Raw genomic sequence first — 57671 nt, 5'->3', positions numbered from 1 at the left:
ACACGCTGATTTTATGTCTCATTGAAATTTCTATTGGTGAGTATAGATCGTTCAGCACCGCTTAAATGTATTAACGCATTGACGATACAATCACTCTTCATCCTCAGAGAGATCGTGAAGTGTGAATCGACTACATCCATGATTATATAATTAAACACCTTGCTCGTATGCGACTCGTGCATCACCGAACGATCATCCTAAAAGATGTACTATTCCTGCATGATGTAAACATTTTAGAATCATCCATAGTCGCTATAAAACTCCAATCAACGTGTGGTAACTTCATGCTTTAAGGTTCTGATCGCTATTTTTATCCTCTTCTCACACTCGGTTGCGTAAATTTTATCCACATGATACTTGTCTTACGCTTACATCACTCGTAACTTTCTCGTGTTAAATCAACAAACAACATTACCATTATGGCAAAAGCAACTGCGAAAACTGAAACGAAAGCTCCGGCAAAGACAGCCACTACAAAAACTAAAACTACTCCTGCTGCTGTGTATGACATTGAAGCGGCAAGTGATGAAGCATTAAAGAAACTTCAGGAGTTGGGAATTGAACAACAACTTCAATCGGATTTGGAGTGGTGCCTTGGAAGTTACCGTCATGATAAAAATCCTACAGGCCTATATGAAGTATTGGGACGCACGTTAACGGTGTTCAATGCAGAGAAAGCAAAGAAGACAAAAGGAATTACCGTTAAGTTAATTGGAGAGCTTGAAAAAGCACTGAAGATTCAGTAGCGGGTTCTTCTTTATATCATATGAGTTACATTGGTCAGTAGCTTATTAAATCTTTCCACCTCTACCCCAAACTTCCGAAGGAAATCTACTCCTTCATCGGAAGCGATTCCTTTGTGCTCTGCATACGAGTTGAGATATATTACTTTGCGGATGCCCATGGAATAAATAATCCGTGAGCATGCAAGGCACGGTGAAAGCGTTATATAAAGCGTAGCACCATCAACAGAGGTTTTATTTTTTACTGCATATAGAATAGCATTCTGCTCTGCATGCAACGCGAGCGAGCATCCACCTTTTGAATCGCGCGGGCAACCAACGTCTGCCCACTCCTCATCACAGTTATGTGTGCCTGCCGGCGGACCGTTGTATCCTATAGAAATAATACGGGTATCTTTTGCCAGTACAGCTCCTACATGGCGCTTAATACAATGTGAACGCTTGGCGAGATTAACGGCCAGCTCCATATAGATATCATCAAAATCAGGACGTAACATGTGCGCAAAAATAGAATATAGAAAGGAGAATTTAGAATTTTGAAAAGAAGCGATTCCAAAGTCTCCTCCTATAAACACTTTTGCCAACGGCGATCAAACTAATAATCTCCGGCTACTTTTCGTTTATCAAGTGCAGCGTTATTGAATTTCGGCAATGAAGAAGGCACTTGTGTTAATCCTGTTGTATCGGTGAGTGTATGTATGAACGCTATAATCTGTCGCTGTTCTTTTTTAGTAAGATTAAGTTTATCGGAGGGTAATGTTTGATTGAAAAGCTGCACGCCAATGCCTGCGCCTCCTCCCCGATTATAAAAATCCATAACTTCTTCCAGCGTTTTAAAAACTCCGTTGTGCATATAGGGTGCCGTTAATGCAGCATTGCGTACAGTAGGAGTTTTAAAAGCATGCTGATAAAGCTTCCGCGTATAGGCATTGTATTTACCAAGGTCTGTATCAGCAACAGCATGTATTGTGTCAGCCATTGCAGGAACACCCAACACTTCCGATTCTGTTTCAGTATACTGTGGTGGAACCGATCCATTGAACAAGGGAAGAAAATGACAAGTCGCGCATTTCGCCTTTCCCATAAAAAGATTGAACCCTGAAACTTCATCTTCTGAAAGTATAGCTTGTTCGCCCCGCATATACTGATCAAAACGTGAATTAAGTCCAGACAACGTACGGATATAGGCAGCGAGCGATGTCTGTATGCTACGTTTGTCAATCACAACGCTATCACCAAACGCTTTTTTAAACATGTCAACATATTCTTTATTCATCGCGATCTTCCTGGAAGACGCTTCTACATCGCCATGCATTTCATTGGGATTGCTCATCACATCGGTTACCTGATCTTCAATGAAGTGAACACGCTGATCCCAGAATTGAGATTTCTGATATGCAGAGTTGATCAAGGTTGGAGCATTGCGTAAAACTTCGTGGCTGGAATTAAACGCTATACTTTTAATCGCGCCATCCGAAAAAGCTTTGGATGGTGAATGACAGGATGCGCATGCCCGCGTGTTGTTTCCGGAAAGCACAGGATCGAAGAATAACATTTTACCAAGTCTGGCAACTTCGGGCTTGAGGTTACGATTATAGGCTGGTGAAAAGAAATTCACATCGAATACATCTGCGCTAAAAAACAAAGGCTTGTCCATTTTTACTGCGCTGATCCATTTGTTATTCGGAATTTTTAATGCTTGCTGATACTCATATACTGCAGATGATAACGGGTTGAGATATTGGCGAATGAACACCGCGCGATTGAATGAATCAAAATCCTGCTGTGTATCTAAATAACTATAGGCGCTTTGAAAGATTTTTTCCATCCGCCTCTGAAGCGATACGTTATCAGATGCCTGATCGCTATAGCACGAAAGAATTGTTTCGACACCTCTCAAACTGGATTTTGCTTCGGCTATAGTTTGAAATGATACCGGTGAGTCGAAACCTGAGATGCCCAAGCTCATGATGGTGAGTATCTCCAATCGAATTGACTCAAATACATTTGCATTATTCAGTGCATTGCTCCTCACGGTATATTTGAGATTATTCAGAATGGCTTTTAAGGCGAGCACATTCTGCTGAAGTGTGTCACGTTGTATTACACCGGCATATAAATCTTCTTCGATCACTTGGAAGCCTGTCGGGATGAGCACCTTGTCATCATATTCTTCCGTTTTTAAAAGTGCGGGGCCATTGATTCGCTCGTTCTCTTCCGGGAAATAGAAAACGACCAGCGACTCTATCTTTTTAAAATGATGCCGGGCTTTGGCAAAATATTTTTTTAATTCTTCAGGAGATGATGCTGCATCTGCGTTAGCCAGAAGACCTATTGTATAATCGAGTGAATCAGCCTGAGAAATAAAAAACTCATTTACTTTTTCTATTGGCTGAGCGGGTTGTTGTTGACTACAGCTGATCAGGGAAAATATCAGCAGACCGGTTATTGATATAAAAATGATTCGTTGCATAAGAGACTACTATAAAAAACTGCCCGGTGGTATTCCGGGCAGTTTAAAAACACGCTACAAAAAAAATTAACGAGGCAAGCCGCGAAGCACAACGATCTGGCTGCCCTCATCGAAAGATGTAGCCAGTGAACCACCGTCTACGCCTTTGAACTGAGGAGACTTCCAGGTATGAGGCTGTATATTGAGTATAAATGTATTGGGGATACCAAGTATATCGGATACATCAAGCATAGCACCGTATTCCCACGCACCATAGTTAGATTTTCCATAGATAGCTTCCGCGTCAGCTTGTCCACGGAAGTGATTCAATTCAAACACTTTTTTCAATGCACCCGTGCTTAAGTTATACTGGTATAAATACGCATCATGATCGATACCGCTATATTGATTCGGATCTTCCTGTATATAGGCGTAGTTCGTTGTTACAAGAATGTTATCAGGATCCTGGAAAGTACCTGCCTTTCCTTCACGATCATCACCATCCAAAACCAAGGTTAAAGTTCCTTTCAACGGATCGGCTGCATCGAGCACGAGTTTATATACACGACCGTATTTCGTGCGATCTGAGTTACCATCCTGACCCGTTACATTGAAATAGATTTCTCTGCCAACGCCATCCTTACGATAATCAATATCTTCAACACGTCCGAATGCAATTGATTTTAGTGCAGTAGACGCTGCGTTGGTTTGTGCACCAGTGATCGTTTTATGATCATCGATCTTCACGAACTCAACACTCACCGGAGTGTTCTCTACTATATCTACTTCGCGTGTATTCAAATCCACACGTCTCATAACATAAGCACTTCCGTTCTCAAGATCACCCACGGTGTTTGATAAATATAGCGCAAGCTGACCACCGTCTGTTCCGGAGTCATCATCTCCGATCAGAATAATTGTTTTCCCTGCATAAGCAGTTTTCGGCAATGGCACTGCATTTTCTGCAGCCCATCTTCCAAGACCAGGAAGAAAATTAGGAACGGTGGGCGTTGCTGCTGCAAGCGGATTCAATCCGTGAATTTGCGCACTGCTGTTTTCACTACAGGTAAGAAACAACGGACCGAAGCCGTGTTCTTCCGGAGTAGCCAAAGTAGCAGAGCAAAGTCTTTTCTGTCCGCCATCCGAGTTCAAAATATATTCTCCTTTAACAGGACGAAATGTTTTGTCGAATGTTAATCGCGATACAGCAATGTTATCTTCGTTGTTCACCAACATCACAAAGCCGTCCGTAGTTTTGAGTAGACCAGCACCATCTGCTGCTCCACCAAATATATAGGAAGGAGATTCCGGCAAGTAATCAGCACTGCCGATCAATGAAAATGTTTCCACACTTTCAAAGCCCGGAAGTTTCTTAAGAAATGTAGATGTAGTTGAGTGATTCATGAGTACAACCTGGTTTGCATCCTCACCATCATCGCCTGTATCACCTTTATCGCCCGCATCTCCTTTGTCTCCTTGTGGACCAACATCTCCTTGTGGACCTTCACACGCTGTAAAGGCTAATGTTGTGGCCATCAGCAGGCACATAATTTTTGTAAATGTCTTTTTCATGTATGGAATAAATGATTGTTTTTTGGGTATCGAAATTTAGACCCCGTGTAATACCTGAATATCAATCATCTTTTATCAGCGTGTTAAAATTTAGTATAGGGCGTGATGGATCAATATTTCAAAAACTAATTCGCTATGAAGAAGTTAGCACACTGAATAACCATGACAAGCATTAAGAAATTGAAACGCCTGTGTTAACCTGTAGATGAATTCTAAATTATTATCTTTAAACCCGATGACGCGATATCTTTTCACACTTTTCTGTCTGGCATTTTTCATTTCAGGTTGGTCGCAAGTGATCAAAGAAAGAAGTAGTCCTGTGGATATAATTTCCATGCGCTATAAAGAGTCGTATGTGAAGATCACTTACTCGCAGCCATCGAAAAAAGGCCGTGAGATTTTTGGTAAACTTATACCCTTTGGAAAAGAGTGGAGCCCCGGAGCAAATGAGGCCACGGAAATAACACTCACTAAAGATCTAACCTTGAAGGGCTTCCTGGTAAAAGCGGGGACGTATACAATCTTTACCATTCCTGAAAAAGATAAGTGGACCATCATTATCAATAAAGATGTAGGGCTCTTTGGCTCCTATAATTATAATCCGAAACAAGATCTGATTCGTTTTGATGTACCCGTGCACTCTACGGGAGATCTTGTATACGAGCCACTCACCATGAAATTTGACCAGAGAAACGATGTGGCAGACCTTTTGATAATGTGGGATAGGACGATGATCACTATTCCAATTAAGTTTATAAATTAATCACATGATCCGGTACATATTCTCTGCCCTACTCCTGCTTTTGGCTTCTTCCACATATGCTCAAAATATTCAGGAACTTGAAAAACGAAATGGTTTTAAAGACATTGAGTTGGGTTCAATGGCTGATTCCGTAAAGGGCTCCAAAGTAAAAAAGGAGTTCAAGGAAAAAGATCTTTACCCTGCCAAGCTATATACTGTGGAGCACCCCGATTATGAAAAGATCGGTGAAGTAAGAGTAAAGGAGATTGAATTGAAATCCTATAAAGACCTGATCTATGAGATCAAGGTACTGACGGATAAAGATCCACGCCTGATGAAAGCACTCGAATCACTTTTCGGCAAAGCCGATTATGATATGAAGAACCAGTTATACTTCTGGAAGAGTGACCGTATCATTCTGAAATTCAAAGCCACCGGGAAAAATTTCCTGGAGCTTGAATATTCTTCACCTGTGGTACGCAATATGATGAAGGATGATAAAGAACAAAAAGTAGATGATATCGCTAACGACTTATAATAAACCAGACCAATATGCAAAAAGCTAATCAGTTATTGATCGCACTCGCGTTCATCAGTGCCGGTAATCTTGCCTACGCACAAGAACAACAAAGTAAAAAAACTCCAGAGTCAACAGAAATATGGGAGCCACAGCCACGTGTTATCACTCCTGCTGAAAAAGTTGGTGATGCGCCTTCCGATGCAACCGTATTGTTTGATGGTAAATCATTTGATAACTGGGTAACCATTGATGGCACTGCTCCGAAGTGGACACTTAAAGATGGTGCTATGACTGTTGCTGCCGGTGCGAAGGACATTAAGACGAAAAAAGAATTCGGTGACTTCCAGCTTCATGTAGAGTGGCGTTCTCCTGCAGAAGTTGATCCTAAACAAACTGGTCAGGGTCGTGGCAACAGCGGTATATTTCTGCAAGAGCGTTACGAAGTACAGGTACTCGACAACTACAACAACAAAACTTACGCTAACGGACAGGCAAGTTCTATATACAAGCAACATATACCTTTGATAAATGCTTGCCGCAAGCCAGGCGAATGGCAAGTGTATGAGATCTTCTTTACAGCACCACGCTTTAACAGCGAAGGCCGCGTAATCTCTCCGGCATACGTGACGGTTACACACAACGGTATATTATCACTGAACCACGTGGCCGTTTGGGGACCTACCGAATATATAGGTTTACCAGTATATAAAGCCTACGAAAAAGGCCCGATCCGTTTACAGGATCATGGCAACGCTGTGAGCTTCAGAAATATTTGGATACGTGAGTTGTGAGAATTGGCCTCATCCCAGCCCTTCTCCAAAGGAGAAGGCTTTAAAAGTCCCTCTCCTTTGGAGAGGGACTTAGGGTGAGACTAAAAACATTTTATTACACACCTTAAAAAAATATCCCTCATGAAAAAATTACTCTTCTTCGCGCTTGTTATATTTCTGCAATGCAGATCTACTGAGAATAATTCCAGTGTAGCGAACCTGGAAAATACATACTGGAAGCTGGCAGAGATGAACGGCATGCCGGTAATGACACCTGACAACGCTAAAGAAGTACATTTTGTATTGAGCAGCGAGGGTAACGAAAAACGAATTAAAGGATTTGCAGGATGCAACGGCCTCGGTGGTAATTATACTGTGGATGGCGACAAAATAAAATTCACCACCATGACCACAAAGATGGCATGCGACCGGTTGGATGTTGAAAACTTTCTGACCAAGACATTGGAGTCTGCCACTACATATAAAATTAATGGTGAAACGTTGGAACTATACGAAGGTGAGACACTACTGGCCACTTTTCAATCGGTATATCTCAAATAGGTTTCTTGTGCAGGCTTAGTTGATTACGCTTCGACCAGCGCGTATATACATAGAGCACTACAATAAATATCAGCAACGCAATGAACTGCGAGTGCGACAGGTAATCTTTGATTATAAAGCCGCGCGCAATATCACCTCTGAAAAATTCAAGGGCGTAACGACCAATTGCATAGAGTAATAAATAGGTAAGAAACAGCTGTCCATAAAATTTCCTTCTTCCGCGCAGGAACAGCAATACCAGCATTACCAGGAATATATACCCTGACTCATACAATTGGGTGGGATGAAGTGGAACACCTTTTGGATTTGCATGACAGGCCGGGTCTGTAAATATAGCACCCCATGGAGCATCCGTTGGTAGACCGTAACAACATCCCGCCATGAAACACCCAAGCCTTCCGAACATGTGCACAAGACATGTGGTGATGGCCATGATATCAAGCATGGCATAGGTTGGTAGCTTTTGTTTTCGGAAGAACCATAGCATTGTCGGGACGGCCAACAAAAAAGATCCATAAAAAACAAAACCTCTCCCACCCAATAACTTACCGGGATGTGCTATATAATAAGAAGCATCTTCGAAGAAGAGCAGTGCTTTGCCGCCCACGAATGCTGCAATAAAAATCAAAAGAAATAAAGAGTTGGCCTGATCGAATGTAAGCCCCACTTCTTTCTTGCCCCGAACAACCATATAAGCAACCCCTGCGATCGCTCCGATGGCGATCATGAAACCATAGCTGTAAACAGAGATCCCTCCTATTTCAAACAAGACAGGATGCATAGCAGATTCGTTGAGCCGAAGTTTAAATGATTAACTACTGAATTCCCAACTTGGTTAACAGCGCTTTATCAATCGCTGCTTTTGGAACCACGAGGCTTACGGTGTTAATAGCAAAGTATGCTTCCGACACATGTATATATCCCTTGAACGGACCGTATTCGCCCCAGGAATTCTTCACCATAAAAAACTTCTTACCGGTTTTTGATTTCTCCAGACCGACAAGATGCATGAGGTGATCATCCTGTGTAGTCAGATTTTCATAGAGTGTCTGCCGAAATGTTTGATTATACTTCATCTCTTCATCGTCAGGAGAAACGGTGGCCGGTATCTTTCCGTCTTTCCATTGCAATATATAGCCATCCTTCTGGCGGAAGTATTCATTGCTCACATCGGCATCCCACATAATAGAATATCCTTGCTCGACTGCACGCTCGGTGACACGAATCATTTCGTCTAGCGGAAGATTATAGTAGGAGCCATTCAAAAAATTATCAGGTGCTTCGAGAATGAATGAAGTATAGAATGGATGATGACTGAACGAAGTGATGTTCACATAGTCGTCTGCCTTGAAATGTAAAACCTCTGCAGCAAAGCTCTTGGGTGTAAATTGACGCTCGCGATACGTAAAGGTCTCCGGTGCTTTACCCAGATGTTCATCGAGTATATTTTGAAATCCTTTCATCCAGTCTACCGGAACAGGTCTTGTTTTTAACAAACTATCGAGGTAAGATTTCAACTGTGCATCAAGCTTACCATGATCATGTTTTTTCTGACCAAGGTTCAATCCCGAGTAAACGCTTTCCGGTACGGCCCCATAGGTAGCCATAGCACGAATAACATCATGTCCTAAACCACCCGGACCAAACTGGGCAGCGCCTTGCCGAAGCATATAGTTGCGGGCCTTCTCGGTATATATATTGCGCACCGTAAACATCTCTGAAAGATCAAACGTACCATACCCATTATGAATAGTCTGTGATTCCACCAGCGATGTAGTTGAAAAACTCCAGCATGTACCTGTGTTCGCCTGATTTTTAACCGGTGTACTTTCTATTTTTTTAACAACCGTTAATAATGCTTCATCCGGTGCAGGCTGCGCCATGATGCAGGATATACCTGCCATCAATATTATACCGAGACTGAGAATCCTTTTCATATCGTGTAGGGTAAGTTTATTCTTCGTTGCTGCAAACCAGTATAGCTTCTTCTTCCAAGTTCGCATTTTTTAATCACAAAACGTCATCTTCGTAAACTTTACTGGCGTGGCAAACCTTGCAGTATAATTGAAGGTTGATATACATCAACCCTTATAGGAAATACGATAGATCACATTTGCTTTATCATCGGAAACCAGCATCGATCCATCCGGAAGCACGAGTACATCTACCGGACGGCCCCACTCCTTTTGAGTTGCTTCATCAAGCCATCCGCTGGCAAACAATTCATGACTGGTTACTTTGTTATTCTGCAGTTTAACAAGTGTGACGTTATACCCACTTTTCTTGGAGCGATTCCATGAACCATGTTCTGCGACAAAGATCTGGTTCTTGTATGCTACCGGGAATGAACTGCCGGTATAAAATCTTAACCCTAGAGGCGCAACGTGTGGCCCGAGTTTATCAGCAGGTGCTGTAAATTCTGAGCATGGATGTTTATCACCAAACTCCGGATCTTTGATCGATCCTTCATGGCAATATGGATAGCCGAAGTGCATTCCTTTTTTAGGAGCTACATTTAACTCGCAGGAAGGTTTATCATCGCCCAGCATATCGCGACCGTTGTCTGTAAACCAAAGTTCTTTTGTTTGTGGATGCCATGTAAATCCAACGGTATTGCGAACGCCTCTCGCAAAAACTTCGCGACCCGATCCATCTGCATTCAGGCGTGTTATACTCGCATATATTTCGTCTTTCGATTCGCAGATGTTGCACGGTGCACCAACGGGTACATATAGTTTTCCATCAGGACCAAACGCTATAAACTTCCAGCCGTGATGTGATTCTGTCGGATAATTATCAGCGATCACCGTTGGCGCAGGAGGATTATCCAGTTTAGATTCAATGCCGGTATATTTAGTGATCTTGCTGATCTCTGCTACATATAGGTTGCCATCTTTAAACGCAACACCATTCGGCATATTTAGTCCCGATGCAATGACCCATTTTTTATCGGCTATAAAATCACCATTGGTATCTTTTACAGCATATACCTTATCCTTATCACGATTGCCTACATATACTACACCAGAAGGACTCAACGCCATGGAGCGTGCATTCTCCACTTCAGCATATACTGCAATTTTGAAACCCGCTGGTAGCTTGATCTTATCCAATGGTAACGTTGCAGCGTAGTCTGTTATGGCCGGAGCACTGACATCACGGCCGTTAACGCCCTTGTCGCCTGTAGGGTCAGTAGAACTCGAATTGCTGCAGGCAAGCATCAGCCCGAGCATCAAAACAGGAGTTGAAATAATCGATCTCATAAATTCATAATCGTTAAAAACGTGTGAAAATTAAGGGTTTTCGTCCTCAGAATGGATGTTGATTATGTAAGTGGCAAAATTTCAATGCCCATCTCATTTTAAATTCCGGAAATGCTGTAAATACTGATTATTTTTGCGCCCGATTCAAGAAGGTACCAGCATGCAAAGTGGCTGTGCCTTGATCGAGGGGAATTAGCAATTATGATATCCATCACCAATCTTTCTTATTACATCGGAGGCCGCGCGCTTTACGAAAATGCCAATATGTTTGTGAAGCCGAAAGACAAAATCGGTTTGATCGGATTGAATGGCCGCGGAAAATCCACATTATTGAAAATCATTAATGGTGAATATAAAATTGATGGTGGTTCGATCAGCAAAAGCAATGAGTGTACAATCGGCTTTCTTAACCAGGATCTTCTCTCCTATCAAACTGAGGATTCTATCCTCACCGTTGCTATGGGAGCGTTCAAGGAAGTAGTAGAAATAGAACGCCAGTTAGAAGTCATCATCAAAAAGCTGGAAGAAGAATATTCAGACGATCTCGTTGAGAAACTCTCGAAGCTTCAGGAAAAGTATGATCACCTCGATGGCTATACGGTGCAATCAAAAGCAGAAGAAGTATTGGAAGGTATAGGATTCCTGACAGGAGATTTACATCGACCGCTGAAAGAATTTTCCGGAGGATGGCGCATGCGTGTAATGCTCGCTAAACTTCTCCTTGAAAAACCATCGCTGTTGATGCTCGATGAACCAACCAACCACTTGGATTTACCTTCGATAGAATGGGTAGAAAATTACTTACGGAATTATGATGGTGCTGTGATCATTGTTTCTCACGATCGTACTTTCCTTGACAATGTTATTACCAAGACGGTTGATGTTACACAACAGCAACTCATTACCTATGAAGGAAATTATTCTTTCTATTTACAAGAGAAAGAAATGCGCCAGGAAATTCAGCAAGGTGCCTATGAGAATCAACAACAAAAGATTAAACAGACCGAACGTTTTATAGAGCGCTTCAAAGCGAAGGCATCGAAATCACGTCAGGTTCAATCACGCGTTAAGGCATTGGAGAAACTTGACATGATAGAAGAAGTAGTGGATGATAGCGCTGCTGTTAATTTCCGTTTCAAGTTCAAGCAGCAGCCCGGCCGCTATATCATTACGCTCAACAATATATCCAAGGCTTATGGCCCCGTGGAGATCTTAAAGAATACATCGATCTCCATTGAACGTGGTGATAAAATCGCTTTGATTGGAGCAAACGGAAAAGGTAAATCTACTTTATTAAGAATTGTTGCCGGAGAAGATGAAGTTGAAGGAGAACGTATCATGGGTTACAATGTGATCCGCGCGTTCTATGCACAGCATCAATTGGAATCACTAAAAGTTGATAATGAAATATTGGAAGAACTGGTGCAGGCTGGTTCGGGTAAAACAGACCAGGAGCTACGAAATGTACTGGGATGTTTTCTCTTTACAGATGAAGATGTATTCAAGAAGATCAAAGTATTATCAGGTGGAGAGAAATCGCGTGTAGCGTTGGCAAAGACGTTGATCTCGGAAGCTAACTTTTTACTCCTCGATGAACCTACCAACCACTTGGATTTTATTTCCGAGAATATACTTATTCAGGCATTGCAGCAATATCTCGGAAGCTTTGTAGTGGTGTCTCACAATCGTCACTTTGTAAGTCAGATCGCGAACAAGATCTGGTATATAGAAGACAAACAGATCAAGGAATACCCGGGCACTTACGATGAGTATGAGCACTGGCGCAAAAAGAATGAAGCAGCCGGTGTAAAATCAGAACCACCCAAGCAAAAGAAACCAGAACCTGAAGTAAAGCAAAAACCACAGACGCCAAGCAATGACGCCAAGCGTAAGACGCTTGAAAAAGATTTGAAGAAAGTAGAAGAGCTCATTGGACAGCTAGAAGAGCGTAAGACAAAACTGGAGCATGAACTTGCCACACCGGAAGTGTTCAGCAACCCGGCAAAGCTCAAAGAGACTCAGGCTATATTTAAGAAAGCAGAGGAAGAGTTAGCTACTGCCAATAAAAAGTGGGAAGAGATCGCTACCGCGATAGACGAGCTCAGCTAGGCGTGTTATAGTATATGTTTAAAATCATATACCGGCCGGATATTCTCTGAAAAATATGCGCCCAATGAATCTGCATTCATAAACACTTCATATACCTCCACAGGTACTTTAAAGTACTGGTATACTTCACGGGTTTGAAATTCTACTTCCAGGATTTGATGTTCTTCATCATACCCTACTGATTTAAAAGTGGAAGATGTAACCCGGCTTCGAAGCATACGGATACAATCTTAAAAATAAATGCCTGGAATAACTACGAAGAGGGTGAACAACCTCGGGAGGGAAAAAGGATGCCGGTAGAAACGACCCGGCATCCGTCTCTAAAAACTAACCTTTACCCATGGTGGTACCAGTCGTTCCTTCCTGGCACACCAGTATTTTTAATGCAGCGTGCTGCTGACATCTTTTAACCTCTGTATTTTTGATGGAGTATAGTATCGACTCAGTACGATCGCTATCTGATATAGCCTGCTATACTAATTTAAACCAAAGCCAATCTGCACTATAAATCGTTCCATGTCGCGTTGCACAGTGGTTTTCGGAGGATCTAACTCTCCGGAAGAATCCCACCAATATATAGGGCTATAGCTATACTTTATTCGTTGAAATTTATACCCGGAGCTGATGTATATGCTGAATTTATTCGCCTTAATTCTATATCCGATCAAGCCACTGAAAGTCTTTCCTTTTCCTCTCTCATACTCCTGGTAATCCTCACGTTCAGCAGTGTGATACGCAATCGAATAGCCGCCATTCACCTGCACAAAAAATGAATTCTGTTTGATACGCACGAAGTCATACGATACACTGCCCAAGATTGGAAGAACACGCCAGTCGGTATAGCCTTCATAACCCGTCCCTAGACCAACCGCCAAACGATTATAGCGGATGCCGTGGATCGTAGTGATGGAAGTATAACTTCCATTTCCTTTTTTACCCAACAAAGCACCGGCAAGAAAACTGTTCGTATACCGGATTTTCTTTTTATCACTAGAAGAAATCGTATCTGATTGACCTCGCGCAGAAAGTGCAGCCATGAAGAGGCAAGCCGTTAAGAATATTCTATTCTTCATTCGAGACAACGATATGACTGAGCAGTTTTATATTCTTTGGATCCGCATAGTCGTATTGAAAGAGTCCATCCTCTCCGATCATCATCAATACATTGTTAAAAGGAATCGCATCGTATGCGTTTATATTCTGATAATGCGCCAGTTGTTTCGAATCAATCGCATTTATATCCGAAGCATCGTATACTTTTAAACCGGCATCACCATCACAGATAAACAGTGTCTCATTATCTTTCCCAAGTCCATGCGGATTGGTCATTGAATACGTTTTTATCAACTGAGGAGATTGCAGGTTGGTGATATCTATAACTTCCAGTTGGTTGGTAAATCCCTGACAAGTTGTTCCTGAACGAAGTGTGACGTATGCATAATTACCATCGACAACAACCGGATCGCAGCTTCGTACGTGCGCATAGGTACTAACCAATGAAGGCGTAGCAGGCGTAGACACATTGAATATATACATGCCGCTGCTCGAGCCTATAAAGAGATTCTCGCCATAAGGGAAAATTGTCTCTATATCTCCGTTGACATAAGTCTTTGTTTTTGCTATCGGATTTTTTCCATCTGTAATGTCTACCGGTTGCAGATTGCCTGCATCCAATGTATAGAGGTAATCCTGATTGATTGTAAAGCGCGCCATAGAGCCGCCAACTCCGGGGCCAGAGCCGTTCCCCGGAGCGATGGCTGCGCTCTTATCAAAAGTCACATTACTAGCTAACGCTATACCTTCACTGTAATATATACCGCCCCATGTCTGTATATTGGCTTCACAGTCTGACTGCTGTATCGAAACATCTTTTGTCTCGGCCCAGTCAGTCACTACTCCTTTTTCAGCATCTGTATAGAAACCGAGGCTGTTATAATTACTAAATACATTTTCAATGCGGTTTACTTCCGTGATATTTTCCAAAGATGCTATATCGAGCACTACGAGATCTATATAACTATCAGCATATAGCAAGTCGCCTTTAATCGCCAGTTCAAAACTACCTGGAATCGTAATAAAACTTTTGTTAACCGGTGCAGACGGATTATGATTATCAATAATGTGAATACCTTTGCCAGGCTCATTCACAAAAAGAAACCCGCCTTTATAATAGATCTTACCAACACTTTTAATCGGTTCAGGAGCCGTCACCGCTACACTAGCGCGCAACTCATCCAACGTAGTATAAACAGGTTTGTAATATGTATACTCGTTGGTTACTTCACATTTGTCTGTACACCCTTCAAGCAGAACACTTAATCCGAGAAGGCTTGTTAGAAAAAGTAAAGCATACAGCGAAACATGAATTCGCTTCTGAAGTCTTCTCTCTAAAGTGTCCATAACAGTTCAGGGTTTGTTTGAGGGTTAGACCCTCCTCCTCATGAAAAGGTTGGAACCTTAGTGAAAAATATAACGAAAACGTAATCCGACATCAAAGGTCAACGGCATGGCCGTTATCGGCTGATCAGATTTATAAATAGAATTGAAAGGATAACGCAGCCCCGGATTCAGCGACAACCGGTAATGTTGTCCAAACTTATAACTGAACTCTGTGCCTACCAACCCGCTGAAATTAAGTGAACGGTAAGGTGAATCAGCACCACTGCCTTGCGTGGTCTTGCTCACATTATCACTCTCGGGAGTAAGTGTATTTTGCAGGAACATATCGGTTGATATACCTCCGTTGAGCTGAACGCCAAAACGTTTATTCACAACAAGGTATCCAGCCTGTAAAGGTATACTTACAAATTGAACATTATTATTTATAGTATACGGAGCAGTGGATACGATTTTGCTGTCAGCTTCACTCATCATACTGTTTACATTCGGAGCGCTGAAGTTTGTAAAATCGGAAGTACCTACTGCATTAGCGGTATAGTCAGATGCCTGCGTCATATAGTTTACACCGCCTTGTACCACCCATCGTTTTGATATACGTGTCCCCAGGCTTATGCCTACTGTATACGCAGATCCTGAAGCTTTCGCTTGTTGGGTCGCTGCACTATTCGCAGCAAAAGATTGCGCCGAAGAAGGCGATACAGTTGAATTCACCGTATTAAAACTACCAGCAGCAAATCCCACGGATGTCCAAAGTTTTTCAGTGTTATTCTTCTCTTCTTTCTTTTGTTCTTCTAGTACATTTTTCTCCTGCTGATCAAGACGCGCCAGCATCACCATCAGCGGATCTTCCTGAGGAGCCAGTTTCGTAGCATCAAAATCAGCAGGCTTATTCATTCGCGCTGGTAATTTATTCACACTAGCATTGGAAGCAACCGATGTTGACTTGGATATAGCACCAAACTCTCCGGAAGTATTTCCGTAACGCGTAAACGGATTGATATCGATAGCACCACTTGTGTTGTTTGCACTTTCAGATGAAGCAACGGGTTGTCTATCTTCCGTTAATGATGAGGCATTTTTATTTTGAGTATCCGCTATAGCGTTCTTATCGTTTGCAGGTGTCGCAGTATTATTCGCCAGAGTCTGCTGGGATGTATTATCACCAGCTTTATTTATACCGTTAGCATTGTTTACTTCGTTTTTATTCACCAATGCAATTGAGCCTTGCTTGTCAGTTGATGTAGATGTTTGATTCTTACCTTGAGCATCTACAACTGCGTTATTTCCATTGGCAGAATTTTTAGCTATATACTGAGAATCATTCACTGCAATGTTGTTGGCTTCATTCACCTTATCAGCGGAAGCGATTGTCTTTTCATTTGCTGTATTATTCTGATTGGTTTTATCCGAAGCTATTGCTGTGTTGGGATCATTTTTCTTGGAAGTATATCCATCTGATTTCGTTGCTTTGTCAAGAGTAGAAGCATCTCTCAGACGCTCGTTTGTTGCGTTATTCTGTTTCGCATTTTTAGAATCTATAGCAGCATCTGCTATAGTGTTCTTCTGAGTATATTTTTCAGATGTGCTTGCTTCATCTGCTACTGCTGGACTTATTTCACCAGGAGAAGCTGCGTTGTTTTTATTGCTTTTGTCACCACGTTGTTTCGGGCTTAACCCAGCAACGGACTGTTGATCATTTTCAGATGCATTAGAATTCCGTTCCTGTGAAACAGAGGAAGAAGAACTTGCACTATTACCATCGAATGCGTTGTCAGGTTCTACAGATATACCTTTTGAATCAGATTGATCTTGTGAAGATGACTCATTGCCAGACAAAGCCGAGTCGTTACGCTCTTCTGTTGCATTACCTTCTTCAGTACCATTGTTACCGTTAGTCGTATTGGACTTGCCACGGTCCTCTAATGCAGGAGTTTGATTTAAAGCAAACTGTCCATTGTTCTGGTGTTCATTCTGAACTACATAATATCCTATACCGGCTACACACATAGCGAAAGCTACAGATGCAGCGGCCAGAAGCTTGTAGAAAAATACTCTACGCTTCATCTTGTCTCCCTCTGCTTTCTCAAGATCAAGCTCGATGTTCGTCCACACATTTTCTGTGGGACTTACTTCGGCTTCCTTGAAAGCATCCTGGAACGAATCTTCAAATTTTCGACTCTCCATATCGTTCGTAATACGTTGACTCCTTTAATAATCGTTGCTGCAATAAACTCTTGGCACGAGCAAACTGCGACTTCGATGTACCTTCTGATATACCGAGTTGTTCGGCTATTTCTTTATGACTAAATCCTTCAATGGCAAACATGTTAAAGACGATCTGACAGCCTGGAGGCAAGGCTTGTATCATTTCGAGTAACTGGGTAAAGTGTATTCCGGAAATACTAACTTCTTCTTCCGGTAAGTTGGTCTCTTCAATATCGACCATGGGTAAGAGATAAAGTTTTTTCCGGTTGGCGTTAAGCGCAGTATTCACCATGATCCGGGTTATCCAGGTTTCCAGTTTCGAATCTCCTCTGAAATTCTCTATCCCCTGAAATACTTTCACAAATGCCTCCTGCAGAATGTCTTCTGCTTCAGCTGTTGTTTTCGAATAACGTAAGCAAACCACCAGCATTTTTCGGCAATACCGATCGTACAAAGCTCGTTGAGAAGCCCTGCTACCTTTTCGGCATCCTTCTATAAGCTCGCTTTCGTTGAGCATTAATCCGATAATCCGGCCATTTTGAATTTAGACACTATCTGAAACTAAAAAGTTGGAATGGTAACAAAGTCATGAATTCCTGGCTATAAAACGAAGTCTGAAGAGAGCCAGCCGGTATTTTGCTTTGATTTTACCAAATTCTTTTTTCCTTTGCCTCTTGATCGAAGCCCACGGCAATTAAACCTGTTTTGAACGAATGAGAATTCTGTATTTCCCCATCCTGTTAATTTTTTTGGCGACTGCCTGTACTCCGATTACTCAAAGTTCGCTTAATTCTGAAGGGAATCCTAAAACGCTTCAGCTAATTGATCGGGCGTATGAACCGCAGATTAAAACGGTACAGCTATACGCTTCTGGAAATACATTGAACCCTGCTGTTACTACACTTGGGCAGGCTAACCTCATTTTGGAATTCGATGATCTCCGAAATCAGAACGACTCCTATTATGCAAAGGTGATTCATTGTAACCATAACTGGACGGAATCTACTTTACAGGACCTCGACTATATGACCATGTATAATGAATTCCCGATCAACTCGTATGAATTCTCGGTCGATACCCATGTGCCCTATATCCACTATAAATTCACACTGCCAACGGTGAAGCTACCCGGCAACTATGTGTTGGCCGTATATCGCGGAAGCAATAAAGACGACATCATTCTCACCAGACGTTTTATGGTGTTTGATACACAAGTGAGCTTTACACAAAATGGAAATCTGATTGGCCCTGGCAGAATTGCAGACCTTAATCAACAGATCAACTTCACGGTAAACTATAAGAACCTGAACATTCTTAATCCGCTCACGGATGTACACGTGAACATCCGACAGAACCAGCGCTGGGATAACCAAGCGTCAAACGTAAAACCAAGTTTTGTGAGGGACATCGAAAAAGAAATTGAATATCGTTTCTTCGATGATGCGTTAATGTTTAAAGGTGGAAATGAATTTCGCTTTTTTGATTTACGATCGCTCAACTATCCCGGACGCAACGTTGACCACATGGACAAGAAAGTAAAACCTTTCAAGGCCTATATTCAGAAAGACAAGTCACGTGAAGATGAAGCCTACGCACAGTATAACGATTTGAATGGTGGATTTACCCTTGATAACTACGATTATCGCGATATGGCCTACGCGAATTATGTTGAAGTAAATTTCACGCTGGCATCTTCTCCTATCAAAGGTGATGTATATGTAGCCGGAGCGTTTAACTATTGGAACTTAAACCAGGAAAATAAAATGCATTACGACACTGCACAAAACAGTTATGTAGCAGATATATTGTTGAAGCAAGGCTGGTACGATTATCAATATATAGTGAAGGCACCCGGTGTGAATCCATATAAACTGGAAGGGAGTCATTTCGAAACAGAAAACCAGTACGAGATCTTTGTATACTATAGACCGTTTCAACCACAAGCCGACTTACTAATCGGATACCTGAGACTGGAAGCGAATCCGCGTTAAGCGTAAACCATTTCCTGCTGTGTAGTACGTTGTATCGAGTCATTGTTGGCAACATCCAGCATACCAAAACCCTTATGCGTGAAGTAACCTAAGCCGTTTTCATATACAAACTGCTGTACTTCCTTGGCGGCATACAACGTGAATGGGAAGGTATATCCTCTCACTTCAAATTTTACATCGCTATCATACAACGGATAGATGCGCGCAAACTTTTTATGAGAAGCCTGGATGCGTTGTATATAGTCGTGATCCGGAACGATCTGAAATTTATAGAAAGATGTTAACTGCTCGGCAGTATATTTCCCGTGTGCTTCCATACGGGCCAACGTAGAATCGTAGAGTAGATCCGAGAATTCATCACTCTCCGGAGACACGAATTTCTTTCCACTTTCGTCATTAAAAGCTGCGGGTATAACAACGATTGGGGATATACATAAGAACCGTGATTCGTCACTGATCTTTACAGGTTCCTCCTGCTCCATCGCTTCGGGAACGAGGTGCAAGTTGCCAACGATGATCTCTTTCTGTTCAAAAAGACGCGCCAGGAAATAATCCATGAACGCCTGATCCGAGCAAGCAAATACAAGGGTAACCTTCGATGAAAAGTAGTGAAGTCCTTTACGACTGACTTTCGTCTGCCCCTTTAATCCTGAGAAGTTATATTGATTGAATTCAACATAACTCTTCTCCGGACCGAATATTAAAAGTCCTTTGATTACCTGCGCCAACAGATATTGGTGGTGAAACGGCACGTACGCTCCCCTGTTTTTCAGTGAAAAAATGATCCTGGTTCTCAAGCCAAAAAAAATTAGTCGGGGTTATAGTTTACCCAAGCAAAAAACCCGCTCAGCACTGAATGTGAGCGGTTTATAAAGCTAAGAAAAAAAAAGACAGGTTGAAGATATTTGTAAGGAAACTTTAAACGTTGAAGCGGAAATGCATGATATCGCCATCTGCCACAACGTATTCTTTTCCTTCCACCGACATTTTACCAGCCTCTTTGCAAGCCTGTTCCGTTTTATACTGTTGATAATCAGCCAGCTTGATAACCTCGGCCCGAATAAACCCTTTTTCGAAATCGGTGTGGATAACTCCGGCAGCCTGAGGCGCTTTCCATCCTTTTTTTATAGGCCATGCTCTTACTTCCTTCTCGCCTGCCGTGAAATAAGTGATGAGTTCCAACAAATGATACGATGCACTGAGTAATTTATTGAGTCCGGATTCCTTCAAACCGTACTCTGCCAAAAATACAGCGCGGTCTTCCTCACTTTCCAGTTCTGCAATTTGAGCTTCGATCGCGGCACTGATGATCACAACTTCCGCATTCTCATCCTTAACATGCGCTTTAAGAGCATCGACAAATTTATTACCAGTATGGATAGAGCCTTCATCCACATTTGTAACATAAATTACTGGCTTCGCTGTAAGTAACTGAAGATCGGCTACAGCCTTTTTATCCTCCTCATCTACATTCAGTGTACGTGCATTCTTACCAGCCAATAGAGTATCGCGGTATAATTGAAGTACCGACAATTCCTTTTTCAATTTAGCATCACCACCCTTGGCTGCTTTTTCAGTCTTGCTGATTTTCTTTTCTACAGATTCAAGATCCTTCAATTGAAGTTCAGTATCGATAATTTCTTTGTCGGCTACAGGATCTACTCGTCCGTCTACGTGAACGATGTTATCATTTTCAAAACAACGCACCACGTGCACAATAGCATCAACCTGACGGATGTTTCCAAGAAACTGATTGCCCAATCCTTCACCTTTGCTCGCGCCTTTCACGAGACCGGCAATGTCAACAAACTCGATTGTGGTAGGCAGTACACGCTGTGGTTTTACAAGACCTTCGAGGATTTTCAAGCGAGGGTCAGGAACGGAGATCACCCCTACATTAGGTTCAATGGTACAGAACGGAAAGTTGGCAGCCTCTGCCTTGTTATTAGAAATAGAGTTAAAGAGAGTCGACTTTCCAACATTTGGCAAACCAACAATCCCGCATTGAAGTCCCATGATCGTTTATTTATTGAGGCCGCAAATATAATCGGATGGTGAGATTTGGGAAAGGATTATTTTGGGCGAATTACTTTAGGCAACCGGAAGCAGAAAACTTGAATAGTGTGGTCGAATACCCAAAATCTTATTGAGATCAGGATGGTCAAAGCTTTATGCGTAGAATTCCAAATTAATAGCCAACAGGATTACAATGTATCATGGTCCTCCAATTCCGAGTTTATAAATACTCCTATAGCAGTGACAGTTGCCGACACGACAATAATTCCTGCTACCGGAGAGATGCCACTTGCCTTTATATGCTTACTTGCCGTTTCAAAACCAAACAGCTGCAATATCTGCACATCCGGAAACTCTTTATATATAGCTATATCAACATCATACGAGTCATTATAATCTGTAGAATTGCTCACCCAGTGTTGCACCGTTAACACATTCGAAGTGTCATGTTTAAAATCATAAGCGTGATATTTCTGATCATAGGTCGTACTATAAACATGCCATTCACAAACACGCTATCATCTTTTCGAGTAGCAACCACCTCATTTGCACGAAGAAGTTTAGTAACGCCATCGCCTAAATATTGAAATCGGTAGTACACTTTATCAAAGTACATCGTCCGCTCAGGCACACCAGCACGCTTCCCCTTTTTATAAATTTGTACGGAATAGTCTGCCCCCTGAAAGGATACAGTCCTGCCCTTCCCCGAGTGCCTATATAGCGAACAGTATCTTGAGCAAATGTATATTGAGCAGATAGGATAATAATTAGAACAAAGTAAAAGTATATACATATTTCTTTTACAAGGTAAATAGGCGATATAGTCCTCTATATACGTCAAAGGTGTAAAGAGAATCACACGTAAGTCAGGTAGATTAAAAACCTCCACAATATTTTGAATATATCCCACATCTCCAATAGTTTAAGTAAAATTGTAAGGAAAACCAGACAAGGTAATCCAGCTATACACAGTAAAGACGACAACCAGCCAACTAAAGCAACATGAAATACCTTAAGCACCTTTACAAGGTTATCAGTAAGACTATTTCATCAAAATATAGCTATAGCAAATTCGAATTACTGTACGATTACTGCAGGCTTGTTCTCAGATCGATAGCCTTTCATAAAATTGGTTCATCAGAAAAATCAAGTGCAAAGACCGGATATATCCTTGGGTACAAAATCAGTTTCTCTAGCTATCCACAGATACTACATCTGGTAGAGGAAATATTTATATCACAACTTTATAAATACGAAACCTCCTCTTCAAAACCATTCATTATCGATTGTGGCAGTAATATAGGCCTGGCGATATTATACTTTAAAAAAGTATATCCATCCTGCAGAATAATAGGATTCGAACCCGACCCTGCGACATTTAAACTGTTACAGGAAAATATTCACAAAAATCAATTGACTAATGTAACCCTCCACAACGTTGCCTTGAATGATAAAGAAGAAAAAACGCTACTGTATAAAAATAGCACCTCTGGCTTACTGACCATGAGTTTAATACCATCAAAGGATAAGACCGAAAAAGAGGCTATTAACACAAAAAAGATATCAGACTATATCCACGAAACAATCGATCTGATAAAAATAGATGTGGAAGGATCTGAAATAAAAATCATCGATGATATTCTAAGAAATGGCAAGTCACATTTAATTAAGAAAATGATCATTGAATATCATCCTTCTATTCTTAAAATTCCTATAGAAAAATTAATCACAAACTTAGAAGAGCATCATTTTACTTGCGGGCTATCAAAAGATATACTATATGGCGATGTGGATGAAGTCATGATTATTGCGAGAAATGAATCACATGACATGACTATATAAATAATATCACGCCCTTAAGAATTCGATTAAACAGTGATGCAACAAACATTACGATAACTTATCCTCCAATACTGGTACTAACCTGGAACATAGGCAAGTACATGGAAAGAAGAATAAATCCTACGACAAGCCCAAGAAAGATGATCATAACCGGCTCAAGAAAAGTATTTAATAACCCCGTTTGATGATCAACATCGCCACTAAATTGCTGCGACAGTTTATCAAAAAAAACATCAAGCTTGTTCACCTCCTCACCTACTTTTAACAACGAAACCATTTTACGATTATAGATACTAAACTTCGACATGGAACTATGCAAATTTTCTCCATCCATAATATCTTGAGCTATTGCTGCAAGTGTAATTTGTATTGGATAAAAAGTAATCATTTGACTTACTAATTGAATCGATCGTATAATTGGAACCTTTGACCCTAACAACAAAGCCATCGAACTACAAAATCTAGCGAGCTGAACAGAGTATACAATTTTTCCTATAACAGGTATTCGAATTATCACAAGGGCAGATAATTTCTGCATCCATATTTTTCGCCTATTGACATAAAAATAAATAAATGCGCCCGATACCAAGATAAAGATCAACGGGAAATATTTTTGGATACCTGCAGACAAGCCAATAATAAGACGAGTAAGATAGGGAAGCTCTCCTCCAAATCTCTTAAAAATATCATTAAACATCGGCACTATAAACAACAACATAAAGGTAACTGCTCCTATGGAAGTACATAAAATAATTACCGGATAAGAAAGTGCACTGATAAATTGTCTTCTTTGTTTTAATTTATTCTTATAGAATTGATACAACTGATCGAGGACCATCCCTATCCTCCCGGTCTCTTCACCAATTTGTATACTAAAGCATTCATAGGCAGAGAAGTCTCCAGATCGGTTCATAGCTTCCCATAGTGAATCACCATTAATTAAATTGTTTTTAATGCCACCAATAATTTCTGCATGCTTAGGTTTTATTTGTTCTTCTTCGATTAGCTCAAGAGCCGATTTTATATCTAATCCGGAAGTAAGTAAAGTAGATAACTCCAGATAAAATGATTCTTTGTTCTTATCCGTAAACTTAGTCGGGAATAACTTAATTTCTGTCTCCAACAGTTTTTCAAAACCTTTCTTTCCTTTCGCATTTTCATTTTTAGGAGACCGGGAATTTGATTTCAATTCCCTTAAATTAATTCCGCTCACGTGTTGTATCGTTTGGTGTTGCATCAATCAGGGAAGCTGCATCGTACAGCTTATATATATCCATCTCAAACGGAGATTGAAAAGCATCTTCCGTTAGTACAATTTCGTCTATAATATCACTACTATTGCTCACTGGTGTTCCCTGGAAACGAAACGAAATGTTTTTGATCTTGCAATGAAAAGTATCAATGCGTTCGAACTGCCTACGTATTGTATGTGATGAGAAAAAATGATAAGAGACGCCCACCTCGTTCGAAGAGGTAAAACAATCCATAGATTGTTCTTCATGAACACGCAGAACATAACTTAGTTCAATGTCCCGCTTCAAAGAGTAAAATAGTGTTCCCAGTTCCTCTTGCCTGTCGATCTTTCTGGTAAACGTAATTTGGTTCGTAAAAATAGTATAGTAGGAAAAATATAAAGCACTTAATACTATACCACTTAATACTAGTACCACCAGCATTTCAACGAGGGAAAATGAAGCGATTTTAGAATTTTCAAGGCGCATATATCAAATGCTTTTGTTCCGCTATCAATTTACCTTGCTCGTCTCTTGCTTCAAGTTTAATCGAAAGAAGCCCTTCGGGATTATGTTCAATTTCCTGGTAAACAATAACATCTTCAAAACGGACCTCCCGTGACTCAAATTTTTTCAGACGATTGGTTTCTGAAAACACCGCTTCTAGTTTTATACGGCTGGATAATCTAAGTGAAGAAGCTCCCGACCGTTGTATATTTAGGTATATTATTATGGCTAATCCAAAAACCATTGAAATAATAATCATCGCGGTTGTCACCTCTAAAATGGAGGAAGCAGAAAGTCTTTTCGTCAATATTTTTTTCAGACTCATGGTAGCCATTTTGCTATTATCATTTCTTCCGAATAACCCCATAAAGAAGTGGCTGGTAAATAGGGCGATCTTTTTGATGCATTTATCTCTCCGTCTAAAATATAATTCCCATATACTGTAGATTCCACTTTCACTTGTGTTGAGCGTGTAGTCAAGTGGCCCCACAATTCACCTTGTATATCCGAAGAGCCATTAATGTAGGCCATCCCATGAAAAATACCTTTGTCCTCAATTTTAAATGTTCCCTTACTTCCAATTGCTGTACCATGCCCTTGTATAATTGCAAACCCTTGAACAACAGCATCGCGCCTTATTACAATAGTACTATCGTTGTCCTTTCCAATAAGCACCAAAGCACTTGGAAATTGTAAAAAGCATTCTGCTCCTACAGTTATCGAGCGCTCTGCAAAACATTGAAAGCTTCCGATTACACCTTTATCAATATCAATCTCAGGAGCAATCAAAATAACATTGGATAAATGAGACTGAGAGGTCACTCGAATTTTTATAGCGGACTGAATTATTAAATTTCCCTGAATGGAATCCTCCAGATCAATAGACTGATTACTAAAGTAGTGATTTGTCTCAGGCGTTGAAAATGATGATCTAGCAGGCAATCTATCTGTTGAATAAAGTAAATAAGAATTTTTCTGCCCCTTAAGTATCGAACCTGCTTCCCAAAGCAATGTAGTGTCCAAGGCAGGCATCGTTGCTTCACTTTTCTTTATATCTCCATAAACAAATCGATCGCGCTTATAATCTTTTCCATCTATATAACCAGAAGAAAATTTACGAGCAGAGGCATATACCTGTCCCTTCAATAAAACATTACCGGCCAAATAAACAGGTGCATTATTATCTGGCATATACAAAGCGGATTTACCTTTTTCGTCCGGCACATGAGCCACTATAGCAGCCCTGCTGAAATCATGTGCCCCTTGTGTAGCCACGGATACTAATAATTCGAACACACCCCATGGCTTGCGTATCAAGGTTACACTATCATTTTCATCGCCGAACAAATCGATTTGAAGAGGCTTATTAAAAGGTACGGACTCCCGATTTGAAGACATCAAATAATTAATACCAGACAATGAATTATTGCGTAGTTTTAAATTAATGTCCTTTCGTAAATAATTTAATTTGTTGTAATAGGCCAACAGAATCATAGAGGCGCATAGTACAGAAATAATTACTGAAATTCCCAAGGTAAGTTGAAGAATGCCAGCGTTAACTCTGTAACGCACAAATCTGCGAATGCTCATCTATAGCTTTTAAGATATTATAGCCAGTCATCAAGTACGAATAAGAATCTAAGGATTTCTAAGGTTGAATCTTTTGAGTGCGCTGTTTCTCCTTTTCACGCTTTCTGGCAGCCTTCCTTTCGGCCTTATCACCTTTAATTGACGTATTGCTATTTGAATCAGCGGGTAATGCGTTCTTTTTCCCCTTGCGATTGAACAACTTCCATTTTTTAGAAGGCTTATTACTATCTGCTCCGGCACCTTTCTCTTTGTTGTCTTTACTTCGTTTTTTCTCTTCTGCAGAAGCTTTCAACTTCACTTTCTTTTCCTTTGCCTTGATCAGTTTACCTTTTTTATACTTTTCCTTCGCCTGGAGCTCGCCATTTATAGTATAAGTATATATTTTACCGTGTAACTTGTCATGCTTATAAGTACCTTGTTTCTTTACCGAACCGTTATCATAGTAATCATTGAATTCTCCCGTTCGCCAACCTTTATTCCACTGCCTATGACTGGCCAGATTACCATTCAAATACCAGGATGTCCACAGTCCATCCTTTAACCCATCCAGAAATTTTCCCTTTTCAAGCAATCTCCCATCGCGGTCGTATTTTTCAAATGGGCCATGCAATAACTTACCAGAATAGTTACCAACAGTACTCATTACTTCACCCTGATGAAACCAATAATAACGCCTGATCTTAGTAGACTCATCCTGATCTCTTAATACTTTCACGTGAAAGGTATACGTACTATCGCGATATGATTTTGTAATGGAGTTGGTTACTTGCAGATCGTCAAACATGCTTTGACGTAGTATTTTCTCCTGTGCATTAACAACAGTTATACAGAAACACAGAAAAGTAATAAGACGTACTTTATACATATTGCAAGTAAACTTCAAAAATACGGTTTTGTTGAAAAAGGATATGGATACTTACTCATCAATCTTACAAGTGTAAATATTATAACTGTTCCTCTTAAATCATTGAATTTTCAAAGTAGCCGAATTCTTAACCTGAAGGACCTGCTGTGCTGCAGTGTTGCCATTCCCTTTCATTTTAATTTCTTCCAAAACAAGTGACGCTGCTGAACCATCTACAATAATCCCCGTATTGGGTTCTTCGGCAGTGATTTTTAAAGACTTGCAATATACCCGCGTATTGATATTAATCAGACGGCCTTTGACATTGACAAAATCACCGTATGTAGGCACTCTCGATGCAGCGCCTCCTCCCTCAGTCGTAGACCACACACCTATACTGTTCCAGTTTCCGTTGGCGATTGCATAATAGGTATTTGAAACATAATTAAAGGTGGCCGTAACCATGGGCACAGTTCCTAAAAATAATGAGCAATCAACATAAAGTTCCCAGGAAGGAGTCGTAGCAACTGATCGCACCAAGTTACCATCGTAATAATATTTGATAAATCCACCTTCCCTGGAAATCTTTAAAACGCACCCTTCTTTAAAAGGCAGTTGTAAGACTCCTGAACTGCCTTCATATATGTATACATTTCCATTGGAATGAAGCATATACCCGTAATCTGTTGCAGGGTAATTAGTAGAAGTATTATACCGCGCCAGCCCGATAACAAATTGTGTTTTTGAATCCGCACGATTTAATACAATTTCTACAGAGCCTTCTTCTCCAGGCAGTAATCGATTTGCCGAAATTGCACCAGCGTCGTAGGATTGATTTGTTGCTGATTTTACAATGCTCCCGTCAGCTTGCAGAGTTGCTTTTTGTAAATCTGACCAGTAAACCGGGAACCCAAGTGTATAGGTACGCGATGAAGAACGGCCAGAGGCATCGCTCACTGTAGCCGAGTATATACCTTTACCTTTATCCTGTATCGTGGCAATTGACTCTCCTGTACTCCATTGAACTGTAGAAGGATTATAAGCTCCATCTATCGCTAGGGCAATTTTTCCTCCGTTATTATTTTTATCAGGAAGCGTAAAAACGGGTTTAAATTGAATTTGCTTTTCGAATGAGGCTGTTACCTGTGGCAATGGCCCTGCATTACTATAGATAGAAACATCGGCAATATATAATGGCTTGTCAGCCGGACCAGTTACTGTCCTAAAAGGAACACCGTTTTTGTAATAAACAATCTGCGTTCCTTCACGGCTTATTCTTAAAACATCACCTTTTACAATATTCCCAAAAAAACCACCACTCACATTACTTTCATAGACATAAATACCCCCCGGCTCATTTACATATATAGCATACCGCAGGTATTCAATTGTACTATGTACATCAGCATTTGTAAATCCAATCATATAGGCGGCTGAAGGATCCGTAATCGTAAATTCAATCCAGCCATCTTCGCCTACCGGCAAAATATTTAATGAAGATGCATTCGCATCAAGTGCTTTTGTGGTAACAGTTCTTGTTAGCGTATTATTAGAATTAACAACAGCTTTATCCAGATTCTTCCAGCCGATAGGAAACCCCAGCGAATACGCAGTAGAAAATGTCCGGTTACTCGCATCCGTGATAGTAACTGAATATGTGCCCCTCGGCTTATTTGATATTGCAGCAGTCTGTTCGCCACTCGACCACTGATACGTGAATGGTGCATCGCCTCCTTCCACTACTAAAGAGATAGCACCATTGTTATTGTTAAAATCCGGATACTGCATCGTTGGTTTTGCTATCAGCTTACGATTAAAAGAACAGGATATAGGTGGAACCTTACCACTTCTGACAGAAATATCTGCACGTAAGTGAGAAGATGAGTATACTGAACTCGCAGTACGCAGTAAAGTGGCATTCCTGTAATATTTAATTTCTCCTGCCTCTCGTGCGATCTTAATAACATCGCCACTTACCAGCGTGGTATACCCTGACACAAGTGTATTCTGCTCATAAATCGCCATAGCTCCATTTGATAGGATATAAATCGAGTAAAGACTAAACTGGAATTCAGGTTGAATGTTCAGTGGGGTAAGACTTACCATGTAAGCATTTGCGGTGTTCGTTGTATAGGTAAATGACACATAGCCATCCACACCAGCAGCAAGTATATTTTCACTGGCAGCACCTGCATTATATTCTGTACCACTTACAGTTTTGGATATAGAATTATCGGCATTAACAAGAACGTTTATTTTGTCCGTCCATGCCGCGGGGTAAAGCGTTTGTGCTCCGGCTGTAAACCAATTACCCCACAAGCCTGCCAAGAACGATATAACAACCAATACTTTTCTCATACCATCATTTAAAAACCCAGGATTCAATTCTATACCTTAATTATCTTTACTTGCAAAACCCGTTACATTTTTGATAACAGAATTATCAGCATTCACAGTGACATTTATGAGATCCGTCCAGGACGCTGGATAGAGTGTTTGAGCAACCAGGCGAAATGACATACCAATCAAACAAACAAAAAGTATAGTACGCAACATATAGTATATCAAGCTTTACAAGCCTGTCGATTTCACCGTTAATTTTGCAGACTCTTTTACCTGCAATACCTGCTGAGCCAACCCATTGTTATCGCCTTTGATTTTAATTTCCTCTGCTGTAAGCGATGCAACTGAACCACTCACGGTAACAGCCGTAGCGGTGCCTCCTGCTACTATATTCAATTGCCCACATGTTATAGCCGTGGTTATATTTACTGCATGCTGATTTACGTAAACTATATCACCATAACCAGGCATGCTGGAAGCTGCACTTCCTCCGGACGTGAATGACCATATACCTGTGCCCGTCCAATTTCCATCAGCAACAGCATAAAATGTTTTAGGGGTATAAAAGGAAGCTGTTACTAAGGGAATCGTCCCCCAGGCAATGGAGCAATCGGCATGAAGAACGTAAGAAGGATCTGTCGACACAGTTCTTACAACTTCTCCGTCTACATAATATTTAATCAAAGAACCTTCACGAGCAATCTTTAGGACATTTCCCTCGCGGAACGAAACACGGTTACGGTATACATTATTCTCAACTATATAAAAGTATCCCTCCGGATGAAGGTAGAAAGCATAATCAATGTTGGTGTTCCCGGCTGAATTATTGAAGCGTGTGAGCCCTAAAAAATAATAATTTTGTCCCCCACTGGTGCGGTTAATCACAGTCTCAATTGAACCATTTTCATTTGCAAGCAAACGATTGGAAGAAATACCACCGGCATCAAAAAAAGAAGCAGTAGAACCGTTCTTGGTCAGCCCGCCTGCTGCAGTTACAGCAACATTACGGAGATCATTCCAGTATACCGGATAACCCAACATATATGAACGACTCTGTGACCGACCGGAAGCATCGGTTACTGTTGCAGTATACGTATCCCGGCTTTTAGTGCCAATTGCATTGGTTGTTTCTCCACTTGACCATTGTGTGGCAGACGGAGGATATGTCCCCTCAACTGCTACCGCTATAGATCCGTTTGTGTTGTTGCTTGCATTGGGTAATGTAATAACAGGTTTAAATTGCACCTGCTGTTCAAATGAGGCGGTTATCGGTGGCAACGGTCCTAATGTATTGTATACCGAAACATCAATGAGATACAAAATTTTATCAGTAACATTAACAGAACGAAGTGTTGTTCCATTCTTCGAGTATGTTATATACGCACCCTCACGACTTAACCGTATAACATCACCTTTTACAATCGATCCAAACGAACCCTTCGATACATTGCTCTCATATATATTAATGCCACCGAGTTCATTTATACACAGTGCGAACCGAATATAGTTAAAGGATGTATTCGGATCAAAGTTACTGAAACCCATTATATAGGTAGCAGCAGGATCTGTGATCACAAATTCAACCCAGCCATCAGCATTATCAGGAAGGATATTCAAAGAAGAGGCTCCTGCATCCCAGCCAGTACTGGCTGAGCGCCGCAAAGTATTGTCTGCGTTTACAGTAACACCTTCTGCATTCTTCCAGCCAATGCTATAGCCAAGTGAATAAGTCGCAGCAAAAGTTTTACCCGCAGCATCCGTTACAGTAACGGAATAGGTACCGCGTGGTTTGCCCGTAATAGAAGCCGTTTGCTCGCCACTAGACCACTGATAGGTAAAGGGAGCTGTTCCTCCTTCTACCTGCAGGGCTATAGCACCATTGGCATTTGTATAATTCGGATATTGAAACGTTGGCTTTGCAATAAGCTTGCGATCAAACGAGCATGCTATAGCGGGCGCTGTTCCTGCGGAAATGGAAACGTCAGCACGCAAGTTATAAAGTGAATTGCCGGCCGCATAAGAAGTATAAACAGCCGTGCCGTTACGGTAAAATTTAATATTCTCTCCTTCACGTGCGATTTTAAGTATATCACCATTCGCTAAAGCACCAACAGAAAACTTTGAAGCGTTTCGCTGATATACCGCACAGCTTCCTGTAGACGACACCAGATATGAGTATAAATTATAGTATACATCCGTGGAGTTATTTAGTCCTGTAAAACCTATATAGTACTGATTAGCAGCACTAGCGGTATAAGTAAACTGGATATAGCCATCCACTCCGGAAGCGAGAATATTCTCACTTGCAGCGCCCGATACATAGCCAGTAGTTGCTACCGATTTAGTAAGGGAGTTATCTGCATTGACTATTACATTAACGCGGTCTGTCCAGTTTGAAGGATACGTAGCTTGCCCTTTCGCTATGGACATAGACAATATCATTGAAACTATAACTATATAACTTCGTAAAATCAATTGTTTCATTTTTTGCCCTTCCATTTTAAAACTTCGTGCTCTAATTTTTTAGTTCAATGCTCATACAGACAAACTACCACTTGTCACCTACATTCATTATTGGGGAGCCTCGTTCTTGAAATAACTGAAATGCACATAATCTATTTAACATCAGACTTTATCCTTTTTAAAACATACCCCGGCTGCTTACATTTGGAGATATCTATTTCAATGCCCATTGAATACATCTTTCTTAAGAAAGCAAATACTTTGTTATTACCGAAGTCGTCAAAATATAATTCCTGCCTTTTTACAATTGTATTTTTTTTAGGGTAAATTATAATGATCCCACGAGCGCGTCCTCGTCCATTATCATTTCTGTACTCTAAATATTCAATATCTTTTAACAAAATTATCTTCGTTCGATTTTTAAATTTCAATGGATACTTGAAAAAAAGAAAATCATTGAATAACGAGAAATGAAAATATTGTTCATTAACAAGCAAATATTGAAAAGGTAAACCCAAAAAAATCCATATGCATATAAAACCGAATGAAGAACCAACTGAAGAAATAGCTGCAACTACTGAACTCAGATAAAATACTAAAAAAAACATCCATACGAAATCGTGAGAACATTTTCCTTTAAAAAGTGGTGGATTACTTATTATGTCTATTTTACTCTGACCCATTACTTTTTTCTTTATCAGCTTTATTTTTTTCGTATATTTTCTTGAGTTCTTCTTTAACTGTAGAAGCATCATCGTGTAGACTTTTTGTATCTTCAATTGCTCCAATTACTTCCATAATCTTCCTCTGTATCGTGTTGATGTCTGTTATTTCCTTCAAGCCGTTTTTAAGACCATAGGCATCAATTAAAGCCTTTCCAGCAGCAACGTAAAGCTTCACTTGTCCGTCAGTTATTTGAAGCAGAAAGGATTCTCCATCCACATCTGACCCCACATCGTCAAAACCATTTATCATGCCTAATACACCACCAACGTCTTTTGACATCGCTACAATAATTGAACCTTCAACAGCCGTAGATGCGCCCAATGTAAACACACCAATCAATATACTTACTGTTCCTCCACCTACACTATAAAACTGTTGCTTAGTAGCCATAGGGTTGTTGATATGACTAGTCATCACCATCTCTTTAAGCAATGCCATCTCTTTTAGTTTATTTGTACGATTAAGTATTCTCTTATCAAGAGCAGCAACCCTTACTTTTTCGGTGATGTCATACGACTCCACTTTGCCATTATTATCCCTATAACCAAGTACGGTCAAAGGTCCATCTTCCTTTACTGTCTCAATAAGCTTGCCATCGTAACCATAAAGAATTTTAGCTTCGGCCAATTGTTCTTTACTTTGAAAGTGGCCAGTCGTTTTTTGAAGAGGTTTATTCTCAAGACGTCGTATTTCGTTATAGAGTCTAACTCCAGCATAATAAGGATTGTCAAGTGTACTCATTTCTCCCTCCCAAGTTTGCAATTTTGCTTCTACTGCTGAAGATAAGTATTTCGAATGCACGACATAAGTTTCTAAACCATCAAGGTCAATTGAAACAATAGGCTTATTTCCTGCAAAATGATAAGGTCCCCAATAAGCAAAGTTTTCAGTTAATGGATCTACAGACAAAAACCTACCGATACTAGGATTGTAAATTCTAAATCCATAGTCATAAGTTGTGTTCCCAAACTCTCCACTATCATCTTTCTCTTTGCCATTAAAACCATAACGGTATTTTGAGTTTGCAGTCCATGAGCGCGAAGTCATATCCATACCGAACGGGTAATAGTTATAAGTACCGGTTACTTCAGCACGATAGTCTCCGGGCAGATTGGATGTTAGGGTACTTAATTTGGTATCGGTCAATGTCGTACGAATGTTCCCCAAGTGGTCTTTCAGCTCATAGCGTCTGCTGTTAAGCGACCGGGTATATATATCATTTTCAGGAGTGGTTTCTGTTCCTGCTACGCCTACCCGTACCGTGAAGTCATCTGTGGAGGTACCGGCTGTATAGTTAAAGCCAGGAGCAAGCGTAAGCTCTGCTCCGGCATTCACCAGGTATGATATACTTTCATATTGATTCTTGGTGGTATTCTGTGAGATCCGCGTTTCGCCAGATTCCAATGGAGTTTCACCTACTGTAGCATCAATGTTAATAGTGCGGCCATAAAGCCCCAAGCGATCGCTTCCATAAATATAAAGTTCATTCAACAGAATTTCCGGTTCAAGATTGACTTGTTCAGTCTTTTCGTATACTCCCATTACATTTCCGCTGGCATCGCGCACATAAAAATTAGTAACACTTAAGCCAGCAGCATTCTTACGTTTTTTTGCTACGCGGTTACTAGCGGCATCGTATATAAAGGATGTTGTATATCCCGTCAATGCACCTGCCTGGTCTACTTTGTCTACACGTTCAACTTTGCCATAGGGGTTCCAACCGATAGCCGTTAGCTGCTGGGCATCCTTCGTCAGGTTGCCGATTGCATCATATGTATAGTTTCCTGCATCCTGATCTTCAATATCATTTTTTTCAGGCGATGATGTGATAGCATCATCTACGTGGCTCAAACGATTTGTCCCGGCTATATAATTATACGTAGTCTGGTCCATCATCACCGTGCTGGCAACTCCATAGGCCGTTGTCGCCTTCAGGTTTCCATTGGCATAGTATGTGTAGGTACTACCATAACTGGCTATAGGGGTATATCCATTACTATAGGTATGCATGATTGAGCCGGTAATGCGGTTAAGAACATCGTATGTATAAGCATTTGCCGTAACCGGTGATGATATACCACTTGCTGCCGGATAAAGTATACCTGTACTCCAAGTGGCTATATTTCCATTATACAGATTCTTACCTTGATATGCTTGCAAATTGCTGGTGTTGGCAGCCTCAAACTGCGAGTATGTACCTTTATAATCACCAGCATAATAACCAAGCGCCATACCAAAGGCATCACGCCCCACTACAGAACCTCCAACAGCGTCCTGCCCTGGATCAGATGTTTTATCAACCAACTGGTGGTTCAAGCCTTTGAGCCATCCATGAACTGTATACGTATAATCAACGCCCTGTACATAATCCTCTCCTATCTCAGCACGTTTCAAAGGCCCATGCAGGTAATATTTATAACGAGCCTCAGTCTCCCATAACTCACCTTCCTTGGAGGTCTTCACAGTGCTTAACCGGTTACTGGCATCGTATTCATAGCGATGGTAGAACTCATCACGTTTACCCGGATTATAACTTACCTCCGTTACTCTACCACTGATCAGGTCGTGTTTATATCTTATCCCTACAGCAGGCATACCTGGTATCATTTGCACCAGCCATTCAATATTACCGTGCACATCGTAGTTGTATATCGTACACGTCCGGTCGGTTACGGTATTGTCCTGTGCATCAGTGTCAAGGTATGTATAGCTTATACGGTTACGTAAGTTGTTTACTATTTGTTCATACCCCGTTGGCAAGGCTGTATCCGTACTACCTGTATTTACATACGGCTCGGTATAGTAGGTGCTGGTTACAAATCTTAACCCTTCTGTTGGATATTGTGTGCGTCCTATGGTGTTCCGGTTCGCCATCAATACAGCCTCATCGTATACGGTGCTTTCGCCTACCTCAATTACACGCCCCAGTTCATCATATTTAGTATAGGAGAAGGTACCCTCTTTCTTTTGTTGCGCATTGCGCGAAAAACGAAGTTGTCCCTTATCATTATATATATAGGTTGCGTAGTAACGCGATTCGTTCAGAGCCTGGTTGGCAATATCGTCTGCCAATTCTTTCTCCGAGTTGTCTTCCGAAACAACGCTGCTAAAGACAATGTTTTCAATGGATCCGTAAGCGAGGGATATAGAACAATCAACATGTAATGGCCCAGAAGAAGGAACCGAAGACTCACCGATAGTCGCGCCATTCTTTTTATAATAAATCTTACTTCCGACACGCTCTATTCTAAACTTGTCTGTGGCTGAATACTTGCCCCCAATAGCCGAACCCACTTGACCACCTTTCTCAAAGATGTAAATATTGCCATCTATATGTGAGTATAATCCATACTCAATACTAGACAGAGTGACATCTTCATTGTATCCGGAAAGTCCCATCACACGAAACCGCGCCGAACTTGTGAATTGCCATTCCACGTAACCATCTTTCAAAATTGACTCTTGAGAAATCGCACCAGCGTTCCAGCCTGTTGCTGCAGTTGCATTTTTAGTAACGGATGAGCCTGTAAGGGTAACTGCGTTTGAATGGGCCCATGTCAGGCTTCTGGTAGGGGTATATTTAGGTTGTCTGTATGAACTTGCATTTTCATCTCCTGATTCAAAGTTTGCATCGGGACTATGTTCACGGATCAACTGACCAAGTGTATTATACTGATATTCTGTAACAAGTTTATGTGCAGGCGGATTAACTTTTGCCGCTGTTACTTGTGCTTCGCTGGCTACAGCGCTGAGAACAACTCCTTCTGGTGGAACTGTACGCACAAGATTACCAGCTCTATCATAGTAATAGAGTGTAAAGTGATATAGACCTTCCTTATAGGCTATAGTCAGCTTATCATTGATGAGTGAAGGGTCTCCACACGTATGGTAATATTGGTCACGAAAACTTTGTACTCGTCTGCTTATGATTTGTTCTACCTGTTGATTGATAGTATTCGTCAGTACATTGGCTGATACTTCTTCGCATGATTGAACCTGGGGATTGTAGGTATAGTCTTCCATTTCTTGTGGTATTACCACTGGTTTTATCATGGATTCTGTGAAGCGGAAACACATGCCTGGATACGAGCAATCTGAATACCTTGCATAAATATATTTCGAAGCACTAGGAGAATCAAAAGACTGTCCTCCAATGGTGATTCCACTGGATGATGTCAAGAATAAAAATTCCTTATCGCCGGATCGTGTTTCAACATCTTTAAGAACCGAGTAACCTATAATGTTATCTACAAATTCAGTCGTAAATGTGTTGGAGTTAACATTATAATCTAACAGTTTAAATCCATTTTGATAAACGGATTTTACCCATACATGACTTCCTTTTGCAAGGAGGGAATTTGTTGGAAATGAAGGTTGTGTATTAATGATCGAAAAACCATTTTGATTTTTGGCCAATATGTAGAATTCTCCGTAAGCAATTTGCTTCACAACTCCAGTGAGATAAAGCTGCATACCTTGCCCTGAATATGATAAAGCAACAATCGGATCTCCATTGGACACGATCAATTCAGAGCTAAAGGATTGTGTTGAATGTAGAAAATCAATACTTTGGAATACCCCTGCTTGATTCATCTTAATGAATGACAGGCCAAATTCACCTTGTGGGATCAAGTGGGTAGAAGAAATGTCATTGACTTTAAAAGTAATCCCATTCCCAGTATCAACTTGATTTAAATTGGATATATAAAAAGTATTACCAGCTTTAATGAAGTTGTAAGCACCGTAATAAGACGTTCCCCCTATCTCAAGAACATCCGATGTGAAAGATGGATCATATTCACCATCACTCAGAAAACGTTTCGTGATTCTCATCGTTCTAAATGTCTTTGGTGAAAGATGCTCAGTAGGTTCTAGAGTATAGATATAGCTTCCTTCAACCAAAAAAGGACTATCAAACATATAGGCACCGATCTGTTTCTTTATCCAACTCACTTCGCCATTGGCATCGAGCTTACCTATATATCCCCATTCAGATGTACTCAGCGATAAGACAGTAGATCCATCAATACGAATGGTTGCTGCAGCCGCTGCAGGCATTGCACTACTCTTGGCATAGGTACTGAATATAATTTCTCCGGTTTGTTCACTTAGTTCGATGTCTAATTCCATTATTTCTGAATCGGCGCTTGCCATAGCGGCCATTCTCGCAGATTGACCCGACGAAGATTCCAACGATGATTCAATATGCTTTTTCCAAAGCAGATTTCCATTATTATCAAATTTCACAATAACATAGTCTGTGAAGCTATCCGTGTTGCTAAACGTTACACCATCATTGAATGTAACTGGAAATGAATTCAACTCAAATAAGAGGTAACGATTGCCTCTGCTATCCGTCAGATTTCTAACAGTTTGAAAGTTTGCAGAATGCATTAACGTTTTCGCTTGTATCCAGCCACTGTTATTTGTACCACTAACGAGATCCCAGCCAGTGTTACATGCTCCGTTTCCGGTGTTCACCTGCACATCAAAATCGTATGTCATTGCCTGGGTGATTTTAAGTATTTCCTCCTCAGTACCATATTTTATAGCATTGAGTGTTTTCCCAGGATATAGTGCTTGTATAGGAGTAAGTGGAGTATTGCAGTAATTATTTTTACAATTATCAACCAACGCCTGAGCCATCGCATCCAATTCACATTGGCTAACGGTGTAGCCTGAAGTATTACGCGTGACATCCAATATACCAACGTATAGCCTTACTTTAGCAGGATCGGGGTATAGATCATCCTTGCGGTATAGATCGTCCTTATAGACGTTATAATGTTCTATAACAGTAGCTGGATTTTGTACAAACAAGCTGTTAATAATCGCCTGGCGAAACTCTTCGATTCTTCCCTCACATGCCTGTCCGCATTTCTCCTTTACCTTTGCTATATTTCTTTGTATTTGCGACTCATCAGAAGAAACACCACTCCCCAGACCACCGGGCTTGGTATTTTGGTAAAATTTATACTGATCACAATCTGACAAATTATTGAAGTCATTGACGGTCGGAAAAACAGAAGCAGATTCAATTTGCTCTTTTGAATATGGTGCCTGGTTACTGGCATAAAACTTCAAAGCCATGCGTTGCTCAGCATTGTTTTCATTATAAAATGCCAATCGATACGCTCGCGCAAGCTCAGGTTGAGTTATTATACCGCCAAAACTCCCATATAACTGATCTTTTTTAATATACTTACCACTATTGCAAAAATCACTTTCTTGTTCCACTTCTGTCATGTTTCTCTGCATCTCTGCTTCAAGAGCCGACAGAAAACTTCCCAGCATATCATTCTCGGAAACAACTGAGCTGAAATAATCCTTATCCGCATTATAATCTATAGCATCCTGGCCGTCAAGCCCATCTGCTTCAGGCGTAAAACTCATCTTTGCTTCATAGGCTGCGACTTCCTTCTTCCAGATTTTCCATATCGTTGAGCAAGGCAGTATGGTTGAATACTCTGCAATCAGATTCTGAATCATCTCGTTAAGCTTACCAGGCTCAAAGTATACCTTTTGATCACCTGAAGTAATATTCTGATTTCTGAAATACACATACGCCAGTGTATTATCGCTTCGTAATACTGGAACCGAAGTATTGTCGCTATAGTAATCAGCAAAATACTTTTCAAAGTCCTGATTACTGCAGTCAGCTTCACCCGGCATCTGTTCAACCGGGCATGCTTCCAGTATAGGAACAAAAATATACTCTGCACAGCCGCCATTTCCAGCTGGCATCAAAGGAACGATATATTGACCGTTTGCTTTATCGGGTGTACCAACACTCGCCAGGTAACTATATAACCCTGTATAATTTTTCGCCGCTATAAAACCATTGATGGTTGTAAGCCGATCATTCGACTGCGTTCTGTAATATGTTTCCACATCCTGCAAGTGTGAATCGATATAGGTCTGCGTGGTTGTCTTTTTGTTCTGCAGTGTCAATCGTTTTTCCAGCACATACTTTACACCTCCGGTTAATGTAACCGGTACTGACCCCGGATTATAGGGTGTGAGTGCAGAGCAATTACCACCGGTAATAGAATAAGGTGTAATAACATCCGTAGACGCAGCATCACCCTCCTTGAACAGCCTTATCGAAACAGTATAATCACAGGTTTTACAGATGGTACCGCGCTGTAAAAGCTGTTTGACTTCATCATCACCAAGGGCTCTTGAGTAAAGCTGTACATCATCGAAAATACCTGCCGTATAAGAAGTGCCGACCTTGCCGATATATAATGCACTGCCTATATTATTTACAGAAACATTGGAAGGCAGAACACTGCTTCCTTCCAGAACTCCATTAACATATATTTTTAACTGATTACCATTGCGCACTCCCACCAGGTGATACCATGTGTTAAGTGGGATGCTGCTGGTCGCGACAGCCTGGTAAGTTGTTCTACCACTCTCGATATAGAACCCGGGAATATTGTTAGATGCCGTTGAACTCAAGTGTAAACCCCATTCATTTGTGCTTGGAGAACTTGCTGAATTCCATTTATTAACACCTCCTGAATTATCCCAATTGGCAGTGTTTTGGCTTCGGTTCACCCAAAATGAAACCGTGAAATCACGGCCTCCGAAATCCAAGTCCGGACCATCGGCAACGCTGATGTAACTGGTTGTACCATTAAAGGAATACGCTCCGTTCTTATTAAACGCATCCAGTGCTGCCGTTAAACCAACAGCTGTTCCATGATTGTTGCGCCCGCTTACGTCATTAACATTACCCTCCAATGGGTAATTCCCTACCTGATCGCTTGAAGAAGAGCCGCAAAGTTCCATCACCTGGCCAGGGTTAATCTCATAATCTACGGTTACGGTTCCATCGGTGGTGAGGAACAAAGGCGTTCTGTTTGCCACGGTGATATCGTCAACTCGCTGGTTGCCTCTTACTACTTCAAAATAATCTTTCACAGCAGGTGCCGGATTTGTAAGCTGGCTTAATGAACCTGTCGATCCAGTCACTACCAAAGCAGTGGCGATAACCTTTCCATCTTTGGTTTGAAAACTTACACTAGCCGTACCGTTGGCATCGTATGTCGTGATCTTTTGAACACTCTTGAAATCAGGCGCCTCGCTGCCAAACAAGCTCACTAGTTCGGCTTCTGTAGCTTTCGTATAAAATGTACGAACAGTCTTACCCCCTTTTATGGAATGTGTAAGACCAACACCACCTTGCTCGCGGACACGACCTGTACCATCGGGAGTAAAAATAGTTTGCGTAAACGGATAACCTTCCGCGGAGGCCACGCCTTCGTTCTTGTCTTCATTATAGGTACCGCTGTAGTATCCACCAAGATCCATAGCAGCTTCCGGAGTTTTCCCATCAAAGTCTGCAGCACTATATATACTACCTGTTATATTCTTGAGTAAGCCATCCACATACCCCAGTGATGTCCGGTTTGCCACTGGAATTGGCAAGGTAGACACCGCATTACGGCCTATAAAATCAGGAATGGTTTGTGATGCTACAATCCGGTTTTCATCTTGTATTCGTGTCTGTTGTTGTGACACCTGCTGCAAGCCGTTAGCATACGTCACTTGCTCGGTAACTTTATTACCTTCCGTGAATGTTCTGCTATAAATCCAGTTTTTATTCTCCTCCGGGTGCGTATATTCTAATGTGGATACGCTCGAGGCAGTACCCCAATTCTCCGGATTGCTTATACCGCCAGGTTTGTTACCCAATGGAATAACACGCCAATAATATGTGCCACTGCCCTCTCCCATGGATAATGTTACAGAAGACGAAGCACTTTCAGTTTGTACTTGCAAAGCGTCCTTCCAGAAATCAGGATCATTTGTATTCACAGAATTTGTGCCGTATTTCTTAACCAGTTGGAATATATAGTCTGGTATATCTGTACAGGAGGGAGTCCACGCGAACGACTGCTCCCATCGCAGGTTTGAAGGATCTTGCGTGGCAGCTATTGGACTAACCGTCAAAGTGCTAACATCAACTATATCCTGTGTTTCTTCATAAGAAGCTTTTAAACGGATCCAGTTCTGTGCAGCTGCGTTGGGGGGCGCATACGAATTCACCTTTATCGTTATAAACTTTACGAGTTCAGGTTGCACGGTGATGGTCTTCATAAAGACTTGTTCCGGTGCATCCTGATTTACATTCAATGTAAATGTCCAAGACTGCATCTGTCCTGGTATATCTGAAAATACTGCTACGGTTACATTTACCGAAGCCGAGAAGGCGTTCTTTCCTAAATTATATACCTCTCCCTGATCCAATGCTATACGTAAATCAACAGGTCCCAACGCGCTACAGCCGGTATAGTTGGCGCTATGCTTTGGCAGGAACAAATAGCCCTCCGAATGTAAATTGAGCTGCGGATGAAACATCTCTACATAATTCCCTATGGGTTTAAGCGCTTTACTCAAAGAAGTATAGCTTATCTCCAATGGTGTGCCTTCACAACCGTCTTTGACGGGCGTTACCTTAAATTTATAGGTACCGGCAGATAAATCCGCGATCCTTACCCTTCTTCGAGGAACATTGCCTCCTGCATCGTTGAATGCGGGCTCTATTATTTGTCCCTGTCCACCCGACACAGGTATAAACTCACTTACACTCCAGGTGAATGACGTTGCATCATTTGCACCTTCAACTTCATGAAGAGTAAGTTCTCCTTCAAAATTTTTATTTAATCCTTTGATTGCTGTAATAGACGCAGGAGGAGTACTCGCAACCACTGACTTGGATGATGTTCGGGTACATTGTCCCAACGTTACATCAACACTATAATTGCCAGCTGTATTAACCATTAATGCAGATGTAGAAGCATTTGGCAGAATGCTACCGTCTTTTTTCCATTGATAACTATACTGTTCGTTTGCCGGTGTTGATAATTCAATGCTTTGTCCCGGGCAAAATCCATCAGATCCTGTAATATTGGCAACCGGTGCAGGCATTTCATTCAAGGTGTGTTGAGTTGATATATAACTACACGTTCCACTTGTAAGCGTAACGGTATACTGCCCTGCTGCCGATGCTGAATAAGTACTTTGCGTAGCTCCATTAATAACATTACCATTTAATCTCCATTGATAAGAATAGCCACTCGATGGCTGTGCGCCCAAGGCGACTGAACTTCCCTGACAATATTGTTGTGAGCCTGTAATAGCAGGAGAAATATTTGGACACCCTACCGTTATTTCCTTGGTATATACTTGGGTATACTGATCACAAGAATTCATAGGGCGACACTCCAAAGTATGTATACCCGGAGTGGATGGAGATATTACATTATAAGAATTTGCGGTGGAATAGTCTATTAGGTTACCGTCCATAAACCAGTGATAGCCCGCAATATTTGAAGAGGAGGAACTGTTGAACGAATAAGTATTATATGTATTCGGAAGCACTGTCTCTGGCCCTGTAATGGAGCCTGAAGTTATTACGGGTAAAGGTTTAAAAGTCAAATCAATCGTTTTGGTTAAAGAAGGTTCAAACACAGACCTTTCATATCTAACCTTAATTGTTACTGGCGTGCCAGGTTCCGAAGTCCAGGCAATCCAGGCGTAATACACATAGTTCCCTGAATTTGTACTTGATTCATATTTGACATTACCTGCTGATTCAGGAATTATAGTCCAGGTTACATTTCTAAGCGCACTTGAATGAGTAATTGAAGCCCAAAAGTCTCCATCATTAGAACAAGGTATATCTGTTTCAGTATCCAGAGTTTGTGAATATACCTGACTAGAGAATATTAATAGCATAAGTAAAGACACAGTCTTTATCCACAACGCATTTTCGCAACGACTTACAAAAGAAAGATTACTTTTATAATTTTTAGACATGGTATATATTGCTTATCCGACTCTTAATTTCTTTTATCAATTAACGCATAGCTTTTAAACTCACTCCGAAGCTTATCACCCAGCATCCCCTGTGCTAATGCTTCATTTTTAAAAGGTATGGTTGTTGACTGCGCATTCATCTTATCTACAATCAATTCGTATTTCTTTACTCCATAACCTGAATTTGGAGTGTAATCAATAGCTATTTTCTTAACTTCATATCGTTCCAGTTCAACCCAGTATGTAATAGCTCGCAAGCCGAGACCATCAATCGTTTTATCGGGAACAAATGTGATTTTAATACATCCTTCACCTGCGTGTACAGTTCCAAACTCTTTGGTGCAGTTCCCTAAAATTAAATGCTGTTGCAGGGAGTCTTGAAGCTTTACCATTTCTGTAAATTGGTCCTTGCGCAATTGATCTGGTAAAGGTCTTGTGACGAAAACAGTTTTTTCATCATGTTGAATCACCACCATCGTTGTGGCATCCTGATACAGGCTATATTTGCTGGTTATACATCTGTATTTATTTTTAAGCGCAATTACTTCCATATGTTCTTCAACAAGAGCACCGCTTTCTGGCGTAATCTTTATTCTGCAGCGCATCTCAAAACCGTTGTTCTTTGATAACAACCGCATGGATCGAACCTGGTCTATAGCTTTTTTAAAAATTGCAGCACAATCCTCCTGCCCATAAGCAAAACATGGTGCTATATGTACAACCAGTACAACGAGTATCGTTTTAAAGATCAACCTTAACCCCATTGTTACTCTCTGTTAAAATCTGTCTTGTTACGTTCGGGAATATTATACTGTGTTTCCTGGACAGTTTTTACACCGCGCGCTGTTTCAATTTGCTTCCGAACAAGTTTACCTTCCGCATTATACTGATAGAATAATCCAAAGTGCTGATCGTCCAGAACAGTAAGAACACGCAACGTTTTCACATCATATACATAGCAAGTAACCTCAGCATTTATTGGCTGCATGCGTACATCGTCAATCCATACATCACCGCCCTGTTGCTTTATTAAAAAAGCAGTAAAGGTTCCTCCAACAGCAAGGCCAAAATTACCGGGTTCTATACGTGCTTCCAGCAAACTCCACTGTCCGGAACGTGCTACTAAACTAAAATTTTCGAGAGTAGACAGTGTTGACAACTTCAGTTTAATCGCGGCAAGGACATCTGTTCCCTTTGTCCATACTCGTACCAATAATCCCTTATCCTGGAGTTGTTTTGTAAGTGTAAAAGAGTGAGATATAAATTGGCCGGTAAGCAGTAAGGAATTTCTTCCTGAATGACTCGTAGTCATTACCAATGAATTGCCATTTAATCCAATGCCATCCTCAAAAGCATTGGTACCGGAATATAAATTCTCAAAACTTTCAAACAGCACAGAACCATACGACGCATTTTGCGCAATGAGGTAAGGCAATGCACCACTATAACCAAACTTTGCTGTACTCAGTATATCTAAAGCATTCTTCTCTTCTACCGCTTCACCATTTGGTGAATACTTGGTAATCTCATTTACTTTCAACCAGCCTGATTTCTTAGTGACCTCAGGATACTGCCAATTGAAATGCGAAAGTTGAAATGTTCCGGAGTTATAATTTTTATCGACACTCACATTGCCTTTGCTATAGGTATAGGTAGCGAGAGGTCGCCATTTACCCACCTCACCTTTTTCCAAAGCATTCCCTGACGGTGGTACTGACAGGTAATCGTACTTCCATGAATCTGAGAAAGTAGTAGCCGATGCAGATACAACATTTTTTAGTTGTGGTGCATCCGTTTGGCCTTGAATACAACCGAAGGGTATATCTACTGAACAATTTTGATTGCGTTGGAATATATACTGCCCTGAGAATTTATCAAGCTTCACTTTGCCATTATCAGAAACAATAGGAACTATGGCTTCACAAAGAGGTTCGAAGTTTTTTACTAAAATTGAAAATGAAAAGGAAGAACTACAGCTATAAGAATCCTCCACTTTAATCACTACGGGATGGACGCCAATTGAAACAAAATCACCTTGATCTTTAAATACGTAAGAGACTTGTCCCTGTTGAAAGCTTATCTGTTCACTGATTTGATTATCTCCTTCTCCGTAATAAAATGTATAGTCATATCTGTATCCATCCTTGTGATTAGTAGCATTAAAGACTACTGGTTTGGTTTTAAAAACTGTATTAACCACCATTATACCTGGATCAGGGAGAGGCCTTACAGTAACTGACACCTTAGCCCTTTGGCTTGATACACCATTCTTTTCTAATTGGACGTAATAAGAGGTTCCTATTGAGATGGACGAAGAAACCGTCAATATGTCGCCTATTCCAAGTAGATTTCCGTCAAAAGGCGCATCATACCAAGAATACGTGGAACCGGATGGTCCACACCCAGCTGTCAACGTAAACGGTGATCCAAGACATACTTCTACGTCATTTGCACAGGGAGGAGATGGCTGACCAATGGTATAAGTAAAAGTTTTTGCAAGCCCACATGCAGAGGAAATGGTTACAGAATAAGTACCCGCTGCCAAATCATGTCGATCTTTTGCGGTACTACCGTCATTCCATGCATAAGTATATGGTATATTTCCGGTACCTCCAGATGAAGGAAGACTACCAGATGGATTTAAGATTATATCGAAACCACTAATAGAAGCATTATCAACTATATTAGACTCATAAAACTCAATGTTGTCGATATAATAAGTAAGTTCACTAAATTCTTCACTATCTTTCCACGCAGAAACACGGAGGTGATGGTTATCAAGCCGAGAAGGTTTGAAGTACCTATATATCTCTACCCAGGTATCTTTAGGAATTGCTCGTCTTTGTCCAAACTCAGGATGGTAAGATTGATTATTACAAATTCCACCATTCATACTCGTACCGACAACAATTTCTTCTATTTCTACTCCTACATTGGTACCTGCTCCGTTATTCCCTTCAGATGGAATATAGACTCTTGCCCTAACTAGATAAGTTGTACTTTTTAAAACATGCGATGGGGATCGTCCTAATACTGGCATCATAATAAAACCTTCATGGTATCCATTATCTGTTTTATTTTTAACTTTCAATGAATATCCACCTTGGTAAGAGAACGGTGCTCTTTCTATCGATTGTACACCCCAATCGTAATGTTGAGGGTATGTTGTGATGTCTTTCTCGCTATCCAATGCTTCAAACGTCCCATTGTCACAGGATGTTAAGAACCCTTGACCCGTTGCGTCTAGCAGAGTATGCACCAAAATTGCGATTATTAGAAAAGTTTTTCTCATATTAATTCCACCCGTCTGCTTTTACTATAACCGCTGTATTTCCACACATCACGGTAAACTTCATCAACTGCACCTTCACGTTCTGACCATCGCTTGACTTGAGGAATGTGAGTTCTGTAACAGTTACATCCGTAAGATCTGCAGTGCATGTAGTAAGTTTGTCTGCAAAACCACTCATATCCAGATGTTCATACGGACCAGTAAGCGTAGTTTGTTCTTGTGTACTCTTGATAAAGTTTTCCAAATCTGCTGCAAAACTCCTGGTTGTACCTCCATCAGTCGTTTCCTCATAACGGTTTGCCTGGTCAACCTGTGGAATCGCTAAACTTTGTTTATCTTCATGGTGCATGGCTATAGCACCCGCCTGCTGCTGCAATTGATTTGTGCGTCCGGTATGAATGATTTTGATTTGATTTAAAGTGGCTGAAGGTGGTGTGCTATTTGCTGCAGGCTCCACTTTCAAACTGTTATTCAAGTAATCTTTATCCGTTATATAGTAAACTGCTTGGGCAGCATCGCCGAGCTGTATCATATCCCCCCGTGTGAACTCTGCCAACACACAAGGATCTTCACCCAAACCGACTATACTGGAGGCAAACGTAAATGAACCTGTAACTTTTTTTCCCTCACTTTTCCATTTAGCTCCCATCTCAGTGTATTCCCAGCTTGCTGGTATATTTTGGGAAAGGTAAGCTCCTTTAAATTCATCCGTAGATCGAATAGCAACCGGTTTGCCTGTATAAGCATCAAACGCCAGATTTTCTTCTTCGTGCTGTATACCTTCCTGTACTACAGTCGTCTTCTTTACGATAGCGGGATAGCGAACAACCTTTGTAGTCGAGTGCGTGTTTAGTTCGCCTTTGATATAACTGAAAGATGGAACTGCTGTAGGATATGGAATTACCAGTACAACAAAGGCCAATGGTATAACGGTGAGTTGAAGATCAGCTTCTACGTTAACATCATTAGAAACTTCTGCAACTTTGCGTTGCGAAAAAGTAATATCCACTTCGCGACCTGGATTCTTTAAAGTTATACCATCATATAGTGATGACATTACCGGCACTTTTGCACCTGGCTCAAAGTACTCGTACGTAATACTATTTACTTCGCTATACTCCGCCATTTTTTTACCCAAGACGTAAACACCGCTATAGGAAGCATTCCTGCGAGGCTGGCCATGCATGCTGTTGAGCACAAAACTAAAGCCCTGTGCTGCACTCGTTTTATTGTCAATCTTTGTATAAAAAGGAGCGGAAATCGGCAACGGATTTTTGTCAGTCCGCTTAATTGTTGTCATGGTCTTTTCCTTGTCTGGCTGTCCGAGTGCAATCGGATAATCCCGGGCTGTATAAAAATCAGTTACGCTAAATCCAGGCGAGGTTTTTCCGCTATGAATATTACGTACAATTACACGCGAGTAACCAACGGAGGCACCCGGCAAGATGCTTTCACCAATAGGACCTTCTGACTGCTCTTTGTCTTTACCGGCAACAATCTTACTCCAAAGATTCTGCCCTTTACGCGCCACAAAATCTACAAGTATATTTTCTTCACGCATAGCTTGTGGTTCGTTGGCAGCTACACCACTACTAATGATTTTTCCATCACGCTCTGTCTTGTAAATATATTCATTACCGTAGAGAACAGATTGTCCTTCCAATCCCGTATCGAACATCATCAGTCTTTTCACCCGAATGCCACCTCCCTTTTTAGCAAGTGGTGTAGGGATTCTAAAGTAGGAATGTTTTTCATCGAGCGATTGACATAGTTGCCCAGGAATGAGCAGGCCTTTTGAAAGAGAGAGCAATTGATTAACAAGTGCTTTTGCATTGCTCGGATCATTCACACCCGTAGCAGGGTCACAATCCTGACTGGGATATACTTTACCAAGGCGTTGGGACTTTACAAAATCTTTACACACATCTTTGGGCAGCCGTCCTTCATCCTTTAATACTAATGCAAGCTTTCCGTTTCCCGTAAGGATACAATCTCTCACAGATGCATACCCGGTAATGAACTCAGCATTGCAGCTTTTGAGATCTTCATCTGTATCTGTAAAGTTATTATTACCTACAAGCCTGTATAAAAATCTGAAGTATATCTTTTTGCCACGTGTAACATAGCGGTCAAGAATCATCGATCGCAAGGCCTCAACATCAGCAGTACCCGTTACACCAACAGAGGCAGGATCGAAAAAATATAAATTATTACTACCCAATTCAGCTGGAGCTTCATTCAATTTCACCATTACATGGGCTTCCTGATCCTGAACAAAACTATAATCGTCCTGCTCGTATTGAACATGAATCTCGCCACCGGATGGAAGTTTAATTACTTTAAGTTGCCAAGCAGCCGGATCAAAACCTGCCACTTTATTCTGGTCAAGCCAAGGCTCCTCATTTCGAAAACGCTTGTCTCCTTCAGCCTGATAATTACCCCAGGCATCTGCTAGGAAAAATGAGTACGAAGGATTTTGGTCACCTAATCCTGTATAGTCAGTAACTACATCATTATCTCCATTAGCCTTATACTTGGCCGGAAATAATGCATACTCAGCAACCGTAGGATAAGCATATTGAAACTCGTAGGGGCTAATTTTAACGCGATTAATTCCATTATATTCCGTATATACTCGTTTCAAAGTTAGCTTGCCTTTACTATCCGCGGAATTTGGTAACCCAGGTGAAAGCGTATAGTCATAATCGAAGTGAACAGTCTTTATAGCTTTAGCATCTCCTTTAAGTATAGGGTTCCCTTGCGCATCACGTGAAAGGTTTGTTCCAGTACGCTGGAAGTCTGCAATAGAGTATAAATTTATCTCATCAAGCTTTTCGAGACTTCCACTTCCATGCCCTGAAGTACTTGCAAAAGCATTGGAAGCTGCCTCTTTCCCATCTTTACGTTCACTGGTTTTAAATACAGCAACATGCGTTTTTGTCTCAATGGAATATAAATAGTATATCTCCTTGTCACCTTCGGAATAACTCACTAAATCATCTTGAGGATCGGAATGAGAGTTCTTATTATAAATCATTCCCTTGAAAGGAGCGCGCCAGCGATAAGCGGATGTTTTCTTGTTATAGTTAAAACGTGTATACCCCCCTAAGTCATCCATAGAAGGACCAAACTCTCCACCAGCACCTCGATCAATATAATCAGGTGTTATGATTTCAGTAAGCAAATAAGTAGTTGCATAAGGTGATAATTTCTCTTCACCAACCTTGATTGACTCATTGGGAGCATTAGCATACCCTATAAAATTCTCAGAAACACTTTGAAGTCCTCTGGCACTATAGCTTAAGTTTTTTTCATTCTTCGCGTAAACAGGCAAACCATAGACATATCGGCTACCAGCTTCATTAAAAATTGCAAACTCTCCAATTAGATTATTATCGACATTAGGGTTGTCAGGATTTATACCCGATAAGCTACTACTACTAATATAGGCGTTATGTGAATAAGCTTGATGGCCAGGTTTATTATCTGTGAAGGAACTTATAATCTCACCATTTGTGTGGTACCCAATATATGATGACCGGCCGCTTCGCGAATTTTCAATATTATACTTATCCTTATCCACCGGTAGAGAAACATTATCTCCACCTGACACATGTGCACGGAAAGGGAGATCATCATGATTAGTACCCCACTCCCCCCCTTGATCATTATTGAATCTGAAAAATACAGGTTCATCAACATTCTCATCATCGCGCTTACTGAATTTAGATAACTCTCGATTCCAGTTCCCTACAGCAAGAGTTTGTAATCCTTTCCCGACATCTACACCGGGGCCAAAAGTCCAGCCTGCTCCAATCTCACCACCAATATTGTATATATCCGTATTGCTAGTGACTCCTCTTGGGCCAAAGTGCCCTGCGGTTTTATTATGCAAACGAAAACCACCACCAATGCCTTCACCGCTGACAATGAAATTATCAGCGTCATTAAAAGGTATACCCAAGAATACATCACGTTTATTGAAATCTTTCTCCTGTTCAACATGATAATCCATCAAATGATCATCACTTGCTTCTGCAGCATACATAAAGCCATTTCCTTTCACTGTAGTTTCTGAAACATTTTCCTGATAGGTATAGCTTCCAAATACGTAACCACTTGCTCCTACTGGCACAATCACAGGGTTTCCTTCAAGCGATACAGAAACATTAAAAGAATTACCTTTATACTGACTAACAATATTCGGCTTTGACACAGAAGTATATGAAAATATACCATAAGAACTTCCACTCAGATTAATTGCACTGCCGACACCTCGATTGAGCGATTTTCTTTTATCAAGAGATTTTTCAGCTGCCCGATCCTGTTGCTTGTCAATTCGCTTGCGATTGAGATTTATAGATATTTCACTTTGAAACGAATTCCACTTTAGAATAGCCGATGGATTAACATTCAACGAGTAACTACCGCTCCCATCGGAGACATTATAGCCCATTGACACCAGCCCCCTGCCAAGACTAACTCCAACGCCAGCATTGTATCCAAAACCTCTATAATTATTGTATCGCAGTGACACAGTTGCGGAAAGATCAACTCCTATCTCCTTCAATTCAACACCGAATATTTCTCCAAAACCTACGCCTCCGCCAACGGTACCAGTCCAGTTTTTAGGCATTTTATTGTGAAAGACTACATCTTTATCCTTGTAGTCATCAGGCAAACCACGTGTACCCCGGTTTATAGCGCCAGGATTCAAAGTCCAACCATACCCCACCCAGGATGATTCCTCCTCTGGACTCGTACCACTATGGTATGAAAGAGATATAGGATAACTACTGCCCTGTGGGCCTGGAACTTCAAGTAATGGAAGGTTATACGTAAAATCGCCAGAGAACTCGTCCACCATATTAGTGGTAGCAACAGGTTCAAAGCTTGAAAATTCTGGCTGTGACGGTCCTGATGTCAGCGCAAACGAAACCGATGGATATACTATCGAGGTTGTGAACTGGATAAGAAAGTAAAGCGCAACGGCCCTTACGATCTTAGGATTTCTTATCATAAGATACAGCTTAGCAGGTTAGATTATAAACTACGTCGAGAGGTTCTTTGCCTAACAATTTTCTACAACACCTATACTATAATCTAAACAGCAAGTATAAATATCTTACAACTTCTATTTAGCATTACAACCATTAGACAATCGTAAAAGTATAATTAGTATTTCAATTTAGGAACTAGAAGTATATCTTTTTTTTCAAACGCAAAATGATTTATACCTAAATCCCAATATGGATCTTTAAAGGTCAATTTAATTTCATTTTGAGAATCCGATTGAAAGACACCGCACATATATTCAGACAATTCAAAGACTACTATAAAATTTATTTTATTACCGATTGAATTATAGCCTTCAAAATTTGAGAGAACCGGCTCGTAAACCTTATCACCATAAGTAAGCGTTATAAATTCCGCTGCATTGAAATTTAAATATCGTGTTCGATCATTCAAAGCATGTTCGTCTGCTACACCATAGTACAGTAAATTACCATATACTTTATCACTCTTTTCAGCGTAAAGCTCTATTTGAAATGTAAGTCCACAAGTATAAGACTGAAGTATAGAATCATAATTTGCTAAAGCATTTGCTTTATACTCCTTATAGGCTTGCAGCTCTGCTGGCAAAAACCGAGCATTAATTGTAACACCATTGATCTGCCTGGATTTGTATATACCGTTTTCTTCATCACTAAGCCAGCTAGCATAGTCTTGAATAGTTAACTTTTCAGGTGTATGATTACACGCCAAAGCCAATAAGGCTATCACAAAAACGATTGTTCTATACTTCATTATTTTCCTTTGTAACGATTGTTCAATTCCAACAATACGGCATCTGTAATATCAAGAGACTTGTCGCCAAACAGAACGTTTCCTGACATTGTGGTACCTAGTATAATATCGTATCCCTCACGAATGGCATACTCCTCAATTAAGCTGTTAACCTGATTCAATACCTCCTGCATCATTTTCGAATCCTCCTCCTGAATTTTCTGATCGATTGCCTGTTGATACAGAACTAATTGATTTTGCTGTTGTCCTAAAACGGACTCTTGCTGCTCTCTGCTTTCTGATGACAGTTTTCGCGACACCTGTATATATGCATTCCGGGAGCGCTCAAAATCCAATCGAAGCGAATCCACATTTGATAGCATTTTAGCTTTCCTCTTTTCAAACTCGACACGAGCCTCTACAGTCCCCTGATACTTTTCAATCAACTCATACGAGCGCACATAAACAATTTTCTCTTTCGCATAAAACCACTGAAAGATATTTATACCCATCAGTACAAGCATTATAACGATGACAAAGACAAGCGTAAACCTTGCAGACTTCATATAGTATAGTATTAATTATTTTTCTCTTTTTTAATATATCTCACAGTATTCCCTAAACCCATTTTGATGGAATCCGATCCGACCTCAAGCACGGTAAATATATCTAGTGTCTCTCCTTCCCGCACAAAAAAATCGTTGTTATCAAAGCGAACAATTCCAGTCTTAACTTTCCGCGAAGCATTACTCATAAGCCCATAATAAGCAAGCTTAGACCAATCAATGATAGGAGCTTGGTTAACGACTGGCTGCACTTGCCGTTTGCGAACTGTTGGCTGGACATTACTTTGATGTTTCGGTTCGGGGCTCTTAATAATTACATGTTTTAAAAATGGATCTTCATAAGAAAGTAGTAAGCTTAAGTTGTTTTGGGGTATGGCTTGCTTGACGCGATCAAGGCGCTGATGTACAGCCATCTCAGAGTTACCTTCTATCTGTCTGTATATTTTATAGCCAATCACTCCCCATATCAGAATGACTAAAGTAGTTAAAGTAAAAAGTTTCTTATTTCTCAGCATCCTTAGTTCAAGATTTCAATAGAACGGCAATTGAATTCCGTTTTATATGCTTCATTGACTCCCTTAACACACCATTGATACCTTCCTATAGGAAGCACCATTGTAAACTGATTCTTAGTTAATAGTGAATCCACAACAAGCGAAGTTGGATTTTCGTAATCCGGAGAAACAATGAGCAGTTCATAAGAACTTGCTCCCTCGAGTTCGTTCCACCAGAAAGTGACATTGGCGGTGGAAGAAGCGAATCCATCTGCAGGTAATTGCAATACCACCAAATCGTCGGATATATTTGTCTCAAGTATATCTTCACATGATACTCCAATAAAGAACATACATATAAATAAAATCCTGCTATTCATCTTCGTGTGAACTTTGAACTGTTTGAAAAATAACCCTGGCTACTAAACTTATACGCTTATTATTTTCTTCTCTATCGAATTTAAGAGAGGCTATTTTAACAGTGGTTAACCGAATATTTGTTTCCTGTAAGCATTTAAGAATGGAAACAAATTCTCCCTCAAGAATAACATGTTGTGATAGAATTTGTGCTTTGCCTTCTGTTTGTAAAATATGTGGTGACTCATAACGTTTTATAATAACACGGTTTGCATGAGCAGCCATACTAACAGATTCAAAAACTTGTACAACAGTGTCTTCATTGAAATTACTAAACGCATCAAGACCTTTATTTTTTAATGTAATGTGCCGTGCCTGTGAGACAACATTTTGAAGACGTATATATTTTTCAAATAATAAAAACGTATTGCTCAAGGGTATTGCAAGCACAATAAACACCAATAAGCCAGATATACTGTATAACACCCATGGCCTACTATAATGAGTTGATAACTTCATTTGATATGAATTATAAATTCAAATACTCCTGCATTTTGTCTTTGGTCATGATGATATCGGTGATCCTCGATTTCTTTTACCCATGATAGCTTCTCAAAGCTCTGCATCATCTGTTGTAGAGAAATAGGATTTTCAGTTAATCCTTTCACTCTTATGAGTGATGCCTGATAAACTTGCTTTCGCTCATTTTTTAAAAGAGCTTCATCAATCATACCAATATCAAGAGACGTCAGTTGTATTTCTACAGGAATTAATTGCGCTACTTGATCCGCATAGTAAATAGGCAGAGCATTAGAATTCCAACCTATTTTCCCATAAGCAGCCTCTAGACTGCTCGCCTGTTGCTGAAAAGCAGATTCTTTTTTATACCGACTAGTCACAAGAGATTCCTGAAGCTCAAGACCTTTAACTGTATCTTGAAGCGCAAAATATAGTATAGCATTTATCAAAAGAACAGAGAGTAGAATTACCATAACCCACTTACCTGCCCGGTAAAGATGTGTTCCGAAATTGTAAGCATCAGCGGCCTCAACTAAAGGAGACCAATCAGAATACTTTAATTCCGCAGATCCAAGTAATATATACCATGCAGATGCATATGCTAACAGTGTATTTGGTGATATCACTTCATTCCCGAAGGATATAGAAGGCAAACTTGGTTCTTGAGAATTTACTATTTGTACCTCACTAACCTTTTTATCCTCTGACTTAATTACATAGTTTTTTACTACCAAGTCGCTACCATCTAAAAAGGGAAGTAAGGGAGCCGCTATAAATGCCCCAAGAGAAAATGAAACCCATGAATGTTTACTACAAACATCTTTAAGTGCACTTAATATATCTTTTCTGGCTATTTGAAAAAAACTCCTTCGCGATCCAGAATAGACCTGAGTCACAAACTCATCCTCCTGGATCATTGGGAAAAATGTTTTCAATAACAATCGATGATCCTCAACCTTCTCATTTTCAGGTAAGTTTTTTATTAATATACCTTTACCTTCTATATTGATGTGAAGCCTGCCGTTTTCTGGTACATGATCTAAAAGTCTTTGCTCTAACTCAACCAGAGAGTATATATCTGCAGAAGTGTACAACGTACGTATAATTCCCTTGTCTTGCCTGAGAACTGCAAGAGATGCATGAATTCCACCATCTTCATGAAGGTGAATATTTATACCTGTCACTACTGGAAGCGATTGTCCAAAATTTATAAGAGACCTGAGCTCCATATTAATAAACCAGCGTAGGCTTTATAAAAACAATTAAACGATTATCTTCCTTCTTCTTCGTCTTAGAACTGAAAAACCATTTAAGCACAGGAATCCGAGATAATAAAGGTACACCGGAACCACCTTCAGTTTTCGATAACTGCTCAAGTCCGCCAAGTATTATAACCTCCTCATTTTTCACACGAATTTTTGATTCGAACTTTCGAGTCTTATTTCCAGGAGGTGCATTTTGAACAGTAGGTGCACTGAAGTTTGAAAACTCGGCGAGAATATCTAAGGTAATGTGTTCATTTCCTGAAACAACCGGACTAATCGTAATGGCAAGATTCGCTTCTACTTTATTAAATCGTTGTGTAGTACTGGTTATCGGAGTGACTCCACCGGTAATATTTTGCGTTTGCTCAACGTAATACTGCGACTCACCAATGGTAAGGTTCGCCTTGCTTCCATTCATTGTAGATAACTTAGGCGTTGAGCGTATCTGAATATTATTATTAGTTTCAAGCGCCTGTAGGGTGGTATAAAAGTTCGGCGATACACGCCCTAGATTTACAATACCTTTTGTATCAAGTTTTTCAAGAATACTATTAACAGATTTTGAGCTTAATGTTAAATCAAGTCCAGGAAATATCTGCCCACTTGTATTAGGAACAGAATCGGAAGAGATGAAAGCTTTGATACCTGTTTGTAAGCTGAAACTTTTCTGTGCCTCTGCAACAATAACCTCAATAAGAATATTTGGTATCGGCTGATCAATAAGTTTTATAAAAGATACAAGCTCATCGATTTTCTGTTTGTTCCCTGTTAGAATAAATGAATTGAGTTCTTTTAATATCTTGATCTCAACCTCTTTTATCATATCAGAAGGTATTTCTTTTTCAACGCCTTCAATTGTCCTGAAATCAAGTTTGATCAATTCCGACACTCTAAATCCTTCTTGATTACGTTGGCCTATAAGATATACACCTTCACGTTTTTTAAAAGTATAGTTTGTGCCTTGAAAAAGAAATGACAACATTTCTGAATACCGTGCTCGTTTTACTTTAGCAGTAGTATTACCCGTTATCTCTGAAAACATAATATAGTCAACACCTAATTGAGTAGATACTTGATTAATTACTTCAAGGATCGGGAAGTTCACAACGTCTAATGTGATAAGAGAATCTTTTACAAGGATGTCACCTTGCGCTGAAATACGCTGCGCAGATAATGCATTGTTATTGCTGCTACTATTGAAGTTCACTGCACTAATCGCTGGCTGATTCGCCTCGAGTATAAATACATCATCCTTGGTCTTTATTAAACGTAAACCGTTTGTATAGGCTAATTTATCAAGTGCACTTTCCAACGTAAGATCACGAATATATCCAGTCACCAGTCGGTTTTCAACTTCAGCACCACCGGAAACGACAACATTCCGATCACTGATTCTGGTAATTTCTTTCACCACCGCGCGTAAACTATCGTTAAGTAAATCGAATGATACTCTCCTCAAAGAAGGATCATACTGTATTTTCAGTTTTTTTACAGTTTGTTTTGGTAGTGGAATCTTAGGCGCTATATATTTATTGAAAGACATAATCGAATTAATGAATCGTATATCAAGCTGGTACTCCTGACATAGGAAATAAATTATTTCCTTTACTCTAACACTAGTAAAATTATTGGCGAGAGTTACGTTAATAGAAGGATCAACTTGAATATTC

Annotated in this window: 40 protein-coding genes (1 of these 40 running past the window's edge); 8 read left to right on the top strand and 32 right to left on the bottom strand. The window is 40.5% G+C overall.

All coding sequences use genetic code 11. The features are described from left to right. Positions 1-419: 419 nt before the first annotated feature. Positions 420-746 (top strand): hypothetical protein, encoded by a 327-nt coding sequence (locus B5Y40_RS09375; protein ID WP_079686418.1) that lies wholly within the window; start codon positions 420-422, stop codon positions 744-746. An 11-nt stretch (positions 747-757) separates the two neighbouring features. Here the strand turns inward: B5Y40_RS09375 and B5Y40_RS09370 are convergent, their stop codons facing one another. The 3 genes from B5Y40_RS09370 to B5Y40_RS09360 form a co-directional block, all read right to left on the bottom strand. Continuing rightward, on the bottom strand, positions 758-1240 hold the full coding sequence (locus tag B5Y40_RS09370) for a deoxycytidylate deaminase (protein ID WP_079686417.1): 483 nt from the start codon (positions 1238-1240) through the stop codon (positions 758-760). A 98-nt stretch (positions 1241-1338) separates the two neighbouring features. After that, positions 1339-3216, bottom strand: a complete 1878-nt coding sequence (locus tag B5Y40_RS09365) for a cytochrome c peroxidase (protein WP_079686416.1) — start codon at positions 3214-3216, stop codon at positions 1339-1341. Between the two features lie 66 nt (positions 3217-3282). Then, positions 3283-4767, bottom strand: coding sequence for a hypothetical protein (locus tag B5Y40_RS09360; protein ID WP_079686415.1), 1485 nt, complete (start codon positions 4765-4767; stop codon positions 3283-3285). A 235-nt stretch (positions 4768-5002) separates the two neighbouring features. On the opposite strand from B5Y40_RS09360, the gene B5Y40_RS09355 reads away from it, so the two are divergent. The 4 genes from B5Y40_RS09355 (at position 5003) to B5Y40_RS09340 (ending at position 7360) form a co-directional block, all read left to right on the top strand. Next, the gene (locus tag B5Y40_RS09355) at positions 5003-5530 is read left to right on the top strand and encodes a DUF2911 domain-containing protein (protein WP_143785675.1); all 528 of its coding nucleotides are present in this window, start codon (positions 5003-5005) and stop codon (positions 5528-5530) included. 4 nt (positions 5531-5534) lie between these two features. Continuing rightward, positions 5535-6047 (top strand): hypothetical protein, encoded by a 513-nt coding sequence (locus B5Y40_RS09350; RefSeq protein ID WP_079686413.1) that lies wholly within the window; start codon positions 5535-5537, stop codon positions 6045-6047. A gap of 14 nt (positions 6048-6061) precedes the next feature. Continuing rightward, on the top strand, positions 6062-6820 hold the full coding sequence (locus B5Y40_RS09345; protein ID WP_079686412.1) for a 3-keto-disaccharide hydrolase: 759 nt from the start codon (positions 6062-6064) through the stop codon (positions 6818-6820). A gap of 120 nt (positions 6821-6940) precedes the next feature. Further along, a complete protein-coding gene (locus B5Y40_RS09340; protein ID WP_079686411.1) occupies positions 6941-7360 on the top strand; it encodes an META domain-containing protein in 420 nt (139 codons plus the stop codon). On the opposite strand, the gene lgt is transcribed toward B5Y40_RS09340, so the two are convergent. The 3 genes from lgt to B5Y40_RS09325 form a co-directional block, all read right to left on the bottom strand. After that, complete coding sequence (gene lgt, locus B5Y40_RS09335) at positions 7353-8141, bottom strand: prolipoprotein diacylglyceryl transferase (protein WP_079686410.1); 789 nt, start codon at positions 8139-8141, stop codon at positions 7353-7355. The two genes, B5Y40_RS09340 and lgt, sit on opposite strands and share 8 nt — an antisense overlap. Before the next feature lie 34 nt (positions 8142-8175). After that, entirely contained in the window at positions 8176-9363 is a 1188-nt protein-coding gene (locus B5Y40_RS09330) for a C1 family peptidase (RefSeq protein WP_143785674.1), read from the bottom strand. A 78-nt stretch (positions 9364-9441) separates the two neighbouring features. After that, entirely contained in the window at positions 9442-10623 is a 1182-nt protein-coding gene (locus tag B5Y40_RS09325; RefSeq protein ID WP_079686409.1) for a PQQ-dependent sugar dehydrogenase, read from the bottom strand. Between the two features lie 201 nt (positions 10624-10824). On the opposite strand from B5Y40_RS09325, the gene B5Y40_RS09320 reads away from it, so the two are divergent. After that, positions 10825-12732, top strand: coding sequence for an ABC-F family ATP-binding cassette domain-containing protein (locus B5Y40_RS09320; protein ID WP_079686408.1), 1908 nt, complete (start codon positions 10825-10827; stop codon positions 12730-12732). A gap of 5 nt (positions 12733-12737) precedes the next feature. Here B5Y40_RS09320 and B5Y40_RS09315 read toward each other — a convergent pair whose 3' ends face one another. From B5Y40_RS09315 to B5Y40_RS09295, 5 genes are all read right to left on the bottom strand, one after another. After that, positions 12738-12950, bottom strand: coding sequence for a KTSC domain-containing protein (locus tag B5Y40_RS09315; protein WP_079686407.1), 213 nt, complete (start codon positions 12948-12950; stop codon positions 12738-12740). A gap of 258 nt (positions 12951-13208) precedes the next feature. Beyond that, entirely contained in the window at positions 13209-13805 is a 597-nt protein-coding gene (locus tag B5Y40_RS09310) for a hypothetical protein (protein ID WP_143785673.1), read from the bottom strand. After that, a complete protein-coding gene (locus B5Y40_RS09305) occupies positions 13795-15132 on the bottom strand; it encodes an LVIVD repeat-containing protein (protein ID WP_079686405.1) in 1338 nt (445 codons plus the stop codon). Before B5Y40_RS09305 ends, B5Y40_RS09310 begins: the two co-directional genes overlap by 11 nt. A 57-nt stretch (positions 15133-15189) precedes the next feature. Beyond that, positions 15190-17316: an outer membrane beta-barrel protein gene (locus tag B5Y40_RS09300; RefSeq protein WP_079686404.1), complete on the bottom strand. Its 2127-nt coding sequence runs from the start codon at positions 17314-17316 to the stop codon at positions 15190-15192. Then, positions 17297-17854, bottom strand: a complete 558-nt coding sequence (locus B5Y40_RS09295) for an RNA polymerase sigma factor (RefSeq protein WP_079686403.1) — start codon at positions 17852-17854, stop codon at positions 17297-17299. Before B5Y40_RS09295 ends, B5Y40_RS09300 begins: the two co-directional genes overlap by 20 nt. A 196-nt stretch (positions 17855-18050) precedes the next feature. Here B5Y40_RS09295 and B5Y40_RS09290 point away from each other — a divergent pair, with 196 nt between their 5' ends. Beyond that, a complete protein-coding gene (locus tag B5Y40_RS09290; protein WP_079686402.1) occupies positions 18051-19328 on the top strand; it encodes a type IX secretion system plug protein in 1278 nt (425 codons plus the stop codon). Here B5Y40_RS09290 and cas6 read toward each other — a convergent pair. From cas6 to B5Y40_RS09275, 3 genes are all read right to left on the bottom strand, one after another. Next, a complete protein-coding gene (gene cas6 / locus B5Y40_RS09285; protein ID WP_079686401.1) occupies positions 19325-20125 on the bottom strand; it encodes a CRISPR-associated endoribonuclease Cas6 in 801 nt (266 codons plus the stop codon). The two genes, B5Y40_RS09290 and cas6, sit on opposite strands and share 4 nt — an antisense overlap. Positions 20126-20246: 121 nt before the next feature. After that, positions 20247-21344: a redox-regulated ATPase YchF gene (gene ychF, locus B5Y40_RS09280; RefSeq protein WP_079686400.1), complete on the bottom strand. Its 1098-nt coding sequence runs from the start codon at positions 21342-21344 to the stop codon at positions 20247-20249. A gap of 188 nt (positions 21345-21532) precedes the next feature. Then, positions 21533-21757 (bottom strand): hypothetical protein, encoded by a 225-nt coding sequence (locus B5Y40_RS09275; RefSeq protein ID WP_143785672.1) that lies wholly within the window; start codon positions 21755-21757, stop codon positions 21533-21535. Between the two features lie 589 nt (positions 21758-22346). Here B5Y40_RS09275 and B5Y40_RS09265 point away from each other — a divergent pair. Next, positions 22347-23186, top strand: coding sequence for an FkbM family methyltransferase (locus B5Y40_RS09265; RefSeq protein ID WP_079686397.1), 840 nt, complete (start codon positions 22347-22349; stop codon positions 23184-23186). A gap of 58 nt (positions 23187-23244) precedes the next feature. On the opposite strand, the gene B5Y40_RS09260 is transcribed toward B5Y40_RS09265, so the two are convergent. From B5Y40_RS09260 to B5Y40_RS09170, 18 genes are all read right to left on the bottom strand, one after another. Then, on the bottom strand, positions 23245-24399 hold the full coding sequence (locus B5Y40_RS09260) for a type II secretion system F family protein (RefSeq protein WP_159453641.1): 1155 nt from the start codon (positions 24397-24399) through the stop codon (positions 23245-23247). Further along, positions 24386-24907: a prepilin-type N-terminal cleavage/methylation domain-containing protein gene (locus B5Y40_RS09255; RefSeq protein WP_079686395.1), complete on the bottom strand. Its 522-nt coding sequence runs from the start codon at positions 24905-24907 to the stop codon at positions 24386-24388. The genes B5Y40_RS09260 and B5Y40_RS09255 overlap by 14 nt, the downstream gene beginning before the upstream one ends. Beyond that, positions 24897-25250, bottom strand: a complete 354-nt coding sequence (locus B5Y40_RS09250; protein ID WP_143785671.1) for a hypothetical protein — start codon at positions 25248-25250, stop codon at positions 24897-24899. The genes B5Y40_RS09255 and B5Y40_RS09250 overlap by 11 nt, the downstream gene beginning before the upstream one ends. Further along, the gene (locus tag B5Y40_RS09245) at positions 25247-26515 is read right to left on the bottom strand and encodes a hypothetical protein (RefSeq protein WP_143785670.1); all 1269 of its coding nucleotides are present in this window, start codon (positions 26513-26515) and stop codon (positions 25247-25249) included. Before B5Y40_RS09245 ends, B5Y40_RS09250 begins: the two co-directional genes overlap by 4 nt. Before the next feature lie 58 nt (positions 26516-26573). Beyond that, entirely contained in the window at positions 26574-27299 is a 726-nt protein-coding gene (locus B5Y40_RS09240) for a toxin-antitoxin system YwqK family antitoxin (RefSeq protein ID WP_159453640.1), read from the bottom strand. A gap of 180 nt (positions 27300-27479) precedes the next feature. Then, positions 27480-29717, bottom strand: coding sequence for a SprB repeat-containing protein (locus B5Y40_RS09235; RefSeq protein WP_079686391.1), 2238 nt, complete (start codon positions 29715-29717; stop codon positions 27480-27482). Positions 29718-29930: 213 nt separating this feature from the next. Then, positions 29931-32132 carry a hypothetical protein gene (locus tag B5Y40_RS09230; RefSeq protein WP_159453639.1) on the bottom strand — a complete coding sequence of 734 codons (2202 nt, stop codon included), beginning with the start codon at positions 32130-32132 and terminating at the stop codon, positions 29931-29933. Positions 32133-32834: 702 nt separating this feature from the next. Beyond that, on the bottom strand, positions 32835-43208 hold the full coding sequence (locus B5Y40_RS09220; RefSeq protein WP_159453638.1) for a LamG-like jellyroll fold domain-containing protein: 10374 nt from the start codon (positions 43206-43208) through the stop codon (positions 32835-32837). Between the two features lie 536 nt (positions 43209-43744). Next, the gene (locus B5Y40_RS09215) at positions 43745-44485 is read right to left on the bottom strand and encodes a hypothetical protein (protein WP_079686387.1); all 741 of its coding nucleotides are present in this window, start codon (positions 44483-44485) and stop codon (positions 43745-43747) included. A 2-nt stretch (positions 44486-44487) separates the two neighbouring features. Then, a complete protein-coding gene (locus tag B5Y40_RS09210; protein WP_079686386.1) occupies positions 44488-46980 on the bottom strand; it encodes an immunoglobulin domain-containing protein in 2493 nt (830 codons plus the stop codon). 34 nt (positions 46981-47014) lie between these two features. Then, a complete protein-coding gene (locus B5Y40_RS09205) occupies positions 47015-52033 on the bottom strand; it encodes a hypothetical protein (RefSeq protein WP_079686385.1) in 5019 nt (1672 codons plus the stop codon). 155 nt (positions 52034-52188) lie between these two features. Then, on the bottom strand, positions 52189-52821 hold the full coding sequence (locus B5Y40_RS09200; RefSeq protein WP_079686384.1) for a hypothetical protein: 633 nt from the start codon (positions 52819-52821) through the stop codon (positions 52189-52191). After that, the gene (locus tag B5Y40_RS09195; RefSeq protein WP_079686383.1) at positions 52821-53366 is read right to left on the bottom strand and encodes an OmpH/Skp family outer membrane protein; all 546 of its coding nucleotides are present in this window, start codon (positions 53364-53366) and stop codon (positions 52821-52823) included. Before B5Y40_RS09195 ends, B5Y40_RS09200 begins: the two co-directional genes overlap by 1 nt. A gap of 11 nt (positions 53367-53377) precedes the next feature. Then, positions 53378-53881, bottom strand: a complete 504-nt coding sequence (locus tag B5Y40_RS09190; RefSeq protein WP_079686382.1) for a hypothetical protein — start codon at positions 53879-53881, stop codon at positions 53378-53380. A 2-nt stretch (positions 53882-53883) separates the two neighbouring features. Beyond that, positions 53884-54240 (bottom strand): hypothetical protein, encoded by a 357-nt coding sequence (locus tag B5Y40_RS09185; protein ID WP_221408882.1) that lies wholly within the window; start codon positions 54238-54240, stop codon positions 53884-53886. Then, positions 54233-54736, bottom strand: a complete 504-nt coding sequence (locus B5Y40_RS09180; protein ID WP_079686380.1) for a hypothetical protein — start codon at positions 54734-54736, stop codon at positions 54233-54235. The genes B5Y40_RS09185 and B5Y40_RS09180 overlap by 8 nt, the downstream gene beginning before the upstream one ends. Then, a complete protein-coding gene (locus B5Y40_RS09175) occupies positions 54733-55965 on the bottom strand; it encodes a hypothetical protein (RefSeq protein WP_079686379.1) in 1233 nt (410 codons plus the stop codon). The genes B5Y40_RS09180 and B5Y40_RS09175 overlap by 4 nt, the downstream gene beginning before the upstream one ends. 1 nt (position 55966) lies before the next feature. Continuing rightward, positions 55967-57671, bottom strand: the 3' portion of a protein-coding gene (locus B5Y40_RS09170) for a type II secretion system protein GspD (RefSeq protein WP_079686378.1). Its footprint extends 233 nt past the window's final position; 1705 of the gene's 1938 nt are visible here — the last part of the coding sequence; its start codon lies beyond the right edge, outside the window; it ends in the stop codon at positions 55967-55969.

It is taken from the genome of Ohtaekwangia koreensis (assembly GCF_900167975.1).
Lineage (GTDB): Bacteria > Bacteroidota > Bacteroidia > Cytophagales > Cyclobacteriaceae > Ohtaekwangia > Ohtaekwangia koreensis.
The sequence above is the reverse complement of the archived record's forward strand: the minus strand, read 5'-3'. Positions and strand labels throughout refer to the sequence as shown.

Excerpts from the sequence above, each read along its gene's own strand:
- B5Y40_RS09375 (WP_079686418.1), top strand. The coding sequence starts at position 420 with ATGGCAAAAGCAACTGCGAAAACTGAAACGAAAGCTCCGGCAAAGACA.
- B5Y40_RS09370 (WP_079686417.1), bottom strand. The coding sequence starts at position 1,240 with ATGTTACGTCCTGATTTTGATGATATCTATATGGAGCTGGCCGTTAAT.
- B5Y40_RS09365 (WP_079686416.1), bottom strand. The coding sequence starts at position 3,216 with ATGCAACGAATCATTTTTATATCAATAACCGGTCTGCTGATATTTTCC.
- B5Y40_RS09360 (WP_079686415.1), bottom strand. The coding sequence starts at position 4,767 with ATGAAAAAGACATTTACAAAAATTATGTGCCTGCTGATGGCCACAACA.
- B5Y40_RS09355 (WP_143785675.1), top strand. The coding sequence starts at position 5,003 with ATGACGCGATATCTTTTCACACTTTTCTGTCTGGCATTTTTCATTTCA.
- B5Y40_RS09350 (WP_079686413.1), top strand. The coding sequence starts at position 5,535 with ATGATCCGGTACATATTCTCTGCCCTACTCCTGCTTTTGGCTTCTTCC.
- B5Y40_RS09345 (WP_079686412.1), top strand. The coding sequence starts at position 6,062 with ATGCAAAAAGCTAATCAGTTATTGATCGCACTCGCGTTCATCAGTGCC.
- B5Y40_RS09340 (WP_079686411.1), top strand. The coding sequence starts at position 6,941 with ATGAAAAAATTACTCTTCTTCGCGCTTGTTATATTTCTGCAATGCAGA.
- lgt (WP_079686410.1), bottom strand. The coding sequence starts at position 8,141 with ATGCATCCTGTCTTGTTTGAAATAGGAGGGATCTCTGTTTACAGCTAT.
- B5Y40_RS09330 (WP_143785674.1), bottom strand. The coding sequence starts at position 9,363 with ATGCGAACTTGGAAGAAGAAGCTATACTGGTTTGCAGCAACGAAGAAT.
- B5Y40_RS09325 (WP_079686409.1), bottom strand. The coding sequence starts at position 10,623 with ATGAGATCGATTATTTCAACTCCTGTTTTGATGCTCGGGCTGATGCTT.
- B5Y40_RS09320 (WP_079686408.1), top strand. The coding sequence starts at position 10,825 with ATGATATCCATCACCAATCTTTCTTATTACATCGGAGGCCGCGCGCTT.
- B5Y40_RS09315 (WP_079686407.1), bottom strand. The coding sequence starts at position 12,950 with ATGCTTCGAAGCCGGGTTACATCTTCCACTTTTAAATCAGTAGGGTAT.
- B5Y40_RS09310 (WP_143785673.1), bottom strand. The coding sequence starts at position 13,805 with ATGAAGAATAGAATATTCTTAACGGCTTGCCTCTTCATGGCTGCACTT.
- B5Y40_RS09305 (WP_079686405.1), bottom strand. The coding sequence starts at position 15,132 with ATGGACACTTTAGAGAGAAGACTTCAGAAGCGAATTCATGTTTCGCTG.
- B5Y40_RS09300 (WP_079686404.1), bottom strand. The coding sequence starts at position 17,316 with ATGGAGAGTCGAAAATTTGAAGATTCGTTCCAGGATGCTTTCAAGGAA.
- B5Y40_RS09295 (WP_079686403.1), bottom strand. The coding sequence starts at position 17,854 with ATGCTCAACGAAAGCGAGCTTATAGAAGGATGCCGAAAAGGTAGCAGG.
- B5Y40_RS09290 (WP_079686402.1), top strand. The coding sequence starts at position 18,051 with ATGAGAATTCTGTATTTCCCCATCCTGTTAATTTTTTTGGCGACTGCC.
- ychF (WP_079686400.1), bottom strand. The coding sequence starts at position 21,344 with ATGGGACTTCAATGCGGGATTGTTGGTTTGCCAAATGTTGGAAAGTCG.
- B5Y40_RS09265 (WP_079686397.1), top strand. The coding sequence starts at position 22,347 with ATGAAATACCTTAAGCACCTTTACAAGGTTATCAGTAAGACTATTTCA.
- B5Y40_RS09255 (WP_079686395.1), bottom strand. The coding sequence starts at position 24,907 with ATGCGCCTTGAAAATTCTAAAATCGCTTCATTTTCCCTCGTTGAAATG.
- B5Y40_RS09250 (WP_143785671.1), bottom strand. The coding sequence starts at position 25,250 with ATGAGTCTGAAAAAAATATTGACGAAAAGACTTTCTGCTTCCTCCATT.
- B5Y40_RS09245 (WP_143785670.1), bottom strand. The coding sequence starts at position 26,515 with ATGAGCATTCGCAGATTTGTGCGTTACAGAGTTAACGCTGGCATTCTT.
- B5Y40_RS09240 (WP_159453640.1), bottom strand. The coding sequence starts at position 27,299 with ATGTTTGACGATCTGCAAGTAACCAACTCCATTACAAAATCATATCGC.
- B5Y40_RS09235 (WP_079686391.1), bottom strand. The coding sequence starts at position 29,717 with ATGAGAAAAGTATTGGTTGTTATATCGTTCTTGGCAGGCTTGTGGGGT.
- B5Y40_RS09230 (WP_159453639.1), bottom strand. The coding sequence starts at position 32,132 with ATGTCCATAGCGAAAGGGCAAGCTACGTATCCTTCAAACTGGACAGAC.
- B5Y40_RS09220 (WP_159453638.1), bottom strand. The coding sequence starts at position 43,208 with ATGGACGGTAACCTAATAGACTATTCCACCGCAAATTCTTATAATGTA.
- B5Y40_RS09215 (WP_079686387.1), bottom strand. The coding sequence starts at position 44,485 with ATGGGGTTAAGGTTGATCTTTAAAACGATACTCGTTGTACTGGTTGTA.
- B5Y40_RS09205 (WP_079686385.1), bottom strand. The coding sequence starts at position 52,033 with ATGATAAGAAATCCTAAGATCGTAAGGGCCGTTGCGCTTTACTTTCTT.
- B5Y40_RS09200 (WP_079686384.1), bottom strand. The coding sequence starts at position 52,821 with ATGAAGTATAGAACAATCGTTTTTGTGATAGCCTTATTGGCTTTGGCG.
- B5Y40_RS09195 (WP_079686383.1), bottom strand. The coding sequence starts at position 53,366 with ATGAAGTCTGCAAGGTTTACGCTTGTCTTTGTCATCGTTATAATGCTT.
- B5Y40_RS09190 (WP_079686382.1), bottom strand. The coding sequence starts at position 53,881 with ATGCTGAGAAATAAGAAACTTTTTACTTTAACTACTTTAGTCATTCTG.
- B5Y40_RS09185 (WP_221408882.1), bottom strand. The coding sequence starts at position 54,240 with ATGAATAGCAGGATTTTATTTATATGTATGTTCTTTATTGGAGTATCA.
- B5Y40_RS09180 (WP_079686380.1), bottom strand. The coding sequence starts at position 54,736 with ATGAAGTTATCAACTCATTATAGTAGGCCATGGGTGTTATACAGTATA.
- B5Y40_RS09175 (WP_079686379.1), bottom strand. The coding sequence starts at position 55,965 with ATGGAGCTCAGGTCTCTTATAAATTTTGGACAATCGCTTCCAGTAGTG.